Raw genomic sequence first — 57671 nt, 5'->3', positions numbered from 1 at the left:
ACGGCCTGGGAAAGATCGCGGTTGGTGGCCGAGACGATGCGCACGTCCACCTTGATCGAGCGCTTGGAGCCGATCGGGTCGATCTCGCTCTCCTGCAGCGCGCGCAGCAGTTTCACCTGCATGTCGAGCGGCAGTTCGCCGACCTCGTCGAGGAACAGGGTGCCGCCGTTGGCTTCCTGGAACTTGCCCAGGTGCTTGTCGGTGGCGCCGGTGAAGCTGCCCTTCTCGTGGCCGAACAGGATGCTCTCCACGAGGTTCTCGGGAATGGCGCCGCAGTTCACCGCCACGAAGGGCTTGCCGGCGCGGTCGGACGAGCCGTGGACCGCGCGCGCGATCACTTCCTTGCCGACCCCGCTCTCGCCGGTGATCAGGATGGGAATCGACGACTTGGCCGCCCGCTCGCCGAGCCGCTTGACCATCAGCATGGCCGGCGAGGTCCCGATCAGGTCGTCGAAGGTGGTGCGCCCGGAGGCGTGCTTCTTCAGCCGGTCCACCTCGCCCTTCAGCGCGCCCATGGAAAGCGCGTTGCGGATGGAGACGGTGATGCGTTCGGGGCTGGCGGGCTTGACGAAGAAGTCGTAGGCGCCGGCCTGCATGGCCTGGACGACGGTGTCGATCCCGCCCGTGGCGGTCAGCACGATCACCGGTTGGGGCAGGCCCCGCGCGCGCATCTCGACCAGGGTGTCCTGGCCCGACATGCCCGGCATGACGAGATCGAGCAGCACCACGTCGACCGTGGCCCCCGAGGTCAGGTGCTGCATCGCCTCGTCGCCACTCTGGGCGTGGGCGACCGCGAAACCATCCCGCTCAAGAACCGCCTGGATCAGACGGCGTTGCGTCGGGTCGTCGTCGACGACCAGGACCGTTTTGGCCATATGAAAACACCCACCAGATTGGACGCTCGCCCTTTCTGGACGAGGCCTTGTTGTTGTCTCCCTTTGGTACAGGGGAGGGGTAAAGGCCGAGTTTCCCGTTCCTGAGTCAGGAGTTAACCGCGTCGCCCTCCGGCGGCGGCCCGCCGTGGGCCCGGATCGGCGTCGTCGCGGCGAGCATGCCAGCGGCCAAAAACTGGCTATGGAAAACCAGTCCAGTTCTGGCAGGTTCGAACCATGAACCTCCGTCGGATCGGTCCCGCATCGCTGACCCGTCTCCTCGGCGCCTGGCGCGGCGAGGGCGGCGGACCCGCCTATCGCCGCATGGCCGACAGCCTGCGGCTGCTCATCCTGGACGGCCGCCTGCCGCTGGACGTGGTGCTGCCTGGCGAGCGCGAGCTGGCCTCGGCGCTGGAAGTCAGCCGCACGACCGTCACCGCCGCCCTGGCCTGCCTCCGCGACGAGGGCTTCCTGGAACGGCGCCAGGGGGCGGGCGCGCGCACGCGCCTGCCCGCGGGCCCCGGCGAGCGCGGCCAGGCCAGCCTGATCGCCGGCTCGGAGGCCGAAGGGCTGATCGACATGGCCTCGGCGGCCCCGCCGGCCGGGGAGGGCGTCCACCAGGCCTACGCGGCGGCGCTGCAGGCGCTGCCCGCGCACCTGCCCCACCACGGCTACGCGGCGCTGGGCCTGCCGGTGCTGCGCGAGGTGATCGCCCAGCGCTACGCGCGGCGCGGCCTGCCCACGCGCGCCGACCAGATTATGGTCACCAACGGCGCCCAGCATGCGTTCGCGCTGATGCTGCGGCTGATGACCGGACCCGGCGACCGGGTGGTGATCGACCACCCCACCTATCCGCACGCCATCGACGCCATCCAGCGCGCCTCGTGCCGGCCCGCGCCGGTGGGCCTGCCGGGGGAGGGCTGGGACGTGGAGGGCGTCGCCGCGACGCTGCGCCAGAGCGGCCCGCGCCTGGCCTACTTCATCGCCGACTTCCACAACCCCACCGGACGCTGGATGACGCCGGACACCCGCGCGGCGATCGTCGCGGCGGCGGCGCGGGCGCGCACCACGCTGATCTTCGACGAGACTCTGATCGACCTTGGCCTGGAGGGCGAGAGCCGCCCGTACGGCTTCGACGAGCCGGAGGAAGGGCTGGTGCGCCTGGGCTCGATGGGCAAGACGTTCTGGGGCGGCATGCGGCTGGGCTGGATCCGCGCCGACGTCCAGACGATCCAGGCGCTGGCCGCGCGGCGGGCCTCGCTCGATCTCGGAACGCCGCTCCTGGAGCAGCTCGCCGCGGCCCACCTGCTCGCCGACGACGCGGCCGCCATCGCCCGCCGGCGCGAGCTGTTGCGGGCGCGGCGCGACCATCTGGCGGCCGCCGTCGGCCAGGCGTTCCCGGACTGGCGCTTCGAGATTCCCGAAGGCGGCCTGGTGCTGTGGGCCGAGCTGCCCGCCGCGGTGTCGACGGCGCTCGCGGCCACCTCCGACCGGTTCGGCGTGCGCCTCGCCGCGGGGCCCAGGTTCGGGGTCGACGGCGCCTTCGAGCGCTTCCTGCGCCTGCCCTTCACCCACGACCCGGAGGTGCTGTCGGACGCCGTCGCGCGACTGGCCCAGACCTATTCGCGCCTGCGCCCCGGCATGGCCCCCGCGCGCGCCGGAACGGTGGGCGCCCTCATCTGACGTTGCGGCAGGGTTGCAGGCCGGCGCCTGCCGGGCATAGTGCCGCCTGATCGCCGATCACGCGAACGAACTCGGCGGCTGGGAGGACGGCAATGAAGATCATCCGGCTGGGTTTGGCGCTGGCGTTGGCGATCACCGTGGCCGCCTGCCAGAAGAAGGCCGAGCCCGGGAACGTCGACGGCGCCCGCATCGCCGCGGCCGACTCCAACGCCGAGTGGCTGTCGTACGGCAAGGGCTACTCCGAGCAGCGCTTCAGCCCGCTCGACAAGGTCAACGCCGGCAACGTCGGCGAGCTGGGCCTGGCCTGGTACGCCCAGTTCGACACCGACCGTGGCCAGGAGGCGACGCCGATCGAGGTCGACGGGGTGATCTACACCACGACCGCCTGGTCGAAGGTGTTCGCCTTCGATGCGGTCACCGGCAAGCAGCTCTGGGCCTACGACCCGAAGGTCGAGGGCTCGAAGGGCTTCGATGCCTGCTGTGACGTGGTCAACCGCGGCGTCGCGGTCTGGAAGGGCAAAGTCTATGTGGGCGTGCTGGACGGCCGCCTCGTGGCGCTCGACGCCAAGACCGGCCAGCCGGTCTGGACGGCGCAGACCACCGATCCCAAGAAGCCCTACACGATCACCGGCGCGCCGCGGGTCATCAAGGACAAGGTGCTGATCGGCAACGGCGGCGCCGAGTACGGCGTGCGCGGCTACATCACCGCCTACGACGCGGCCACCGGCAAGCAGGCCTGGCGCTTCTTCATGACGCCCAATCCCGAGGGCAAGCCCGACGGCGCGGCCTCGGACAAGGTCATGGCCGAGAAGGCCGCGGCCACCTGGTCGGACGGCGAGTGGAAGCAGACCGGCGGCGGCGGCACGCCCTGGGACGCCATCGCCTACGACCCCGACCTCGACATCGTCTACATCGGCGTCGGCAACGGCACGCCCTGGAACCACGTGAAGCGTTCGGGCGGCAAGGGCGACAACCTGTTCCTGAGCTCGATCCTGGCGCTCAAGCCCGAGACCGGGGAATACGTCTGGCACTATCAGACCACGCCGGGCGAGAGCTGGGACTACACCGCCACCCAGCAGATCATCCTCGCCGACCTGAAGATCGACGGGCAGGACCGCAAGGTCCTGATGCAGGCGCCGAAGAACGGCTTCTTCTACGTGCTCGACCGGGCCACCGGCGCGCTGATCTCGGCCAAGCCGTACGTGGACTCCATCACCTGGGCGACCGGCGTCGACATGAAGACGGGCCGGCCGATCGAAACCCCCGGGGCGCGCTATGAGAAGGCGGCGGTCATGCAGGTGCCCGGCCCGCTGGGCGCGCACAACTGGCAGCCGATGGCCTTCGATCCGAAGACCGGCCTGGTCTACATCCCGACCAACGTGACCCCCTTCGCCTACACGGATGACAAGGGCCGCGGTTACAAGGAGGGCGCCTGGAACGTGGGCGTCGACTTCCTGGCCAACGCGCTCCCGACCGACGAGGCGACCCTGAAGGCGGTGCAGGCCCTGGTGAAGGGCCAGCTCGTGGCCTGGGATCCGATCCAGCAGAAGCCGGTGTGGAAGGTCGACCATCCCTATTTCTGGAATGCGGGCGTGCTGGCCACGGCCGGCGGCCTCGTCTTCCAGGGCACGGCCGAGGGCGACCTGGGCGCCTACGACGCCACCTCGGGCAAGAAGCTGTGGAGCTACAAGACCGGCAACGGCGTGATCGCCGCGCCCATGACCTACGAGCTCGACGGCCAGCAGTACGTGGCGGTGATGGTGGGCGTCGGCGGCGGCGGCCAGATCTCGGCGCCGGCCTCGATGCCGACGCGTCCGCGCCTGCCCGGCCGGCTCCTGGTGTTCAAGCTGGGCGGCAAGGCGACGGCTCCGGCGTTCGACGCGCCCGCGCCGCCGCCGTTCGAGGTGGCCGGGCTCAGCTCGACCGGCGACGCCCAGCACGGCTTCGCGCTGTTCCACCAGAACTGCCAAGTCTGCCACGGGCCGAACGCCTCGGGCGCCTGGCTGCCCGACCTGAAGCGCTCGCCGATGCTGCAGACGGCCGACAACTGGAAGGGCGTGGTGATCGACGGCGCCAGCGCCTCGCGCGGCATGGCCAGCTTCTCGCGCTTCCTGTCGCCGCAGGACGCCGAGGACATCCGCGCCTACGTCATCACCGAGGCGAAGAAGGCCGCCGCGGGCCAGACCTCGACCGGCACGCCGATCGGGATGAACTAGGGCAAGGCCGCCGCGAACTGATCGACGATCCAGTCGGCCTGGTCGTCGGTCAGGATCAGCGGCGGGGCGATGCGGATGGTGTGCGCGTGGGTCTCCTTGGCCAGGAGCCCGCGGCCCTGCAGCGCCTCGCAGACCCGCCGCGCGCCGCCGGCGTCGGCGTGCAGTTCCACCGCGATCATCAGGCCGCGGCCGCGGACCTCCTTCACGCGCGACGTGGCCACCTGGGCCAGGCCGGCCTGCAGGCGGGCGCCGACACGGGCGGCGTTCTCGACCATGCCTTCTTCGACCAGCACCTTCAGCGCCGCGCGGGCGACGGCGCAGGCCAGCGGGTTGCCGCCGAAGGTCGAGCCGTGCTCGCCGGGGTGCAGCACGCCCATCACCTCCGAGTTCGAGAGCACCGCGGAGACCGGATAGAAGCCGCCGGACAGCGCCTTGCCGATCAGGGTCAGGTCGGCCTCGATGCCGTCGTGCTCTTCCGCCAGCAGCCGGCCCGTGCGGCCGAGGCCCGTCTGGATCTCGTCGAGGATCAGGATGACGTTGTGGCGGGTGCAGAGCTCTCGCACGCGCCTCAGATAGCCGGCCGGCGGGAAGATGACCCCGGCCTCGCCCTGGATCGGCTCGACCAGGAAGGCGACGGTGTTGGGGCCGATGGCGGCCTCAAGGGCGGCGGCGTCGCCGAACGGAACGGTCCGGAAGCCCGGCGCGAAGGGGCCGAAGCCGCCACGGGAGTCGGGGTCGGTGGAGAAGCCGACGATAGCCACGGTGCGGCCGTGGAAATTGTCGGCGGCCACGACGATCTCGGCCTGGCCGTCGGGCACGCCCTTGATCTCGTAGCCCCACTTGCGGGCGACCTTCAGGGCCGTCTCGACCGCCTCGGCGCCCGAGTTCATCGGCAGCACCTTGTGGCTGTTGGTGAGGGCGCAGACCTCCTCGTAGAACGGCGCGAGCTGGTCGTTGCGAAAGGCCCGTGAGGTCAGCGTCAGCCGTCCGGCCTGCTCGACCATGGCGGCCAGGATCTTCGGGTGGCAGTGGCCCTGGTTCACCGCCGAATAGGCCGACAGGCAGTCGAGGTAGCGATTGCCGTCGACGTCCCAGACGTGGACTCCCTCGCCGCGGGTGAGCACCACGTCGAGGGGCTTGTAGTTCTTCGCCCCCAGGCGGGCCTCGGTGTCGATGTAGCGCTGGGTGAGGGCGCGGTTCAGGCTGACGTCGTTCATGGCGGCCTCCTATTCGGCGGCGAAGCGGGCGTGGGCGGGCTGGCTGGTGCGATCGAGGCGCAGCGTCATGCAGAAGGCGGCGCCGCCCGAAAGGATGAAGGGCGAAAGGTCCACCTCGGTCAGTTCGTAGCCGCGGGCGCGCAGCGTGTTGCGCAGGCTCTCGGGCGCCTTGGCCATGATGATCCGGGAATCGAGGTTCACAGCGTTGACGCAGAAGGCGGCGGCCTCGGCCTCGCTGGCCTCGATGCGCTGGCTCTCCGGGATGCGGGCGTGGATGGTGGCGAGCGCGTCGGGCGTGAAGGCCGGCGGGTAGTAGAGCACCTTGCCGCCCGCCAGCGGGCAGAAGCAGGTGTCGAGGTGGTAGAACTGCTCGGTGGCCAGTTCCAGGGCCACGGTTTCCTGGCCGAAGGTCCGGCGCAGGACGGGGATCGCCGCGCGGCTGGAACGCGGGCCGTGGCCGCACCAGAACAGGCGTCGTTCGGCGTCCCAGATGGCGTCGCCGGCGCCCTCGTGGAACAGGCTTTCGGGCAGGTCGACGATCTCGCGGATCACGCCGCGCGCCTTGAGGCGCTGGAAGACGGCGCGGAACACCGGCTCCTCGCCCTGGCGTTCGGGGTGGCGGAAGCGGGCCATCAGGGCCACGCCGTCCAGCACCACCGCGGCGTTGGCGGGGAAGACCAGGTCGGGCAAGCCGTGGACGGCCTCGATGGTCTCGACGTGGCCGCCCGCGGCCTCGAGAGCGGCCTTCAGGGCGGCCGAGCCGGCGCGCGCGGCCTGGGCGTGGCCGTCGCTCCAAGCGTCCGGGCGCATCCAGGGATTGATCCGGTAGCTGACGTCGAAGGCCGCCGGGTCGGTCATGAGGAAGGTCGGGCGATCGGGCACGTGGACCTCGTTTTGCGACATGATCCCGAGGGTCGCCCCGGATGGCGCTAACGAAAAGCGAGCAGCATGCCGCAATTCGCGTTATGAATTGCCGATCTGAGCAATAGGGATCGCGATATGCTCGACGACCTCGACCGGCGTCTCGTCGCCCTGCTACGGGCCGATTCGCGGCGGCCGGCGGCGGCGCTGGCCCAGGCGCTGAAGGTCTCGCGCGGGACGGTGCAGAACCGGATCGAGCGGTTGCTGGTCCGGGGCGACATCCGCGGCTTCACCATCGCCACCGCGCCCGAGATGGAGGCCAACCGGGTCCGCGCGGTGATGACCATCGCCATCGAGGGCGAGCGCTCGGCCGCGGTGGTCCGGGCGCTGAAGGGCTTCCCGCAGGTGGCCCGCGTCCACACCACCAACGGGCGCTGGGACCTGGTGGCCGACCTGGACGTGGAGACCCTGGCCGCGTTCAGCGGCGCGCTCGACGACATCCGCCGCATCGAGGGCATCGCCTCCACCGAGACGTCGATCCTGCTGGCGACGCTTTAGCGGTGCGCGCGGCGGCGCGGAGGGGTAAATGCTCGACCCATGAACGCGCCCCTGAAGACCGACGCCCTGCCCGTCTGGAGCCTCGCCGACCTCTACGCCGACCGCGAGGATCCCTGCATCGAGGCCGACCTGGCCGAAGCCGAGAAGCTGAACGGCGAACTGGCCAAGCTGGAGGGCCGCCTGATCGCCACGCGCGACCGCCCGGCCGAGCTGGGCGGCATCCTCGACCGGGGCATCCAGCTCTACGAGGAGGCCACCAACGCCCTGTGGGGCGTGGGCGCCTATGCCGGGCTGGCCGCCTCGACGGCGCGGGACGACCCGGCCTGGTCGAAGTTCGAGGCCGACCTGCGAGCCCGGGCCAGCCAGATCGGCGCGCTCAGCCTGTTCTTCACCCTGGAGATCAACCAGCTCGACGACGGGGAGCTGGAGGCGGCGCTGAAGGCGCACAAGGCCGCCCAGCGCTGGCGGCCCTGGCTGCGGCGCGTGCGGGCCAGCCGGCCGCACGAACTGTCGGCCGACCTGGAGCGGCTGCTGGTGGACAAGGCGCCGGCGGTGGCCAACTGGGTGCGCCTGTTCGACGAGACCCTGGCGCGGCTCTCGGCGCGGGTGGAGGGCGAGACGCTCACCCTGCCCGAGCTGCTCAACCGGATGAGCGACGCCGATCCCAAGCGCCGCCGCGCCGCGGCCCAGGCGCTCGCCAAGGCGCTGGAGGCGCGGGGGCCGATCCTGGCGCTCAGCCTCAACACCCTGGCCTTCGAGAAGCAGGTGGAGGACCGCTGGCGGAAGTATCCGTCGCCGGCCGCCTCGCGCCACCTGGCCAACGAGGTGGACGCCGAGGCCGTCGAGGCCCTGGAGGCCGCGGTGGTGGAGGCCTATGCGCCGGTGGCCCACCGCTACTATCGCCTGAAGGCCAAGGCGATGGGCAAGACGGTGCTCGACCACTGGGACCGCAACGCCCCGCTCGATCAGGCCGCGCCGCGCACCTACAGCTGGGGCCAGGCGCGCGAGATGGTGCTGGAGAGCTTCCAGGCGCTGGCGCCCCGCTTCGCCGACACCGCCCAGACCTTCTTCGTCCAGCCGTGGATCGACGCGCGACCGCGAGCGGGCAAGCAGTCGGGCGCCTATTCGCACCCGGTGACCGCCAACCGCCACCCGTACGTCTTCATGAACTACATGGGCGAGCGGCGTGACGTGCTGACCCTGGCCCACGAACTGGGCCACGCCGTCCACCAGACCCTGTGCCAGCCGCTGGGCACGCTGCTGGCCGACACGCCGCTGACGCTCGCCGAGACCGCCTCGATCTTCGGCGAGGGGCTGGTGTTCGAGAAGCTGCTGGCGGGCGCGTCGAAGGCCGAGCGGCGCGGCCTGCTGGCGGGCAAGATCGAGGATGGGATCAACACGGTGATCCGCCAGATCGCCTTCCACCGCTTCGAGACCAAGTTCCACGCCGCGCGGGCGCAGGGCGAGCTGTCGCCCGAGGAAATCTCCAGCCTGTGGCTGCAGATCCAGGAGGAGAGCCTGGGTCCGGCGGTGCGGCTCAACAAGGGCTATGAGCACTACTGGGGCTACATCAGCCACTTCGCCCACGCGCCGTTCTACGTCTACGCCTACGCTTTCGGGGACCTGCTGGTGCGCGGCCTGATGGAGAAGCGCCGCGAGGACCCGGCCGCCTTCGCGCCGCTGTACGAGCAGCTCCTGGCCGCCGGCGGCACCAAGACCTACGTCGAGGCCCTGGCGCCCTTCGGCCTCGATCCGCGCCAGAAGGCGTTCTGGGCGGCGGGCATGAAGCAGATGGAACGGCTGGTCGACGAGTTCGAAGCGGTGGTGTGAGGCCCGGCCCGCGCCGGTCAGTGGTCGAGCACCGCCGGCGTCTTGACGTTGGGCCGGCGGCCCGGCGCGACCGGGATCGGCGTGCCCCAGTGCCATAGCCGCCCGTCGGCGGTGGTGGCGAAGACCCGGTAGCCGCCGGCGTTCACGCCCACCACCTTGGCCAGCGACGGAATGCGCGTGGGCGAGGTGTGGTAGCCGCCCGCCGTCCCGACGCCGATCTCGCCATAGCCGTCGAAGCCCCAGGCGCGCACGGACCCGTCGGCGAGCCGCGCGAGCGCGAAGCCCTCGCCGGCCGCGACCTGGCGCGCGCCCGCGACGCCCGGGACCCGGGCCGGAGAGACGGCGTAGCCTTCGGAGGCGCTGCCGCCCCGGCCGCCGTCGCCCAGCATGGCGCTCTGGTTCGAGCCCCAGGCCCAGACGGCGCCGTCCTGGGTCACGGCCAGGGAATTCTTGAAGCCCGCGGCGATGGCGACGACCTTTTCCAGCCCCGGCGTGGGCGCGGGCGGCGCCGACTCGCCGGCCACGCCGCGGCCCAGTTCGCCCTGGCTGTTGGCGCCCCAGGCGTAGACCCGCCCGTCCTGGCCGAGCGCGAGGCTGTGCCGCGCCGCCGTGGCGATCTGCACGATGGGCGGCAGGCCGGGCACGCGGGTGACCGGGGCGTGGCTGGAGGCGGCGTCGCCGCGCAGGCCGTCGACCTCCTCGCCCCAGGCGAACACCGCCCCGTCGCGGCGCAGGGCCAGCGCGTGGTCGTAGGTCGCCGTGATCTGGACGATGTCGCGCAGGCCGGGGATCGGCACGGGCGTGGCCGCGTCGCCGCCCGGCCGGCCCAGCGACTGGTAGCTGTTGCGCCCCACGCCCATCACCGTCCCGTCCTCCAGCAGGAAGAAGGCCGTGGACTGGTGGACCGCGGCGCCCACGGCCTTTCGCGGCAGGGCCATCCGGACGGGCTGGCCGTCGGCCTGGTCGGGCCAGGCGGTGACAGAGCCGTCGGGATCGACGACCACCGTGCCCCAGGAGGCGGCCGCCGCCATCGGCAGCGTCGGGGCCGCCGGAGCCTGCGCCCGGGCCGCGCCGGCCAGCGCCAGGGCGGCGACCAGGGCGCCGGCGCGCCATCCATGGCGCATCGTCCGCGTGCGGGGCATGAGACGCCGTCCCTTCATTGCAGCTTGTAGGCGCCGTTGAGCAGGATCCCGTAGATCGCGCCGTCGCGGCCGATACGCCAGGCCGGCCCCTGGACGCCCCCGGCGCGGAGATCAGGGACCACGCCCCATTGGCTGTCGAACGGGTTGTCGTGGCCCGGCAGCACCGTGGTCCACAGCAGCACGCCGGTCTGGCCGTCGAGGCCCTGGACGCGGAAGTCGTAGCCGCCGGCCCCGGGGACGCGCTCGGAGAGGTAGGCGACGCCGCCGGACGAGGCCAGCACGCGGACCTCCTTGCCCGCCGGGCGGCGCCACGCCAGCCCGCCGTCGGCGAGGCGAAAGCCCCACAGCTCGCGCATCCCGCCGCGGTCGACCTCGGCCACCAGGACGTCGCCGGCCGCCACATAGTCGGCGATGGTGGCGCCGGCGACCGGCCGGCTGGTCCACAGCACCGCGCCGCTGCGCGGATCGAGCGCCCGCAGGGCGTCGCCGTCGGGCTTGCGGCCGTAGGCGGCCGGGCCCAGCAGCCCCTGCACGGGGACGATGACCTTCCCGCCCGCCACCATCGGCGTGCCGTCGTCGGAGCGCCAGGCCGAGCCGTTGCCGCGCTCGGCCACCGGCTGGTCCGTGTGCCGCCACAGGGTCTGGCCGGTGTGAAGGTCGATGGCGTGCAACTGCCGCGTCGGCGGATCGGCCTGGTCTTTGCTGCGCGCGGTCTGGAACAGGACGCCGCCGTCGGCCGCCGGGGGACTGAAGGTGGGCAGGTAGCGCGGATCGTCCTTCGCCATGGCCAGGCGGAAGCCGCCGTTGCGCCACAGCACCTTGTCGAGGGCCGGGCTCAGGCCGGTGATGTAGCTGACGCCGTCGCGGTTTGACTGGCTCACGCCGGTGAAGGCGCCTTGGCTGCGCAGGGCGACGTTGGCCGCGGGCGTCAGCGAGCGCACGATACGGCCGGCCTTAGGGTCGATGACATAGAAGTCGGTCGGCTGGCCGCTCTGGCGCGGATAGATCATCAGCACTTCGCCCGACGGCAGCTCGTGGAACGCCACCGAGCCCATCGAGCCGCGCCGGCCGCCGACGTCGCAGATGCTGGCGATGCGCCAGACGATCTTGCCGGTGGCCATGTCGAGCGCCGACAGTCCCGCGTTGGTGTCGTTGTTGCAGCTTCCGGTGAGCACCAGGCGGCCGACGAGGAAGGGCGACCAGACCGACCACCAGCCGGGCTTGGCCTCCCAGGCCACCCGCGGCGCGGCGAGGATGGGGGGCGCGGGGAATTCCCGGCTGTTGCAGCTCGTGCCGTAGACCCGGCTCATGGCCGAGGGATCGGCGCAGACCGGCCGCGCCGGCGCGGCCCGCAGGCGAGCGATGGCGGCGTCGCGGGCGGCGGGAGAATCGTCGGGAACCGTGGGCGCGGCCGGGGACGGAGCCGCCGCCGCGCGGCCGCCTGGCCCCTGGACGCCCACCGCGCCCGCCAGCGCCAGAGACAGAGCCGCGGCGGCGGCGTTTCGGGCGAATCTTCGTTTCGGAGCCATGCTCGACCATTGCTGCATGAGGCGGAGCGAGGCGTCGTCCACCGAATGGTCGACGGGCCCCGATTTTATGCCGCGCGCGGCCTGCGGCTCTAGGCGGCGGCGGGGAAGGTGGCGGTGACGGCCAGGCCGGGCGCGGCGTCGCCGAGGGTCAGTTGCGCGCGGTGGCGGGTGGCGACGGCGGCCACGATCGACAGCCCCAGGCCGCTGCCGGGCGTGTTGCGGCTGGGCTCCAGGCGGACGAGCGGGGCAAGGGCGGCGGCGCGAAGGTGCTCGGGCACGCCGGGGCCGTCGTCGACGACCGAGAGGCGGGCCGTCCCGGCGTCGGCCTCCACGACGACGCGGATCCGGGTGCCGGTCGGCGTGTGCCGCATGGCGTTCTCCAGCAGGTTGGCCACCAGCTGGGCCAGGAGGTCGGCGTCGCCGAACACCTTGGCCGAGGTGAAGCGCGCCTCGACGGAGCGTCCGCTCTCCTCGATGTCGGGGCGGTAGGCGTCGGTCACCCGCGCGGCGACGTCGGCCAGGTCGGCCATGCCCGGCGGCGTCGAGGCGCTCTCGATGTCGGCCAGATGGAGCAGGGCGTCGAAGGTGCGCAGGGTCTCGGCGATGTCGGCGTCGATCTGGCGGACCGACTCGGCCAGGGCGGGGTGGTCGGCGGCGGCGGTCTCCAGCCGTTCCAGCCGATGGCGCACGCGGGTCAGCGGGGTGCGCAGGTCGTGGGCGACATCGCTCGTCACCTGCCGGACCTGGGCGATCAGCCGCTCGATGCGGTCGAGCATGCCGTTGAAGTCGCGGGCGAGGTCGTCGATGTCGTCGGCCTTGGCGGCGCGGCGTTGCGGGGCGCGGACCTTGAGGTCGCCCGCCGAGACCAGCGCCGCGGTCTGGGCCAGGCGATCCACCCGCAGCCAGGTGCGCCGGTAGAGCAGGGCTGAGACGCCGAGCGCGATCAGCACGCCCGCGCCGCCGCAGGCCCAGAGGGCGCTGGCGACGGCGGAGGCCTGGCGGCGCTGCACGGACTCGTCCTGGCCGACCGACAGCCACGAACCGTCCGGCAGGCGCTGGGTGTAGGCGAGGATCGTCCGGCCGCCGGCCGTCGCCTCGCGCCAGCCCGCGGCGGCGACGACGATGTCCGGGTCGCCTTCGACGAGCCGCCCATCCGGGCGGGCGAGGCCGTATTCGAACCCGCGCCACAGCCGCGAGCGCTTGCGGATGGTGTGCGGGAGGTGCGCCGCGCCGTGCTGGCGCCATTCCTCGACCATGGAGCCGGCCTCGCCGAGCACCTGGCGGCGGATGCCCGCCTCGCTCAGCCGGGCGATCGAGGCCTGGGCCAGGACGCCGGCGATCACGAAGGCGGCGGCGACCACCAGGGTCTGCAGCAGCATCTGGCGTACGCCGGTGCGCCGCCAGAGGCCGGCGGCGGCGCGCCACGCCGCGGGCCGTTCAGCCGCCGATGACATAGCCGGCGCCTCGCACGGTCTGGATCAGCGGCGCGGCGCCGGGGCGGTCGAGCTTGGCGCGCAGCCGGCTGATGTGGGTCTCGACGATGTTGGTGCGCGGGTCGAAGCGGAAGCCCCAGACCTCCTCCAGCAGCATCTTGCGGGTCACCGGCTGGCCGAGGTTGAGGAGCAGGAACTCCAGCAGCCGGTATTCGAGCGGCAGGAGGTCGACGGCCGCGCCGGCGACGCGCGCCTGGCGTTCGATCCGGTCCAGCGTCAGGTCGCCGCTCTGCAGCAGGGTGGCGGGGCGGGCGTTGGCGCGTCGCCGGTTGAGCGCGTGGACCCGCGCCTTGAGCTCGGCGAAGGCGAAGGGCTTGACCAGGTAGTCGTCGCCGCCGGCCTCCAGGCCGGCGACCCGATCGCCCACCGCGCCCAGCGCGGTGACGAACAGGGCCGGCGCATCGACGCCGCTGGCGCGCAGGGCTCCGAGCAGGGTCAGGCCGTCCATGCCGGGCAGCATGCGGTCGATGATCAGCACGTCGAACGACCGGCTGCGCCCCAACACGAGGGCCGCCGGCCCGTCGGCGGCGACGGCGACCTCGTGGCCGGCGTCGGTGAGGGCCTCGCGGACGTATTCGGCGTCGGCCGCGTCGTCCTCGACCACCAGAAGGGACAGGGACGCCGAGGCGGCCGAAGAGCCGGCGAAAGCGCGCATCTGCCAACCCTTCATGGCGCTACGAACCACAATTGTCGCAAGGGCTCCGGAGGCTCTCAAGGCGTCTGAACATTGAGATATCTCAACGTTTGCGACAGTTTTCAGACGCAGCCGATTTAGCGCAAAAATCCGAATACGAACAAATACTTATAGACTGACGCAAAAGCTTCGCATTTCCGCAGCATTTCTTTCGCTTGCTGCTGGGGGCGGCTGCGCGGCGTGTCCCGCCAACGATCAAGACGGGGACACCATGCCGACACCATCGCACGCCACGCGACTTGCCCTCCTGGCCGCGGGATCGGGCTTCGCGCTCGCGCTCGCCATGGCCCCGGCCGCCTTCGCCGCCGAGGCCGCGGCCTCCGCCGGCCCCCGGCCGATCGGGCCGGACTCGCCTGAGCTGGAGCAGGTGGTCGTGACCGCGCCCAAGACCGACGCGGCCAAGCTGGCGCCGGCGACCGCGCCGATTTCGGCCTTCCAGCCGACCGCCATCGTGACCCGCGCCTTCATCGAGGACTCCATCGCCGACACCTCGGACTTCACCGGCACGCTGGTGAACACGCCCAGCGTCTCGGCCGTGAACAACAACGGTCCGGGCCTGAGCGAGAAGGACGCGGTGATCCGCGGCTTCGGCGACGGGGAGTACAACGTCCGCTACGACGGCATCCCGTTCGGCGACACCAACGATCCCACGCACCACTCGACCGCCTACTTCCCGGCCTCGACGCTGGGCGCGGTGCAGGTGGACCGCGGCCCGGGGCAGGCCGGCGACCTGGGCCAGGCCAACTTCGGGGGCGCGATCGAGCTCTACTCGCGCACCCTGAGCGACACGCCCTACGCCCAGCAGAAGGTCACGGCCGGCAGCTGGAACACCTTCAACTTCGTGACAACGCTGCAGAGCGGCCCGCTCGACGCGCTGCACGGGACCAAGGTCACGGCCAACTTCCAGGAGCTGTTCAGCGACGGCGCGCTCAGCTACGCGAAGGTGCGCGAGTACAACCAGTTCCTGAAGATCGAGACGCCGCTCGGCGAGGACTGGACCCTAACCCTGCTGGCCACCCACAACTCGGGCAAGATCCACGAGCCGGACAACAACGGGGCCACGCTGGCGCAGGTGGCGGCGTACGGCAAAGACTTCTCGATGAACAACGACCCGAGCACACCGCTCTACCAGGGGTACAACACCGTCCGGAAGCGGACCGACTTCGAGTACATCCGGGTGAAGGGCGATCTCGGCGAGGGCTTCGGCCTCGAGAACACCGCCTACACCTACTACTACGACAACCAGACCCTGTCGGCGGCCGACGTCACCCAGAACCAGGCCGAACTGGCGGCGGGGACCTTCCCGAAGTCGGCCGTGGGGACCAAGGCCGGCCCGGCCGGCAACAAGGACGTCATCGGCTACGACAAGCTGAACCACTACCGCGTCTGGGGCGACATCATCCGCGGGTCGAAGGACTTCGAATTCGGCCAGCTGCGGGTGGGGGGCATGTACGAGACCGCCTTCACCGACCGGCATCGCTTCGACCTCGACCGGACGCTGAACCTGCCGAACCCGATCGAGAAGCCGCCGGCGACGGGGCCGGTCCCGCCGGCCGACATCCAGTTCCTGGAACACTCGAAGTGGTTCCAGTACCAGCTCTTCGCCGACTTCGAGTGGCGCCCCACCGAGGCGCTGACCGTGACGCCGGGGATCAAGTACCTGGACTTCACCCGCAAGGTCAGCGCGCCGGTCGGCTCGAAGACCCGCCTGGCCGGCGAGTTCTCGAGCATCACCTTCACCAAGACCCTGCCGTTCCTGACCGTGAACTACCGGCTGGCCGACAACTGGTCGGTCTACGGCCAGTACGCCAAGGGCTTCCTGATCCCGCCGCTGAAGGTGTTCTACGTGCCCAACTCGGGCCTGAACGCGGGGCTGAAGCCGCAGCAGTCGACCAACTACCAGCTGGGCAGCGTCTATAACGCCAGCCGCTTCACCCTCGACGGCGACGTCTACTACATCGAGTTCACCGACAAGTTCGCCAAGGTCGGTCCGAAGTCCGACCCCTACTACACGAACCTGCCGGGCACGACGAAGTACAAGGGGATCGAGGGGCAGGCGAGCTTCCTCGTCGTCGACGGCCTCAGCCTGTACGTGAACGGCTCGATCAACTCGGCCAAGGACGACGCCGGCCTGACCATCGCCAACGCGCCCAAGTGGACCGCCGGCGTGGGCGCGATCTACAAGGCCGACCGCTGGAGCGTGTCGCTGCTCAACAAGTTCGTCGGGCCGCAGTGGGCCGACGACGGCGAGCCGGCCGACTACAAGATCGGCTCGTACAGCACCACCAACCTCGTCGTCGGCTACGACTTCGGCCGGGTGAAGGCCCAGCTGGGGCTCTACAACCTGTTCGACCAGCGCGACGTCACCGACATCAGCATCAACGACGGGCCGACGCCGAACCCGCTGGACAGCCACGACCAGTACTTCTTCCAGCCGCCCCGCAGCTTCCAGTTCACCCTGCGCGCCACGATCTGACCAGGCCCGCTTCCACGCGGCGGCGCGCCTTCGCCGCCGCGGCCACCTTCGCCCGCGTACCGGGCGAGCCCGTCCCGGCCCAGCCCGCGCCGCCGGCCCCCGCCGGCGCGTCCCGCTGGCGCCGGGGCGGAACCGCCCGGCGCCTCAGCCGAACGCCCGCATCATCACCTCGACGTAGCTCCGGCTGTCGGCCCAGGGGTATTCGCTGACGGTCACCAGCATGTGGACGACGCCGGTGAGCGCGCAGATCAGCGCCTCGGCCTCGCGGGTGTGGTCGCCGTCGGGATCGCCCTTGGCCGCGGCGATGAGCGGGGCGAAGCGCATGTAGGAGGCGATGACGTCGGTCTCGCCGATGAACCAGGGGTCCTGGTCGGCCTCCCGCCGGTCCTCGATCAGGAAGACGATGCGGTAGCGGTCGGGAAAGGCCAGCCAGTAGTCGACATAGGCCTGGGCCACCCGGAGGAGGCGCGCCCTGGGCTCGGTCTCGGCGTCCTCGGCGGCCCGCATCTCGGCGAACAGGGGGTCGAAGGCCAGCGACCACAGCGCCCGCACCACCGCCGTCTTGCTGGGGAAGTAGCTGTAGAGGGTCATGGCCGGGATGCCGGCCCGCGCGGCGATGGCGCGGATGCTGAGCGCGCCGCTGCCCTTGGCCTCGAAGATCTCACGCGCCGCCTCGAGGATGCGCGCCCGCACGGCCTCCTGGCGCTGTTCCTTGCTGGTCGCCGGAAGGCTCGGCCTGGTCATCGCGACTCCGCAATTCGTACTTGTACGGATTCGGCTTGACGCCCGTCGGGATATCCGTTTCGTACTTGTACGAGACGGCATAGCAGCCGGGCCGGGACGGGTCCAGAACAGCGCGCGGCCGTCGAGTGGAACGGGAGGAACCAACGATGGGCAGGCAAGCGGACGCGCCGACGCGGCGGGCGGCGCTGGGGTTCGGCGTCGGGATGGCGGGACTGGCCGCGGCGCCCGCCGTGGCCGAGGCGGCGGCCGGCCCCCGGCGGGCGGACGTGATCGTCGTGGGCGCGGGCTTCGCCGGGCTGACCGCCGCGCGCGAGCTGCGCGCCGCCGGCCACAGCGTGGCGGTGCTGGAGGCCGACGACCGCGTGGGCGGCCGAACCAAGCCGGGCCAGATCGCCGGCGAGGTGGTCGACCTGGGCGGCCAGTGGGTGGGGCCCACCCAGACCCGGCTGCTTGCGCTGGCCAAGGCGATGGGCGTGGCGGTCTATCCGCAGTACGCCACCGGCAAGAACCTGATCGACATCGCCGGCCATCGCGCCGCCTACCAGGGCGAGATCCCGGCGCTGGAACCGTCGGCGATGGCCGAGTTCGCGCAGGTGGTCGGAAAGATCGAGGCGCTTTCGGCCGCCGCGCCCATGCCCGACCCCTGGACCGCGCCCGGCGCGGAAGCGCTGGACGCCCAGACCATCGAGAGCTGGCTGCTGGCCAACGCCGAGACCCCGGCGGTGCGAAGCGCGATCCGCCTGATCGTGCGGGCGGTGCTGTCGTCCGAGGCCAGCCAGGTGTCGATGCTGGCCTTCGCGGCCTACGCCTCGGCGGCCGGAAGCTTCTCGGAGCTGATCGCGACGCGGGGCGGGGCGCAGGACGCGGTGTTCGAGGGCGGGGTCTGGCAGCTCGCGGCGAAGATGGCGGCCGACCTGGGCCCGGCGGTGACGCTGGGCGCGCCGGCCGTCTCGATCGCGCAGGACGACGCCGGCGTCACCGTCTCGACGCCGAAGGGCGACTGGCGCGGGCGCTACGTGGTGGTCACCGCGCCGCCGCCGCTGGCCAGCCGCATCGCCTATGCCCCGGCCCTGCCGGCGATGCGCGACGGCCTCACCCAGCGCATGCCGCTGGGCTGCGTGATCAAGGTCCACATCGCCTATGCCCGCCCGTTCTGGCGCGAGCAGGGGCTGACCGGCCTGGTGCTGTCGGACCGCACGGAATTCGGCCCTTGGTTCGATCATTCGCCCCAGGACGGCTCGCACGGCGCCCTGGTGGGCTTCTACGACGGCGGCCCGGCCCAGGCGTGGGCGGACCGCAGCCCCGACGAACGCAAGACGCAGACCCTGGCCGACATCGCCCGCTATTTCGGCGAGGCCGCCCAGTCGCCGACCGGCTATCTGGAGGAGGTCTGGACGCGGGCGCCGCTGCATCGCGGCGGCTACGTCTGCGTGCCCGGCCCCGGGGTGCTGACGGCGTTCGGCCCGGCCCTGCGCGCGCCGGTGGGCCGCATCCACTGGGCGGGCACGGAAACCGCCGAGGCGTGGGTGGGCTACATCGACGGCGCCATCCGTTCGGGCGAGCGGGCGGCGGCGGAGGTCGGCGCCCTGCTTTGAAGTCGACGCCCGTCGGGCGCCGGCCCTAAGCTCCCCGCGAACGCTTTGGGGAGCAGATCATGGACGCGGGGATTCCGGGGACGGCGCATCGGCGGGGGCTGATGCTGATGGCGGCGGCGGCGGGGGCCAGTCTGGCCATGCCAGGGCCGCTGATGGCCGCCGCGCGGTGCGGCGGCGGCGACCTGTCGGACGTGAAGGCGGCCATCGACAAGCAGCGGCCGGAGGCGATCAAGCGCCTGCAGGACTGGATCGCCCTGCCGTCGATCGCCGCCGAGGGGCTGAACGCCCAGGAAGGCGCGCAGTACATGGCCGAGCTGCTGAAGGACGCCGGCTTCCAGCAGACGACGATCATCCAGACCGACGGCCGGCCCGGCGTGTTCGCCACCATGGACAACGGCTCGCCGCGGTCGGTGGGCATGTACCTGATGTACGATGTCAAGCAGTTCGACCCGTCGGAGTGGAGCTCGCCGCCGCTGGAGGCGCGGATCGTGGACCGGCCCGGCCTGGGCAAGGTGATGATCGGGCGCGGCGCGGTGAACCAGAAGGGGCCTGAGGCGAGCTTCCTGGCCGGGCTGCATGGGCTGCGCGCGGCCGGCCGCAAGCCGCCGGTGAACATCGTGCTGATCGCCGAGGGCGAGGAGGAGATCGCCTCGCCGCACTTCCCGCAGCTGGTGCGGCGCCCCGAGGTGCTCTCGGCGCTGGGCAAGTGCCGCGAGGTGTGGATGCCGTTCGCCTCGCAGACGCCCAAGGGCAGCGTGGAGGTGGACCTGGGCGCCAAGGGGGTGATCGAGGTGGAGCTGGTGTGCTCGACCAAGGCCTGGGGCCGGGGCGCCGAGAACGACATCCACTCGTCGTACAAGGCCGAGCTGGACAGCGCCGTCTGGCGGCTGGTGAAGGCGCTGTCGACCCTGGTGTCGGAGGACGGCAACGACCCGGCGATCGACGACTGGTTCGAGAACGTCCAGCCGCTGACCGCGCGGCAGAAGGAGCTGATCGCCGAGCAGGCGGCCAACACCAGCGAGGCCGAGCGCAAGAAGTTCCTGGGCGTGCAGACCTGGGTGCGCGACCTGCCCTACCGCCAGGCGCTGGAGCGGCTGGCCTCGCAGCCGACGGTGAACATCGAGGGCATGTACGCTGGCTACACGGGGCCGGGCGGCAAGACCATCCTGCCGTCGAAGGCCGTGGCGAAGCTGGACCTGCGGCTGGTGCCGAACCAGACCGCGGACGAGGCCGAGCGCAAGCTGAAGGCGCACCTGGCGCGGCGGGGCTACGGCGACATCTCGGTGACCCGGACGGGCGGCTACGACCCCACCCAGACCGACGAGACCTCGCCGGTGATCCAGTCGGCGCTGGAGGTCTACCGCAAGGGCGGGCTGGAGGTGGGCATGTCGCCCCGGCTGGCGGGCTCGTGGCCGGGCTACATCTTCACCGGGCCGCCGGTGAACCTGCCCGCCGCCCACTTCGGCTTCGGCCATGGGGCCCACCAGCACGCGCCCGACGAGTACTATGTGATCGAGGCCGAGAACCCGAAGCTGCGCGGCATGGCGGGCGCCAGCCTGGGCTATGTGGAGTTCCTCTACGCACTGGCGGCGAGGAGCTAGGTCGGGGCGGGCCTCGCGGTTCCCACCCCCGGCCCTGCTTGCTAGTCATGGCGGCTTCCATGAGGGGCCCTCCATGAAGTTCAAGCTTTTCGCCACAGCCGCGCTTTCGCTCGGCCTCACCGCCGTCGCGGCCGACGCCGCCGACGCCCCCAAGTGGGACGTGAACGCCCCGCCCGGCCTGACCATCCGGCAATTGCCGCTGGACGTCACCGAAGGCACCTGGATGAACCTCGACGTCAGCCCGGACGGGAAGACGATCGCCTTCGACCTGCTGGGCGACATCTATCTCATGCCGATCGGCGGCGGGACGCCCAAGCGGATCGCCGAGGGCTTGGCCTGGGAGGTCCAGCCGCGGTTCTCGCCCGACGGCAAGCGGATCGCCTTCACCTCCGACCGCGGCGGCGGCGACAACATCTGGATCATGAACGCCGACGGGTCGGACAAGCGCCAGGTGACCAAGGAGGACTTCCGGCTGGTCAACCAGCCCACCTGGAGCCCGGACGGCCGGTTCATCGCGGCGAAGAAGCACTTCACCACCGGCCGCTCGCTCGGGACCGGCGAGATCTGGCTCTACCACGTCAGCGGCGGGGCCGGCGTGCCGCTGGTCAAGCGGCCCAACGAGGTGTTCCAGAAGGAGCTGGGCGAGCCGGTCTTCGCCCCCGACGGCCAGGCGATCTACTTCGAGAAGAACGTCACCCCCGGGCCGATCTTCGAATACGCCCAGGATTCCAACACCGACCTGTTCAACATCGAGCGCTACGACCTGGCCAGCGGCGAGACGACCACCGCCGTGTCGGGGGCCGGCGGGTCGGTGCGGCCGCAGCCGTCGCCCGACGGGACCAAGATCGCCTTCGTCCGCCGCGAGCGGGCGCAGTCGAAGCTCTATGTGAAGGACCTGGCTTCGGGCGCCGAGACCAAGGTCTATGACGGCCTCGATCCCGACATGCAGGAAGGCTGGGCCGTGCTGGGCGTCTATCCCAACATGGGCTGGACGCCGGATTCCAAGAGCCTCGTCTTCTGGGCCGGCGGCCAGATCCGGCGGGTGGACGCCGACGGCGCCAACGCCGCGGTGATCCCGTTCCACGTGGCCGACAGCCGCAGCGTGATCGACCCGCCGCACCCGAAGGTCGCCGTCTCGCCCGACAGGTTCCAGACCAAGATGACCCGTTTCGCGGCGGTGTCGCCCGACGGCAAGCAGGTGGTGTTCGAGAGCCTGGGCAAGCTGTGGATCAAGCCGATGGGCGAGGGCGCGCCGAAGCGCCTGACCAAGGGCGACGAGGCGGGCTTCGAACTGTGGCCGACGTGGTCGCGCGACGGCAAGACCATCGCCTATGTGGCCTGGACCGACGCGGGCCTTGGCCAGGTGGTGACGGTGGGCGCGGCCGGCGGGACGCCGAAGGCGGTGACCCGGCATCCGGGCCATTATGCGCGGCCCGCTTTCTCGCCCGACGGCAGGACCATCGTGTTCGAGCAGAACGAGGGCGGGTTCCTCACCTCGAACCGCTGGGGCGAGAATCCCGGCGTCTACCGGATCCCGGCGGCAGGCGGCGAGGCGAGCCTGATCACCCGCGACGGCGGCGCGCCGCAGTTCGGCGCGGCCAACGACCGCCTGTTCCTGACCGCCTCGGAGAAGGGCAAGCAGCAGCTCGTCAGCGTCGACCTGAACGGCGAGGCGCGCCGCGTCCACGCCGAGGGCGAGTTGGTCAACGAATACTCGGTCGCCCCGGACGGCAAGGTCTTCGCCTTCCGCCAGAACTGGGAGGTCAGCGCCATGCCGCTGATGCCCGGGACCCAGGACGTGCCGGTCGACCTGAAGGGCGGGCCGCTGCCGGTGACGCGGATCAGCCGCGGCGGCGCCGACTGGATCCACTGGTCGAACGGCGGCGCGGAGCTGCACTGGAGCATCGGCCCGACGGTGTTCACCGCCGAGACCGCCAAGTTCTTCCCCGATGCGCCGCCGGCCAAGGACGCGCCGAAGTTCGAGCCGCCGACCTCGGGCGTGTCGCTATCGATGGAGGTGGCCGCCGACCGCCCGCACGGCGTGGTGGCCCTGACCGGCGCCAAGCTGGTGACCATGGCGGCCGACGACGGCGGGATCATCGAGGACGGCGTGGTGGTGGTGCGCGACGCGCGCATCGTGGCCGTCGGCAAGCGCGGCGCGGTGGAGATCCCGGCCGACGCCAAGGTGGTCGACGTCACCGGCAAGACCATCATCCCCGGCCTGGTCGACGCCCACGCCCACGGGCCGCAGGGCGTGGACGAACTGGTGCCGCAGCAGAACTGGTCGCTGATGGTCAACCTGGCGCTCGGGACCACGACGATCCACGACCCGTCGAACCGCGCCGCCGAGGTCTACGAGGCCGCCGAGCTGCAGCGGACCGGCAAGATCGTGGGGCCGCACATCTTCTCGACCGGCGAGCCCGTCTACGGGGCGAAGGCCGCGCGGAACTACGCCGAGATCAACAGCCTGGACGACGCCCTGGCCCACGTGCGCCGGCTGAAGGCCGAGGGCGCGCTGAGCATCAAGAACTACAACCAGCCGCGCCGCGACCAGCGCCAGCAGATCGTGGAGGCGGCCCGGCGCGAGGGGATGCAGGTGGTGGCCGAGGGCGGCTCGCTGTTCGGCCAGGACATGACCATCATCGCCGACGGCAACTCGACGCTGGAGCACAACATCCCGCAGCTCCACCTCTACGAGGACGTGCTGAGCTACTTCAGCGAGAGCAAGACCAACTACACGCCCACCCTGGTGGTGACCTTCTCCGGCCTTTCGGGCGATCCCTACTGGCGCGCGCACACCGACGTCTGGAAGCAGCCGATCGTGGCGGCGCACACCCCGCCGGCCAAGCTCGCCGCCGACACGGTGCGCCGGCCGATCGCGCCCGAGGAGGACTACGTCGACGACGACAGCGCCCGCGAGGCGCACAAGCTGGCCAAGCGCGGCGTGCACGTCTCGATCGGCGCCCACGGCCAGCAGGCCGGCATCGGCCCGCACTGGGAGCTGTGGTCGTTCGTGCGCGGCGGCATGAGCCCGATCGAGGCCTTGCGGGCCGGCACCATCGAGCCGGCGCGCTCGCTGGGCATGGACGCCGACATCGGCTCGCTGGAGCCGGGCAAGCTGGCCGACCTGGTGGTGATCGACGCCGACCCGACGACCGACATCCGCAACAGCGAGAAGGTCAGCCGCGTGATGGTGGGCGGCCGGATTTACGACTCCCTGACGCTGAACGAGGTGGTGACCGGCGACCACAAGCGCGCGCCGTGGTGGTGGGAGCAGAAGTAGCCGCGTTCAGAACGACGCGCCGAGGGTCACGAACCAGCCCTCGGCGCGCCGGTCGCCGGCCAGGCGCACGCGGTATTGAGCGGTCAGGTCCAGGTAGGAGCGCGGCGCGGCGTAGTCGCTGGCGTTGAACCATCGACGAATCTGCACGCCGGGGCCTGCGCCGAGCGCGCCCTTGCGCGCCAGGGTGTTGTCGTAGCCCGCGGCCGCGCCGACGAACGGAACGACCAGCCCATTGCGGTCGCCGTGCGGACGCAGCACGGCGCCCAGGCGGGTCTCGGCCACGGCGAGCGTCTGGTGAGCGTCCACGATGCGCGCGACGTCGGCGTAGGCGCTCCACATGGGCTGGAGGCCGGGCGGCTCGGCGACGTCGAGGCTGGTCCCGCCCGACCAGGCGGCGCGCGCCATCCAGTCGTTGCGGGCGAGGCGGCCCAGCCGGACCATGCGGCTGGCTTCCAGCACGACGTTCTGATCCGAGAGCGGCTTCCAGCGTGCGCCGATCCAGCCCTGCCGGGTCTTGCCGCCCTCGGGGTCGCCGGCCGGCGCATCCAGGGTCTCGAAGGCGCGGGCGAAGACCTCCACGGGCGCGCCATTGCGGTAGCCGAAAGGCCGGACGTAGGCCTCCAGCCCGGCCTGGGTGACGCCGCGCGCGTCACGAAAGGGGGTGACGGCGTTGGCCACGCCGGCTTCGCCGTAGCCCAGGTAGCCGTTGACGCCGAACCGGCGCGAGAGGTTGGCGTAGTCGCGGCGCAGCCCGGCCTCGGTCTGCGGAGGAAGCTCGATCTGGCCATCGCGGGCCGCGTCGAGGCCGAGGCGGAAATCGGCGAGGGCGGTGGCGTCGCGACCCCGGCGCTTGGCGGCATAGGCGGCGTCAAGCGCGGCCGCGGGCGGCAGCGAGCCGGTCTTCTGGGCGCGGGCGAAGGCGGCGAGCGCCGTGTCGTCGTCGCCGACGGCCAGGGCGGTCATGGCGAGGTCGAGGGCGGGCGAAGGCCCGAGCTCGCCCGCCGCCATCGCGGCGTCGAAACGGGTGCGGGCTTCGGCCTTGCGGCCCGCGGCGACCAGGTCGAGCACCTCGGCGCGAATGGCGTAGGCGCGGCCCTCGGCGCTGGGGGCTGGCGACTGGGCGTGAGCGGCCGCGGTCGCCATGAGGGCGGCCGAGACCGCGGCGAGGCCGAGTCGGATGGCGCGGATCATGAGGCGCGGGCCTGGCGTCGCGCGGCGCGGCGACGGGCGGCGGCGCGGGCCGGGGTCGTGAGCACGCGCGGCGGGGCGAGCGGGGACGGGGCGTCGTCGAGGACGGCCTGGATCTCGCCGCGCCGGGCGATCTGCTGGACGATGTTGCGATCGCCGAAGGCCTGGCGGATCTCCTCGAGGAAGCCCAGCGGAATGGGGCCGTCGGAGGCGACGATCAGGGCGCCGCCGCTGCGCACGCCCAGCGGCACGGTGCGGGCGCGGCGCTGGAGCGAGGAGGGCAGCAGGTGGGCGGCCTCGCGGACCTGCTGCGGCTCGAAGATGGCGCGTGGCAGGTTCGACTGGGCGGCCAGGGCCTCGGCCAGAATGTCCTCGTCGATCAGGCCGCGATCGAGCAGGACGTCGCCCAGGCGTCGGTCCGGCGCCTTGTCGGCCAGCGCCGCCTCGATCTGCCGGGCGTCCACCGCGCCCCAAGCGGCGAGCAGCTCGCCCAGCCGGCGGTGCGGCTGGTCGATGACGGCCGGAGAGGGGAAATCGTGCATGGTCTTGTCCCAGCCGAGCCTGGCCCCGGTGAGGCGGCCGACGGTGAACTGCCACACGGCCCGGATCGCCGCGGCGGCGCTGACAGCCGTGCCGACGAAGATGCGGAAGATCGAGAGCACCGCGTGCTCCCAGCCGTAGAGGCGGCCGGTGAAGTAGACGCGCTGGCCTAGGCCGACGAGGCAGGCGAAGAGGTTGAACGCCAGCAGGGCCGATATCCACGGCCGGTCGTCGAACAGGCCGACGCCGGACAGCAGCAGCATGACGACGCCGTTGGCGAGCACGAGATAGGCGACGGCCGAGACCAGCGGCGTCGCCAGCGACTTGCGATCGCGCAGGAGGAAGTAGTTGAGCGCCGGCGAGCGCGTCCAGCCGATCTGGCTCCAGCCCTGCAGCGCGATGCCCAGCGTCCAGCGCGACCGCTGACGCGTCGCCGTGCGGAAGGTGTTGGGGAAGTACTCGCGGACCGCCACCGGGGCGCGGACCGTCACCGTCTTGCGCGGCCCGAAGCCGAACAGCGTGCGCCGGACGGTGCGATAGGGCGCCGGATGGTGGACGATCACGGAGGTGAAGCCCTCCACCGCCATGCGCATGCTGACGTCATAGTCCTCGGTGAGGCTCTCGGTGTTGAAGGGGCCGTCGCGGTTGCCTTGCAGGGCTTTCAGCGTCGAACGGCGGAAGCAGGCGCCCACGCCCGCGGAGGGGACCGAGCCGGTCAGGCGGCCGCGCACGACGAGGTCCTTGGCGTGGAACTCGGCGAACTCGTCCATGTAGACGCCGGCCGTCCAGTCGAACGCTCCGCGCTCCAGAGAGATCACCGGGATCTGGACCATGTCGCGGCCCGGCAGGTGGTGGTTGAACAGGCGCAGTTCCAGCGGGTGCAGGACGTCCTCGCTGTCATGCAGCACGCAGCCCTCGAAGGTCATGTTGTGGCGGCGCTCGTAGTCGGCCACGCCGGCCATGATCGCGTTCAGGCAGTCGGCCTTGCAGGTCGGCCCCGGGTTGGGCGCGTCCACGCGGACCACCCGTGGTGTGCGGCGGCGTACACGCTCGACCTCGGCGATGGTCTCGGGGTCGTTGGGATAGACCCCGACGAAGATCACGTAGTTGTCGTAGTCGAGGGCGGCGACGGCGCTGTCGAGCATGGCCGCGATCACGTCGGCCTCGCGCCAGGCTGGGATCAGTATGGCCATCGGCGCCTCGGGCTCGGCGCGCAGCTCGTCGTCGGTGGGCCGCGGGGCGTCGCGCCTCCGGAGACGGCCCGACCAGAAGCTGGCCGAGATGAACAGGTCGTCCACCGCCCACACCGCGATGAGGAGCGCCACGGCCAGGGCGACGGCCTGGAGCACCGCGACGTATCCCGCGGCCAGGGTGTGGAGGAGGTCGGTCATCGCTAGGCCGCGAGGGTTGAGGCCTGGGCGGCCACGAAGGGCTTCACCGGGCGGCCCATGATGGAATCGACGATGCGCTCGGCGGCGGCGCCGTCGCCGTAGAGGTTGGGCGCGGCTACGGCGTGGACCTCGCCGTCGAGCAGCCGGCCGGCCTCGCGCACGATAACCTCGGCGCGGGCGCCCACGAGGCGGGCGGCGCCGGCCCGCAGCGCCTCGGGCCGCTCGGTGGCGTCGCGCATGACCAGCACGGGCCGGCCGAGCGCCGGGGCCTCCTCCTGCACGCCGCCGGAGTCGGTGAGCACCAGGGCCGCGCGCCGCATGAGGGCGACGAAGGCCAGGTAGCCCAGAGGCTCGATGAGGCGGATCTGGTCCAGCCCCCGCAGGCGGCCCATCACCTGGGCGCGAACGTGGGGGTTGAGGTGGACCGGATAGACGACCTCGACGTCGGGACGGCTGGCGAGCTGGATCAGGGCCGCGCAGATCTCGTCGAGGCCGTCGCCGAAGTTCTCGCGCCGGTGGGCGGTGACCAGCACCAGGCGTTTGGCGGGATCGAGGCCGGGCAGGGCGCGGGCCAGTTCGGCGCCGGGCGCCGGGTCGGCGGCGAGGCGCTCGCCGGCCAACTCGAGCGCGTCGAGGACGGTGTTGCCGGTGACGAGGATGCGGCCGGCCAGACGCTCGGCGCGGAGGTTGTCGGCGGCTTCCTCGGTCGGGGCCCACAGGAGGTTGGCCGCCATGTCGACGACGCGGCGGTTGAACTCCTCGGGGAACGGCTGGTCGAGGTCGCCTGTCCGCAGGCCGGCCTCGACGTGGCCCACCGGGATGTGGCGATGAAAGGCTGCCACGGCGGCGGCCATCGCCGTGGTGGTGTCGCCGTGCACCAGCACGCGGTCGGGCTCGACCCGGGCCATCACTGCGTCGAGCGCCTCGATGGCCGCGGCGGTTACGCCGTTGAGCGTCTGATCGGGTCGCATCAGCGCCAGGTCGATGTCGGGGCGAACGCCCAACTCGGCTGCAGTCTGGTCCAGCAGCTCGCGATGCTGGCCCGTGGCGCAGGCGACGGATTCGACGCCGGGCTCGCGCGCCAGCGCGCGCAGCACGGGCGCCATCTTGATGACTTCGGGCCTGGTCCCGAAGACGGATAGAATTTTCACGAACGCGTCCGTCGGATCACACGCGCCATCCCCGGCGCACGCCATGCTTTTTGCGGAACGAGGTTCCAGATCCGTTGATCTGGCGCAGTTAATTCAGGGGCTGTTACTCATATTGGGTATGCCCAAAATTTACTCAAGACTGTATTTCGCAATCCGATATAATCACGAGAACGATCGTCGAGAACACTCTAAGTTGAGTTCGTGGTCTATCCGGAGACAGGCTCGCGACGATACTTCAAGTAGGGGTGGATAAGACGGCTGGACGCCACTGCATGGCGAGCGAAAGGCCTTGATGGCTCCGAAGCCCGCCGCGCCGCGTAGCCAGCGGCCTGGCGGCGATCTTCATGGACCTTGGCGCGGCTAGCCGACCGCCATCACCTCGACCTCGGCGCCGTTGACGCTCGCCGTGTCGCCGACGGCGCGGCCCAGCAGCGCGCGGGCCAGCGGCGAGACATAGGAGACCGAGCCCTTGGCCGGATCGGCCTCGTCCTCGCCGACGATGCGGAAGGTCTGGCGGCGGCCGTCCTCGCGCTCGATCTCGACCGTGCAGCCGAACTGCACGGCGCCGGCCGCGGCGTCGGGTTCGGTGAGCTGGGCGCTGGCGCGGCGGGCCGACCAGTAGCGCAGGTCGCGGGTGGCCCGAGCCATGGCGGTGCGGTCGGCGCTGATCCCGCCGTCGGCCTGGGCGGCGGCGTAGGCGGCGCGCGCGGCCGCCAGCTCGGCCTCGATGGCGGCGAGGCCCGTGGCGGTGACGAGGTTGGCGTGCGGGGAGATCGGGCGGTCGGGCAGGTCGGCCGCCCGGGCCTCGTAGTCTTCCTCGCGGGTGAAGGCGACGGCCATCGCGTGAATCTAAGCCCACGCGCCGCGGATCGGAAGCGGTCGCTTGACTCGGCTAGGTGTTATAGTCATGTATAACACTAATGCACTGAACGGCCGGTAGGCGGCCGCAGGACCGTAGCGCGCCGATGGACCCCGAATGGAACGACAGCCAGCCGATCTATCGCCAGATCCGCGACCGGGTCGTCGCCATGGTGCTCGACGGCCTGCTCAAGGAGGGCGACCCGCTGCCGTCGGTGCGTGCGGTGGCCACCGAGAGCCGGGTCAATCCGCTGACGGTGATGAAGGCCTACCAGCAGCTCGCGGACGACGGGCTGGTGGAGAAGCGACGGGGGCTGGGGATGTTCGTCACCACGGACGCGCGCGAACGGCTGCTGGCCGGGGAGCGCGAGAAGTTCCTGGCCGAGCGGTGGCCCGAGATCCGCGCCACCATCGAGCGCCTGGGACTGACCCGGGAGCTGCTGGGCGTGATCCCGTTCAAGACGCGCGGGGAGGGCTGAGGCGATGGGCGTGATCGAAGCTCGCGGCCTCTCCAAGGCCTATGGCAAGACGCCCGCGCTCAGCGGCGTCGACTTCACGGTGGGCGAGGGCCGCATCGTCGGCCTGATCGGCCCGAACGGCGCCGGCAAGAGCACGGCCATGCAGGCGATCCTGGGCCTGATCCCGCACGACGGCGGGCTGACCGTGCTGGGCCGCGACCCCTGGACCGCGCGCGACGCGCTGATGGGCGAGGTCTCGTTCATCGCCGACGTCGCCGTGATGCCGCGCTGGATGAGGGTGTGGCAGGCGCTGGACTATATGGCCGGCGTCCACCCCCGCTTCGACCGGGCCAAGGCCGAGGGGTTCCTGGCCAAGACCACGATCCGGCGCGAGAGCCGGGTGCGGGAACTGTCGAAGGGGATGGTGACCCAGCTCCACCTGGCGCTGGTGATGGCCGTGGACGCGCGCGTCCTGGTGCTGGACGAGCCGACGCTGGGCCTCGACCTGCTCTACCGCAAGGCCTTCTACGACCAGCTGATCAACGACTATTTCGACCGCAGCCGGACGATCCTGGTCTCGACGCACCAGGTGGACGAGATCGAGCACATCCTGACCGACGTGGTGTTCCTCGACCGCGGCCGGGTGGTGCTGGACGCCAGCCTGGAGGACCTGGAGGCGCGCTTCTGCGAGCTGATGGCCGGGCCCGAGCAGGCGGCCTCGGCGCGGTCGCTGAAGCCGATCCATGAACGGCAGGTGTTCGGCCGCAGCCTGATGATCTTCGACGGCGTGGACCGCGCCCGGCTCGCCCCGCTGGGCGAGGTGCGGACGCCGGGCCTCGCCGACCTGTTCGTGGCCGTGATGGGCGGCCGGCCTCGGGAGATGGCCGGCGAGGGGAGGGCGGCATGAGCACGACCGACGACACCTTCAGCGGCTCCGCGGCCGAGCCGCGCGCGGATCACGCGCCGGCGCCCCTGCCCTGGATGCGGGTGCTCTACTGGTCGGTGCGGCGCGAGCTCTGGGAGAACCGGGCCGTGATCGTCGCGCCGCTGGCCGTGGCGGCCCTGGCGCTGGCCGGCTTCCTGCTGAGCAGCTTCACCCTGCCGCACGCCATGACGGCCATCGAAGCCGGCGATCTCAAGCGGGCCGACCGCCTGATGACCGGCCACAGCTTCGTGGCGCTGGCCGTGCTGCTGACCGGGCTCGTCGTGGCGGCGTTCTACAGCCTGGGGGCGCTGAACGGCGAGCGGCGCGACCGCAGCCTGCTGTTCTGGAAGTCGCTGCCGGTCTCGGACCTGACGACCGTGCTCTCCAAGGCCTGCGTGCCCATGGTGGTGACCCCGGTGCTGACCTACGTGATCGTGGTGGCCTGCCAGGCCGCGTTCCTGGCCTGGAGCACGGTGATCGTGGGCCTGAGCGGCCACAGCCTGCCCACGCTGTGGAAGCACGAGAACCTCGGGCTGATGTGGGTGGTGCTGCCCTACGGTCTCCTGGTCAACGCGATCTGGCAGTCGCCGCTCCACGCCTGGTTCCTGCTGGTCTCGGGCTGGGCCAGGCGCATGGCCATCGTCTGGGCGCTGGCGCCCATCGTGGGCCTGGCCGTCTTCGAGCGGGTGGCGTTCGGCACCTCGAACCTGGCGAAGCTGGGGGGCTATGCGCTGTTCGGCGGCTTCGGCGAGGCCTTCAGCGTCGAAGGCAAGGGGCAGGCGGCGATCGAGAGCTTCGGCCAGGTGGATCCCGCCCGGGTGATGGCCCTGCCCTACTTCTGGATCGCCCCGGCGGTCGCCGCCCTGCTGATCTGGGCCGCGGCGCGACGGCGCCGGTCCGCCATCCCGTTCTGATCTGAGAGGAAGGAGTCCGGCCATGCGTCCGACCCGTCTCGGCCCGTTACTCGCGCTATGCGTGCTATCGATATCAAATTCTACCCAGGCAGGCGACTACAAGCCGCCGCGAACGCCCTACGGCGCGCCCGACCTGCAGGGGATCTGGACCAACAGCTCGGTGACTATGCTGCAGCGGCCGCCGGTGACGAAGTCGCTGGTCCCCACGCCCGCCGAGGCCGCGATGATCGAGGGCGGCTTCGCCCAGTTCGTCGCCAGCGCCCTTGGTCCGGACCACGCCGATCCCGACGCGCCGGCCCTGCCGCCCGCCGAGGAGGCGCCGAACACCGAGTGGGTGGAGATGGACATGAAGCTGGCCCGCATCGACGGCCAGCCCCGCTCGTCGTGGATCGTCGAGCCGGCCGACGGACGCCTGCCGTTCACCGACGCCGGCAAGGCCGCCGCCCGCGCGGCCCAGGCGGAATCGTTCGACGGCCCCGAGGGGCGGCCCACGGCCGAGCGCTGCCTGAGCGGCATCGGCTCGCCCGAAGGACCGCCGATGATGAACACCGGCTATGACGCCAACTACCAGATCGTCCAGACGCAGGGCTTCGTCGCCATCGAGGTGGAGATGAACCACGAGGTGCGGATCGTCCGGCTGGGTCCGGCGGGGCGTCCGCCCGCCCACATCCCGGCGGCGGTGCGGCCCTGGATGGGGGATTCCATCGGCTGGTGGGAGGGCGACACCCTGGTGGTCGAGACCACCAACCTCAATCCGCGCGGCGCCTATGTGGCGAGCCTGGGCGGCGGGTTCGCCTATACGGCCGAGGCCCGCGTCCTCGAGCGGTTCACCCGCACGGCCGACGACCGGATCCTCTACGAGTTCTCCGTCGACGATCCGGCGACCTTCAAGACCCCGTGGCGGGCCGAGATGCCGTTCCGGCGCGCGGCCGGCCCGATCTACGAATACGCCTGCCACGAGGGCAACTACAGCCTGGCCAACGCGCTGTCGGGCGCGCGGGCCGAGGAGCGCGCCGCCGCCGAGGCGGCCACCCCGCCCCAAGGAGCCCATCCATGAACCTGATGCCGCCCCCCGAGGCGCCGGCCGTGCTGCGCGCCGGCGCCGTGGCCCTGCTGGTCCTGCATATCGCCGGCGGGACGGCGGGGATCGTCTTCGGCTGGACCGCCATGCTGGCCCGCAAGGGCGGCCGGATGCACCAGGTGGCCGGGACCGTCTTCCTGGTGTCGATGCTGGCCATGGCCGCGGTGGGCGCGGGCGTCTCGCCGTTCCTGCCCGAGGGGCAATGGACCAACACCACCGCGGCCATCTTCACGCTCTACCTCGTGGCCACCGGCTGGGCGGTGACGCAGCGCCGGCCCGGCGTGGTCGGCGGGTTCGAGCGGGCGGCCGTGATCGTGCCGCTGGGCCTGGCGGCCATGGGTGTGGCGTTGGCGGCGATCCACGCCGGCGGCCCACGGTTCGCAGGCTTCTCCACCGTCTTCGCCTTCGCGGCGTTCTCGGCCGTCGCCGCGGCCTGCGACCTGTCGATGATCCGCAAGGGCGGCCTCGCCGGCCCGTCCCGGATCGCGCGGCACCTGTGGCGCATGGGCGCGGCGCTGTTCGTCGCCAACGGCTCGTTCTTCCTGGGCCAGCAGAAGTTCCTGCCCGAGGCGGTGCGCGGGACCTTCCTGCCGGCGATTCCCGTCCTGGGGGTCGTCGCGCTGACGCTCTACTGGCTGGCCCGGACCCTGTGGCGCGCGCGCCGACGGCCGCAGCCCCACGCGGCCTGAGGCTTCGAACCCCCCGTACGCCGGTCGCGCTGTGCCTGAGCCTGCCGACGTCGTAAGGTGGCCTCGGCAGGGCGCATCCTGGGGGTGTTCATGGACCTGTGCGGGGCGACACGGCGGAGGCGGGGCGGTTGAACGCCCTGATGCCGCTCGCCCCGTCGCCGCAGGCGACCGACCGGAAGGTCGATTCCGGCCGCGCGCTGTTCTGGCGGCTGATCGGCATCTATTCGGCGGCCACGGGCGCGGCCGTCTCGCTGACCCTGCTTCTGGGCCTGCTGGGCCTGGAATTCACGCCCCGCCAATGGTTGATCTTCTGGATGGCGGTGCCGTTCGGCACGGCGTTCTTCACCTCGCTCGACTTCTTCGCCATCAGCCTCCATCTGCGCCCGGTGTCGAGCGTGCTCGCCGCCCTGGACCGCGGCGAGCGGCCCAGCGACGCGGCGCTGGGGGCGGCCGTGGTGCGGGCGCTGAACCTTCCCCAGATGTCGGCGGTGCGGGTGATCGCCCTGCACGGCCCGGCGGCGACCCTGTCGCTGGTGGGGGTGATCGTGGTCCTGAACACCTTCTTCCAGGCCGGGATCGCCATGTGGCAGCTGGTGGCGCTGGGAACGATGATCTTCGTCTTCGCCTCGCCGGCGCACGCGATCTTCGAGTTCTTCGCCGTCAGCAAGGCCATCGAGCCGGTGGCGATCCGCCTGTGGCGCGCGCTGGACGGGCCCATCCCGCCCGAGCAGGCGAAGCGCCTGATCGCGGTGCCGTTGCGCAACAAGGTGCTGTTCCTGGCGGTGTTCGTCTCGTCGCTGCCGCTGGTGTTCGCGGTGGCCTCGTTCCTGTTCAAGTTCGACCGGATGCTCCAGGCCCATGGCTTCGTGGTGCCGGCGGGCGAGCTGACGTCGCTTTACCTATGGGGCAGCGGGGTGGTGCTCGTCTGCGTCGTGGGGGCGGTGGCCATGGCGATCCTGACCGCGCGCGAGGTCAGCCACTCGGCGGCGCGGCTGGTGGACGCCATGCGCCACGTGGAGGGCGGCCGGCTGGACGAGGCCGAGCTCGACGTGCTGACCACCGACGAATACGCCGAGATCAACCGCGGCTTCTCCCTGATGCTCGACGCCCTGCGCGAGGAGCAGCAGATCCTGGAGGTGACCCAGGACCTCGCCGGCGAGCTGCTGCTGGAGGTGCTGATCGCGCGTATCATGACGGCGACGACGCAGCTCCTGAACGCCGAACGCGCCTCGCTGTTCGTCTACGACGAGAAGGCCGACGAGCTGTTCACCCTCTACGCCGACGGGCTGGAGACACGGCAGATCCGGGTGTCGACGGCCAGCGGCATCGCCGGGGCGGTGTTCACCACCGGCCGCACCGAGAACATCTCCGACCCCTACGCCGACGCGCGCTTCAACCGCGACGTGGATCAGCGCACGGGCTTCGTGACCCGCAGCATCCTGTGCGTGCCGATCACCAACAAGGCCGGGGCGCGAGTGGGCGTGGCCCAGGCGCTGAACAAGCGCGGCGGCGCCTTCACGGCCAAGGACGAGTCGCGCCTGAAGGCCTTCGCGGCGCAGGTGGCGGTGAGCCTGGAGAACGCCAAGCTGTTCGACGACGTGCTGACCACCAAGAACTACAACGAGAGCATCCTGAAGAGCACGTCGAACGGCATCGTCACCCTGGACGCCGACGGCAAGGTGGTGACGGTCAACGATGCGGCCCAGGCGCTGCTGGGCGCGCCGCGCGAGGCCATGGCCGGCAAGCCCGCCGAGGTGGCGTTCTGGGGCGACAACGACTGGATCCTGGAGAGCCTCGGCAAGACCCAGGCGACCGGCGAGACGGCGCTGGCCATCGACGCCGAGATCCGCCGCCCGGACGGAACCGGCGCGACGGTGAACCTCACCGCCATGCCGCTGATCGACGCCGGCGAGGCGCGTATCGGCTCGATGCTGGTGCTGGAGGACATCACCGAGGAGAAGCGCATCCGCTCCACCATGAGCCGCTACATGAGCAAGGAGGTGGCCGACCAGCTGCTGGCCGCCGGCGAGCTGGAGCTGGGCGGCAAGGAGCAGAAGGTGACGGTGATGTTCACCGACGTGCGCGGCTTCACCGCCATCGCCGAGGCGCTGGGGCCGCGCCAGACGGTGTCGCTGCTGAACGCCTATTTCACCGAGATGGTCGAGGTGATCTTCGACCACGGCGGCATCCTCGACAAATACATCGGCGACGGGATGATGGCCCTGTTCGGCGCGCCGCTGGTGGGCGACGGCGACGCCGACAACGCGCTGGCCGCGGCCGACGCCATGATGGGCCGACTGGCCGTCCTGAACGCCCGGCGCGCCGAGGCGGGCGAGGCGGCGCTGGCCATCGGCATCGGCTTCTCCACCGGCCCCACGGTGGTGGGCAACATCGGCTCGGCCCGGCGCCTCGACTACACGGTGATCGGCGACACGGTGAACCTCGCCTCGCGGCTGGAAGGCGCGACCAAGCAGTACCGCGCCGGCGTGCTGCTGTCGGAGATGACGGTGCGCGACCTGAAGGGACCGGCGATCCTGCGCGAGATCGACCTGATGCGGGTGAAGGGCAAGGACCGGCCGGTGGCGGTCTACGAGTCGCTGGGCTACCGGGCGGGCGAGCCCGCGCTGACCGCGCTGCTCGACCTGCACGCCGCCGGCCTCGCGGCCTATCGCGACCGCGACTGGGCGCGGGCGGCCGCGGCCTTCGACGCGGCGCTGGAGCTCTATCCCGACGATGGGCCCGCCGGGGTCTACCGCGAGCGCTGCGCCGTGCTGGCCGCGACCCCGCCGCCCGCCGACTGGGACGGCGTCTGGAACCTCACCGAGAAGTAGCCATGGCCTACGACCGTTCGCTCGCCGCCGAGATGCGGGCCCTGATGGCCGGGCGGCCCGGCGTGATCGAGAAGGCGATGTTCGGCGGCCGCTCCTGGATGCTGAACGGCAACATGGTCTGCGGCGTGGGCGAGGCCCGCTTCATGTTCCGGGTGGGCAAGGACCGCATGGCCGAGGCGCTGGCCCGCAGCGGCGCCGAGCCGGTGGTGTTCGGCGACCGGACCATGGGCGGCTTCGTCTGGGTCGACCCCGACGCGGCGCTGGAGGACGGCCTGGAGGACTGGATCGCCTTCGCCTGGGCCTTCGCCGCCTCGCTGCCGCCGAAGTAGGGCCGTCCGGACGATCCGGCGGGCTTGTCCGGACACGATCGCGGTTGCGGCGGCGGCGACAGCGGCGGCATCACCGCGCCATGACCACCCCGACCCAAGCCGCCGCCCCGCCGCCCGCCCGGACCTTCGCGAGCGAAGCCCTCGACATGGCTCGCACGATCGCCTGGGCCCTGGCGATCGCCCTCGTCGCGCGGATCTTCATCTTCCAGCCCTGCACCATTCCCTCCGATTCCATGGAGCCCACGGTGCGCACCGGCGACTACATCCTGGTCTCCAAGTGGGACTACGGCTTCAGCCGCGCCTCCATCCCCTTCAACCCGCCACTGTTCCACGGCCGGCTCTTCGGCCGCGACCCGATGCGCGGCGACGTGGTGGTCTTCCGCCTGCCGCGCGACCCCAACGTCGATTACATCAAGCGGGTGATCGGCCTGCCCGGCGACCGCGTGCAGCTGAAGGACGGGGTGGTCTATGTGAACGGCAAGGCGATCCCGCGGACGCCGGGCGGGGTGACCCACGATCCCGGCCTCGGCGACCTGGCGGTGACCCGCTATTTCGAGCCCCGCGCGCGCGGCGGCGACTACGTCACCTGGGACCAGGGGCCGGGCCACGACGGCGACGACACCGGGGTCTACCGCGTGCCGGAAGGCAGCTACTTCATGCTGGGCGACAACCGCGACAACTCGCTCGACAGCCGCTGGCCCGAGGCGGTGGGCGTGGGGTTCGTGCCGGCCGAGAACCTGGTGGGCCGCGCGCGGCTCTCGCTGATCTCCTGGCGCTACGGGGCCTCGATCATGAAGCCCTGGACCTGGATCGCCGGCCTTGAGCCCGACCGCTTCTTCCGGGTGCTGCGTTAGCGGTGAAGCCCGGCGCGGTACTCGGCGAGGCTGACGGCGCCGTCGTGATCGGCGTCGAGGCGGGCCAGTTCGGCGGCGGTGACCCGGCCGTCGCCGTTGGCGTCGAGCCGGGCGAAGTCGCCGGGCGGGCCGGTGCGGGCGAGCGAGGGCGCGGCCGCGGCGGCCACGGCGGCGGCCACCAGGGCGCCGGCGGCGGCGAGCGGCAGGCGGCGCGGGCGGACCACGGGCCGGGGCTCGATCCGGCCCTCGATGAAGCCGCGCAGGGCCTCGCTCGCCGACACGCCGTCGTCGCGGCAGCGGGCCATGAAGGCCAGCTTGGTCGGGTGGGGCAGGCGGATCTCGAGCGTTTCGCTCTTCTTCAGGGGTCGGGTCATGGAAGGCGTCGCCGGCGTCGAGCTTGGAAAGGCTCAGTCAAGCTCATCTGACGCCGGGATCGTAGCGGAATCGTGTCCGGACACGTGCGGCGCGTAGGGGCCGAAGGCGGCCAGGACGCGGTCGGCCTCGCTCCAGGGGTCGGTGACGAACACCGAATACAGCCCGGTCGGCTCGACGCGGACGACCACATGGCCCGACACGCTGGCGGCCTTGCGCAGGAACCGGTCGCCCACCTTCAGCGCCTCGGGTGTGACCTGGGTGAGGAACAGCTCGCGCGGCCCCGGATAGAGCCGCGGGCCGGTCATCCGCTCCAGCGGCTTCAGGTCGGGGTGGGTGACGTGCCAGGGCGTGACCACCCAGACGCGCGGGCGCAGGGCGGCCACGGCGGCCGCGCCGACGGCGTCGTAGTAGCCGTGGTGGCAGGCTACGGCCACGTCGACCGGGCCGCAGGCGCGGGCGGCCGCGCCCTCGATGTCGGCCCAGGGCAACGCGCCGTCGGAGGTCTCGGCGGTCAGGTCGCCGCCGCAGAACCAGGCGAAGCCGGCGTAGCCGATCCGCAGGGCCACCGAGGCCATGTTCTCGGTCGGCCGGTCCTGCGGCGCCAGCGCGGCGAGCGGCGGGAAGGTCGCGCGCGCCGTGGTCCCCCGGCCGGTCCAGACGCGGCCGTTGGCGGCCAGGACGCGGGCCTCGAAACCGGGGAAGTCACGGGGGCGCCGGCGCAGGACGAGCTGGTCGGCGCGGCCGGGCTCCAGGCGGCCGTTGGCCAGACCCGCGGCGGCGCGAGCCTTCAGGAAGGCCAGGTAGTTGGCCGCGAACGGGGCGTCGATCGGCGGCAGGTCGGCGTAGTCGGGCCAGCCGCGGTCGAAGACCTGGCGGATGGGCAGGCCGGCGGCCACGTCGCTGACCCCGGTCAGGCGATAGGCCCCGCCGGGCGCGGGCGGGCTCCGCGGCGTCACGTCGCCGATGTGGTCGGGGTGGATGTGGGTGGCCACGAAATAGTCGAGGCCCGCGTCGGGGTCGGGCAGGCGCCGCCGCGCGTAGCGGGCGATCCACTCGCCCGGGCGGCGCGTCCCATCGGGCCGGGGCGCGGTGGACATCTCCGGCGGGCTGGCGGTGGCCCCGGCGTCGACCATCAGACCCGTGCCGTCCGGCCCGATCACCAGCGTGCAGTCGCCCCGGCCGGTGGCGAGGTGGTGGATCTCCAGCGTCCCCGGCCGCCACGGCGAAAGCCGCCCGCCCGCCTGGGCCTGCGCGCGGGGCGCCGCGGCCAGGGCGGCCAGGCCGCCCAGCACCGCGCGCCGGGCGACCCGGGCCATCAGAACCGCCCGCGCAGGGTGACGCCGTAGGTGCGCGGCTCGCCCAGGTATTCGGCCAGCACGCCCTGGGTCGAGGGCGTCAGCACATAGTCCTTGTCGGCGAGGTTGCGGCCCCAGACCGTGACGCTCCAGGCGCCGTCGGCGGCCTCGTAGCCCAGCGAGGCGTTGACCAGGGAATAGCTGTCGATGTGCAGGTTCGGGTCCTTGGTGGCGCCGGTGTAGTAGCCGTCGGTGTACGACCAGCTCGCCGCGCCGATCAGGTAGCCCGAGGCGAGCGGGGCGTGCAGGTCGGCCGCGAGCGAGCCCTTGTTGCGCGGCGACGAGCCCAGCGGGTGGCCGGTGTTGTCGGCGCCGCCCGGGATGACGAAGTCGTCGTAGCGGGTGTCGAGGTAGCCGTAGGTGGCCATCAGGTTCAGCCAGGCGGTGGGGCGCACGGTCAGCTCGACCTCGACGCCCTTCACCGTGGCCTTGGCGGCGTTGGTGATGGTGAGCACCCGGGTCAGGCCGTTGAAGAACAGCTCCTGCTTGTCCTTGTAGTCCATCTGGAAGACCGAGGCGTTCAGGCGCAGGCGATCCCCCAGCCACTGCGACTTCACCCCCAGCTCGTAGTTGGTCACCTTCTCGGGGTTGAACGGCTGGGTGAGGGCGGTGAGCGACGAGGCGTCGGTGTTGAAGCCGCCGGCCGTGTAGCCGCGGGTGACGCTGGCGTAGACCCGGGCGTCGGGCGTGGCCTTCCAGGTCAGCACCGCGCGGGGGGTGACCTCGCCCCACGAGGCCTTGAGGTCGCTGGCGGCGAAGCTGCCGGTGGCCGGGCGCACGAAGTCGGTTCGGTTCAGCGAGGCGGTCTTGCGGTCGTGGGTGTAGCGGGCGCCCAGCGTCAGGTCGAAGGCCTCGCCCAGGTGGACCACGCCGTCGGCGAAGACCGCATAGCTCGTGGTCTTCACGGCCTGGTCGGTGAGGACGTCGGCGACCCGTGCGCCGGTGACGGCGGCCAGCGACATGGTGCGAAGCTGGCGCTTGGCGTCCTCGTCGGCGAAATAGACCCCGGCCACGAAGTCGCCCCGGTCCCACTTGGGACTGGCGTAGCGCAGCTCCTGGGAGAACAGCCCGACCCGGTCGACGTCGCGGTTGACCGCCTGGGAGGACGTACCGGTCAGGAACGTGTAGCTGGCGCCCGTGCCGGCATAGTCCTCGCCCGACTGCGACCAGCGATAGCCGGTGACCGAGGTGACCTCGCCGACCGGGGCGCTCCAGTAGAGCCGCGCCGAAGCGCCCCACTGGTTGCGCGCGAAGTCCTGCGGGAAGCCCAGTTCGGAGGTGCGGCGGTTCCCGTCCGATCCGGCGGCCTTGGACGAGAGCGTGCGGCCGCCGTTGTGGTCCTCGTTGTAGTCGGCGCCCAGCAGGGCCTCGAGGGTGTCGGTGGCCTGCAGCCGCAGCTGGGCGCGCAGGGTGCGGCTGTCGAGATCGTCCTCCTCGGCGCCGGTCAGCCGGTCGCGGCCGTAGCCGTCGTGGACCTTGATCGAGCCTGCGAGCCGCACGGCGGCGCGGTCGCCCAGGGCGGCGTCGACCAGGGCGTCGGCCCGGTAGAGGCCGTAGTTGCCGGTCTCGCCGCGCGCCATGGCGCTGGTTTCCCCGAAGGCCGGCTTGCCGGTGTCGATCACGATGGCGCCGCCGGTGACGTTGCGGCCGAACAGGGTGCCCTGCGGCCCCTTCAGCACCTGCACCGAGCGCAGGCCGAACAGCTCGAACGAGGCGGCGCTGTTGCGCGGGATGAACAGGTCGTCGACCACCACGGCGACGGGCTTGTTGGCGCCGATCTGGGTGAAGGTGTTGCTGGCCCCGCGCACGGCGATCGTCGGGCTGGAGTAGTTGAACGCCGAGACCAGCAGGCCGGGTGTCAGCCGCGAGATGTCGCGCAGGCTGTCGAGGCGGTAGGCGTCCAGCGCCCGGCCGGAGAAGGCGGTCAGCGTGATGGGCACGGTCTGGGCGGCTTCCTCGCGCTTCTGCGCCGTCACCACGACGGTCTCGAGGGCCGTGGGCGACGGGTCGGCGGCCCCGGCGGGCGCGGCGCCGGCCGGGGGAAAGCCCAGCACGATCACGCCGCCCGAGTCGGAGAGGATGGCCAGGCCCGTGCCCGCGATGAGCTGGCGCAGGGCGGCGCGGGCGTCGAGGGCGCCCTTGAGGGCCGGGGTGCTGACGCCGCGCAGCCGGTCGGCCGGCGCCACGATCTGCAGGCCCGCCTGCCGGGCGAACTGGGGGATCGCCGTCACCGCCGGCTGGGCGGGCACGTCGAACACCCGTTGCTGGGCGAGGGCGGGCGTCGCCGCCGCCAGGATCATCGCCAGGGCCGCGCCGCAGCCCCACATCCGCCTCGAAAGCCTCGACACATCCGCCCCCTGTTCCGCTCGGACGCGCGGCCCGCGCCGCCGTCTCATGGGGTTCGATGCCCCGCCGCCGGATTTCCGCCACCCGCGGCCAAGCTTTTTTCGCGCGGCGCTCAGGAGCGCGGGTCGAGGCGCAGGCCGTCGGGCTCGGAGGTCACCTTGAGATCAAGGCTGAGCGCCGCGGCGCGGGCGAAGCCGTCGGGGTCGCTCATGGAGAAGAGGCCGGTCACCCGCATCGCCGCCACCGCCGGATCGGCGATGCGGATGCGCCGGTCGGTGTAGCGGGCGTATTCGCCGGCCGCCTCGGCGAGCGTCAGGCCGTCGAGGTCGAGCATGCCCTGGCGCCAGGCGGTCGCGCGCTCGGCGCCGCCGGCCGGCAGGGTCACCGGCGCCAGCGGCCGGCTCGCGGCCACGGTCACGGCGCGGTCGGCGGCGAGGCGGACCGGCGAGGCGTCGCCGCGGCGGACTTCGACCACGCCCTCGCGCACCATCACGACGACCTCGTCGTCCGGCAGGATGCGGACGGTGAAGCTGGTGCCCACGGCGCGCACGCGCACGGGGCCGGCGACCACGTCGAACGGCCGCGCCGCGTCCTTGGCCACGTCGAACAGGGCCTCGCCCCGGATCAGGACCACGCGGCGCACCTTGTCGCCATAGGCCTGGCGCACGGCCGTGTCGGTGTTCAACGTGACGGCCGAGCCGTCGCTCAGGGCCACGCGCCGCACGTCGCCCTTGTGGGTGGCCACCCGCCCGTTCAACCGCGACAGCGCGAAGACGCCGGCGCCGGCGAACCCCGCGGCGAGCAGGCCGCCGGCCCCGGCCAGGAACCGCCGCCGGCTGCGGCGGCGGGCCTCGGGGTGGCGCGCGGGGACGAAGTCGTCGCCCAGGGCGCGGGCGCGGTCGAAATGGGCGCTGACCGCGCGGGCGCGGGCGTAGGCGCCGGCGCGGCGCGGGTCGGCGGCGGCCCAGGCGTCGAGCTCGGCCTGCTCGGCCTCGCTGAGCGGTCCACGGTCGACGCGCGCGGCCCAGTCGGCGGCCGTCGCGTCAATCGCGGCTGCGCGCTCTCGCATCTTCGGCGGGGGGTTCGGTTCGGGCGCCACGTTTCCTAGATGCCGCGATACGGCCGCTTCCGCCACGTCCCATCGCATTCATCACCTGGCGCAGGCCCCGGCCGATGTGCTTTTCGACTGTGCTTTCCGAGAGGCCCATGCGCGCGGCCACCTCCTTCTGCGACAGGCCAAGCACCTTGCGCAGGGTGAAGGCCTCGCGACACTTGGCGGGCAGGGCGGCGATCAGGGCGGCCACGCGCCCCAGCTCCTGGCGGTCGGCCAGCACCACGTCGGCGCCGGGTTGATCGTCGGGGATCTCCAGGCTGTCGGCGGCCGCCAGGGTCTCGAAGGCGATCACGCGCCGCCGGCGAAGGGCCTGCAGGATCACCGTCTTGGCGACCTGGAACATGTAGGTGCGCGGGTTGACGATGTGGTCCACCCGCTCCAGCCCGGCCAGCACCGCGTAGGTCTCCTGAACGATGTCGTCGACCTCGAGGTGGAAACGCGGCTGGCGCGCCAGCCATGCGCGCAGCGCGGGTTCCGCCGGCAGGGCATGCCGGGCCAGCCAGACCGCCCGTTCGTCGGACACCGCGCCCATGCTTCGGCCGATACCAGCCGGCTGTGACAGTTGCACGCGGCCGGCGCGATCATGTCCGGACCGGCGCATTCGGCGCCTGGCGATTGCGCAGCCGACACCTCGTTTCAGCTTTGCAGAATCCCGCGCGTTTTCGGGGCCGGAAACCCGTCCGGAGGCCGCCGGCGGCCATTGCCGGAGGTCGTTGGTTTTCGTACTTTCGGTATCGGAAAACCGCGCCAGTGCGCGGCAAGAGAACAAAAACCGGAGACGCCCGTGCGCCGCGCCCTCATCCTCGCCCTTGGAACCGCGCTCGCGACCGCGCCCCTGGCGCTCTCGTCCGCCGCGGCCGAGACCAAGGCGGCCGCCGCCTACAAGGTCCCGCGGACCAGCTTCGGCCAGCCCGACCTCGGCGGCTACTGGACCAACGCGACGCTGACGCCGCTGATGCGTCCGGCCAAGCTGGGCGACCGCGCGGTCTTCACCCCCGAGGAGGTGAAGAAGATGGAATCGGCCGTCGACAAGGAGATCGCCGACGGCAACGCGCCCACCGATCCGAACGCCCCGGTCGACGCGAAGGCTCCGCAGACGACGGAGATCCGGCCCGAGTTCGCCGCCGCGGGCGGCGACGTCGGCGGCTACAACCGCGGCTGGCTCGATCCGGGCAACACGGTGATGCGCGTCCACGGCGAGCCGCGCACCAGCCTGATCACCACGCCCAACGGCATGCCGCCCAAGCGCAAGGCCGGCGCGCCGCCGGCCGGCGGCTTCCGCGGGGGGCTGGGCTCGTTCGACAGCTACGAGACCCGTTCGCTGGGCGAGCGCTGCATCATGGGCTTCGGCCGCAACGCCGGCCCGCCGATGTTCCCAAACGGCTTCTATAACAACGACTACGAGATCGTTCAGACGCCCGATGCGGTGATGATCAACGTCGAGATGGTGCACGACGTGCGCATCATCCGGCTGAACGCCAAGCACCGCACCGACGACGTGCGCCCCTGGATGGGCGACTCCATCGGCTGGTGGGATGGCGACACCCTGGTGGTCGAGACCACTCATATCCCGCAGGCCCAGCAGTTCTTCGGCTCGTGGAAGAACCTGAAGGTGACCGAGCGCTTCACCCGCGTGGGCAAGGCGCGGCTCCACTATCAGTTCTCGGTCGAGGACCCGACGATCTGGGACGCCGCGTGGGGCGGCGAGTACGAGTTCTCGCCGATGCAGGGCATCATCTACGAATATGCCTGCCACGAGGGGAACTACGCCCTGCCCGGCATGCTCGCGGGGGCCCGGGCCGAGGAGGCCGAAGCCGCCGAGAAGGCCAAGACCGCGGCCAAGGGCGGCTCGCAGCCGTAGGCCTCGCCTCGCCGCTCGCGGCAGGTTAGACGACGGGCCGACAGGAGGCCCGCCATGGACCAGCGCGAGAGCTTCGAGGCCGTCGCCGACCTCTACGCCGAGGTGCGGCGCGGCTATCCGGCGGCCCTGTTCGACGACCTGGAGGCCCTGGCCGGGCTGGGGCCCGCCTGCCGCGTCCTCGAAGTGGGTTGCGGCGGAGGCCAGGCGACCGGCGACCTCGCCGCCCGCGCCGGCCGCGTGCTGGCGATCGATCCGGGCGCGAAGCTGATCGACGAGGCCCGGCGGCGGGTGAGCGCGCCCAACGCCGACTTCGCGGTCTCGACGTTCGAGGCGTTCGAGGCGGCGCCCGGCGGCTTCGACCTCGTGGCCTCGGCCCAAGCGTGGCACTGGGTGGACCCGGAGGCGGGCTTCCCGAAGGCGGCCGCGGCGCTGGCCGACGGCGGCGCGATGGCGGTGTTCGGCCATGTGCCCGTGATCCCCGGCGAGCCGTTCGCCACGCCGTTCAAGGCGATCTTCGACCGCTACGCCCCCGGCGCCTGGGGCCATCCGCCGCCCCAGGCCTGGTATCTGCCGGATGGCCCGGTCGCGGGGATGTTCGACGCCTCGGGCCTGTTCGGGCCGGTGACGCACCGCGGCTACGAATGGACGTGGCGGCTCGATGCGGAGGGCTTCGGCCGCTACCTGCGCACGGATTCCGGCTACCACTTCCTGCCCGAGGGCCCACGCTTCGCCCTGTTCGACGAGATGTGCGCGGCGGTCGCGGCGGAACCGACGCCCTTCGACACCCGCTGGGAGACCCACCTCTACGTGGCGCGGAGGGCTTAGGGGCCACCGTCATCCTCGCCCTCGTGGCGAGGATCCCTAGCGCCGCTTCAGGGGTGGGGCGGGACTATCCCTGGCTGTGCGGCCGAGAGAGGGATCCCAGGCACGAGGCCTGGGATGACGGCGTCGGATCGCTGCGGCGAAGGCGTCGAGGCCGGGGCGGCCGGGTCCCGGATCTTCGGGCGCTTCGCGCCCTGCGTCCGGGATGACGTCTCAGCTCTTCAGCCAGTCCAGGATCATCGGGCCGGCCTCGCGGGGCCAGGTGTGGGAAAGGTCGTCGATCTCGGCATAGGTGACCGCCGCGCCGGCGGCCGAGAGGGCGTCGCGGGCCTCGCGGGCCATATCGATCCCGAACATCCAGTCGAGCGCGCCGTGGACGATGTGGATGGGCAGGCCGTAGAGCCGCTCCGGGTCGGCGAACTGGGTCAGCATCGGGTGGAAGGCGGCCGAGACGGGCGCCAGGTGGGTGAAGGGCGAGGCGGGCTCCAGGCCGCTGACATAGGAGAAGGTGCCGCCGTCGCTCATGCCGGTGAGCAGGATGCGGCCGGGGTCGACGGCCCACTGGGCGGCGACCGCCTCGACGATGCGGGCCAGCATGGGCGTGTCGGCGTCCTCGCCCTGCAGCGCCCAGGTGCGGCCCGTGGCCGTAGGCGCGACCACGATCGCCCCGCCGGCCCGGGCGGCGCGCAGCCAGCTCCAGAGGAAGGCCGCGCCGTTGCCGCTGCCGCCATGCAGGGCGACGATCAGGGGCAGGGGCGTATCGGGCGAATAGGTCTCGGGCGCATAGGCGGTGACGCTGCCCCGCGCGCCGGGCTCGCCCGCGAGCTGGAGCACGCCGGTGTCGGGCCGCGACTCGGCGCCGGCGAGGCGGGCCAGCAGGGCGTCGTCGTCGCGGCGGTCGGGTTCGAGGAAGTAGCGGTTCAGCGGCGGCAGGGCCTGGGCGAACGGGTAGAGCGCGGCCTGGGCGCGGGGCAGGTGGCGCAGGGCCCGGAAGACCGCGCCCACGCCCTCGTCGCTCTCCGAGGCGCCGCGCAGCTCGGCGAAGGCGGCGATGGCCGCGTCGGCGGCGGCGGCCATGCCCGCGCGGACGTCGGCCAGGGCCTCGGGCCAGGCGTCGAGGCGCGCGCGCAGGGGCGGCAGGGGTTCGTCGGGGGCGCCGACGGCGTCCATCACCCGGCCGAAGTCGGCGGGGTTGAGGTAGCGGGCGACGAAGGCCAGGCCCTCCAGGCTGCGCAGCAGCGGCGGCAGCAGCTCGGTAAGGTCGTCGAGGACCTGTTCCTCCATCTCAGTACTGCCCGTAGCGGCCGGCGACGGAGTCGAGCAGCTTGCCGGGGTCGTAGCCGACGCCGTCCTTGAACACGATGGCGACGTTCTCGATGTCGGCGATGGCCTGGGACGGATCGCCCTTCACCACCACGAGGTCGGCGTTCTTGCCCGGCGCGATGGAGCCGATGCGGTCGGCCAGACCCAGGTAGGTCGCGCCGTTGAGCGTGGCGATGCGGATGGCCTGCACCGGGGTGAAGCCGGCCTCCACCAGCAGTTCGACGCCGCGCTGGTCGCCGAAGCCGGGGATGACCCCGCCGTTGCCCGTGGGATCGGGGCCGGTGAGCAGCAGGCCGCCGGCGTCGGCGAAGGCCTTCTCCATGGCCATGTCGTTCTTCAGGATCCGGGTGGCGTCGGCGTAGTTCTCGCGCGGGGCCTGGTTGGTGCGGTTGCGGGCGTAGAGGTAGGCCTCGCGCGCTTCCGGCGTCAGCACCGCCATGGCCTTGGGGTTCAGCGGCGCATGGCCGGGGACGCGCTGTTCGAACACCGGCAGGGTGGAGGTGACGGCCACCTTCTTGGCCACGAGCTGGGCGATCAGCGCCTGGCCCTGGGGCGTGTCCGGGGTCATGGCGAGGATGGTGGGATCGCCGGAGGTGCGGGGGCAGAGGTCGGGCGCCTTGCCGGGGTCGAGCTGGGTGTTGACCATGAAGCCATGCTCCAGGTCGTCGATGCCGAGGTCGGCGGCCTCGGGATAGGTGACCGAGCAGAGGTGGCCGGTGACCTTCAGGCCGCGCTTGTGGGCCTCGTCGATGGCCGCCTTCAGCTCGGCGCGGGTGATGTTCATGTAGGCCTTGAACGAGGTGGCCCCCTGGTCGGCCCAGAAGGCGACGGTGCGGCGCGCGTCGTCGGGATCCTTCAGCTGGTGCATCTGGATGAAGGGCGAGTTGGGCCCCTCCAGGTAGGGCGCGGTGACGTCGAGGTGCGGGCCGGGGAGCTCGCCCTTGTCGATCAGGGCCTTGAGGTTGAGGTCGGCGTAGGGCTCGACGCTGCCCGTGGTGCGCATGGTGGTGACCCCGGCCGCCAGATAGAGGCGCGGCGCCGAGAAGGTCATCTGCGGCACCAACACCGGCGGGTCGGAGTGGCCGTGGGCGTCCAGGTTGGGCCGGGCGATATAGTAGAGGTGATTGTGCATCCCCACGAGGCCGGGGATCACGGTGTGGCCGGTGAGGTCGATCGTCTCGGCGCCGGCGGGGATCATGGGCCGCGCGTTGGGGCCGGCGATCGCGGCGATCCTGCCATCGGCGATGACCAGGGTCTGGTCTTCCAGCGGCGCGGCGCCCGTGCCGTCGATGACGCGGACGTGGGCCAGGACGAGCGCCTTGGCCTCGGTGGTCACGAAGGGCCTCACCGCCGCGCCGGGCGCCGCGGGCGGCGCCAGGATCTGCGGCGCGGCCGCCGCCGGGGCCGAAACCAGCGCCGCCAGCGCCAGGGCGAGCCATCGAACCATCAACATGCCTCCCGTCACGCGGCGACCATGGCATGGCCGCACGGTTTGCGCGAACGGGCCGGCTCCGCGATGGTGGGGCAAACGGGAGGGAGGGCGTGATGCGCCGAGTGTTGATCGGGCTGGTGGCCGCGGTGCTGGCCGCGACGGCGGCCGACGCCAGGACCTGGGACGTCCACATCCGCCGCGACGACTGGGGCGTGCCGCACATCCGGGCCAAGACCGACGCCGACGCGGCCTACGGCCTGGGCTACGCCCAGTCGGAGGACGATTTCGCCACCCTGCAGGAGTCGGTGTTCACCGGCCGCGGCCGGCTGGCCGAGCTGCAGGGGCCGTCGGGGATCGAGAGCGACTACCTCGTGGCGCTGCAGGACGTGTGGGGGACGGTGACGCGCCGCTACGCCCGCGACCTGGACGCGAAGACGCGGGCCGTGCTGGAGGCCTATGCCGCCGGCGCCAACGCCTATGCCGCGCAGCATCCCGAGAAAGTGGCGCCGGGCCTGCTGCCGATCACCGGCCAGGACTTGGCGGCGGCCACCACCTATCGCGGCCCCACCTTCTACGGCCTGGACGACGCCTTCCGCCGCACCATGCGCCCGAGCGCGAAGAAGATCGCCGAGGTGAACGACGGCGTGGAGATCGGCTCCAACGGGGTGGCCGTCGGCCCGCGCCGCTCGGCCGACGGGGCCACCCGCCTGCTGGTCAATTCGCACCAGCCCTACACGGGACCGCTGGCCTGGTACGAGGCGGTGATCCAGACCGACGAGGGCTGGCACGTGGCCGGCGGCTTCTTCCCCGGCGGGCCGTTCATGCTGCACGGCCACAACGCCCACCTGGGCTGGGCCAGCACGGTCGACAACCCGGACCTCGTCGACATCTACAAGCTGGTGATGAACCCCGACGATCCCGACCGGCTGCAGTACCGGATGGACGGCAAGTGGAAGCGGCTGGAAGCCCGCTGGGTCGAGATCAAGGTGAAGCGGCCCGACGGCGGCTTCGACACCGTGCGGCGCGAGGCGCTGCGCTCGGTCCACGGCCCGGTGGTGCGCACCGACCACGGGGTGTTCGCCTTCCGCTACGCCGGCATGGATGAGGTCCGCCAGAACGCCCAGTACTACGCCATGAACAAGGCCAGCAGCCTGGCCGAGTGGAAGGCGGCGATGGCGATGGGGCTGCTGCCCTCGATCAACTACATCTACGCCGACGAGAAGGGGAACGTGGGCTACGTCTACAACGGCCGCTATCCGGTGCGGAAAGCGGGCGTGGACTGGAAGGGCGTGCTGCCGGGCGACCGGTCCGACCTGATCTGGACCAAGCAGGTCCCGTTCGCGGGCGTGCCGCAGCTGTGGAATCCCAAGGGCGACTGGGTGTTCAATTCGAACAACACGCCCTTCCACGCCACCGACCCGGCCGACGATATGAAGCCCGAGGCCTATCCGAAGGAGATGGGCATCCAGACCAACATGACGAACCGGGCGTATCGCGCGCTGGAGACCTATGGCGCCGACCCCTCGATCACGGCCGAGGAGTTCGAGGCCTACAAGTACGACCTGGCCTATTCGACGAAGTCCGACCTGGCGAAGGGGATCGCGCTCCTGATGTCGATCCCGGCGGGGAACGACGCCGACCTGGCCGCGGCACAGGCGCTGATGAAGGACTGGGACCGGCGCACCAACCGCGAGAGCCGGGCCGCGCCCCTGGCGGTGCTGACGGTGCTGAAGCTGGTCCAGTCGCCCGAGACGCCGCCGCTGACCGCGCTCAAGGGCGTGATGGCCGACCTGCGCAAGCACTATGGCCGCATCGACCCCACCTGGGGCGAGGTGAACCGCATCCGTCGCGGCAAGGTGGACCTGCCCATCGACGGCGGGCCCGACGTGTTCCGCGCGGTCTACGGCCGCCCCGACCCGGACGGCCGGCTGCACGCCGTGGCCGGCGACACCTATGTGATGTTCGTGACCTGGGACAAGGACGGGAAGCTGTCGTCGAAGAGCATCCACCAGTTCGGCTCGGCGACCCTGGACGAGACCTCGCCCCACTACGCCGACCAGACGCCGCTGTTCGCCGCCATGCAGACCAAGCCCGTCTGGTTCACCGAGGACGAACTGAAGGGCCACGTCGCGCGCGACTACCGGCCGGGGGAGTGAGGCCTATTCAGCCTGTCATCCCGGCCAAGCCTCGCTCTGCGAGGCGCCGAGCCGGGACCCGGCAGCCCCAAACTCGACGCAGAGCAGATCCACGGTCTGAGCGGCTGGGTCCCGGGTCTTCGCTGCGCTCCGCCCGGGATGACATCAAGGCGCCAGGAAGCGCCTGAACAGGTCGGTCTGTTCGGCGGCCATGCGCAGGCGGGCGGCGTCGTCCAGCTCGTCCCAGTGGTCGATGACCCAGTGGTCCAGCGCCTCGCCCAGGCCCATGGCGCAGGCGACCAGCAATGACATCGGCAGGTCGGTGCGGACCACGCCCAGCGCCTGGCCGCGCTCGATGATGGCGGCGATCCAGCGCGCGGCGACGTCGAAGGCGCGGTCGGTGGGCCCGCCAGCCCGCGACTGGCCGCGCAGGCGGTAGAACATCCGGCCCAGCCGCAGGTACCAGGCGTCGCCGTTCATCACCGCGATGGCGCGCCGAAAGAGGCCCTCCAGCTCGGACCAGTAGGTTTCGGCGGTGAGCGCCTGCAGGTCCAGGCCGCCGACCGCCTTGAACAGGAAGGCGATGGAGCGTTCGACCATCGAGGCGAACAGGTCGGCCTTGTCGTCGAAGTAGTAGTAGAGCGAACTCTTGCTCATGCCGGCGCCTTCCAGGATCCGGTTAAGCGAGGCGGCCTCGTAGCCGCGGGCGCCGAACTCCTCGGCGGCGGCGTCCAGTAGCTTCTGCTGGCGGTCCTGATCCAGATTCTCGAAACGGCGGCGGCTCATGGCCTTGACCTGTAGCACCGCGCGGGATTATGGACCAGAGGTGTGGACCAGATGGTCCACAAATGACGTCCAAGCCCGCGCCGCGCTGCGACGCCCGCCGGAAAGGACACGACCGACATGTTCCTGGTTTCCCGTCGATCCGGCCTCGCCGCGGCGCTCCTGGCGGGCGCGCTGGCGATCGCCGGGCCCGCGGCGGCGGCCGACGCCACGGCCCTGCTCAAGGCGGCGTTCGACAACTGGCGGGGCAAGAGCTCGCGCGCGACGATCGAGATGACGATCCATCGGCCGGCCTGGGAGCGCGGCCTGACCATGCAGAGCTGGACCGAAGGGGACGACAAGGCGCTGGTGCGCTTCACGGCGCCGGCCAAGGAGCGTGGCAACGCCACCCTGAAGCTGGGCCACGAGACCTGGATCTACAATCCGAAGCTGAACCAGACGATCAAGCTGCCGGCCTCGATGCTGGCGCAATCATGGCTGGGCTCGGACTTCTCGTACAACGACCTGGCCAAGGCCGAGGACATCCTCACCGACTACACCCACCGGATCACCGGGACCGCCACCGTCGACGGCCACACCGCCTATGACATCGAGGCCGTCCCCAAGCCCGGCGCGCCGGTGGTGTGGGGCAAGCAGGCCGTGCGCGTCCGCGACGACGGGGTGATGCTGCGCGAGGCCTTCTACGACCAGGACATGAAGCTGGTGCGGGTGATGACCACCGAGAAGATCGGGCCCCTGGGCGGGCGGCCCTATCCGCTGGTGCTGGTGATGCGCCCGGCCGACGAGCCGGGGCGGTGGACGCGGATCGAGACCACCTCGGCGCAGTTCGACGTCGCCCTGCCGGCCAGCCTGTTCACCCGGTCCAACCTCGAGAATCCGAGGGGCTAAGGCGTGCTCGCCGCTCTCGCATGGCGCAATCTCTGGCGGCGGAAGATCCGCACCTGGCTGAGCGTCGCCAGCATGGCGTTCGCCACGGCGCTGCTGGTGTTCATGCTGTCGTTCCAGCTTGGCTCGTACGCCACCATGAAGGCCAATGCGCTGCGCCTGTTCGAGGGCTTCGCGCGGATCGAGCCGGCCGGCTACACCGACGATCCCGACGTGCGCCGGATGATCGCCGACCCGGAAGCCGCGGCGGCCGCCGCGCGGAAGGTCCCCGGCGTCTCGGCGGCCGCGCCCCGGGCCGCCGCCTATGTGATCCTGGCCAATGGCGAGCGCAGCTATGGCGCGGCGCTGGACGGCGTCGATCCGGCCCGCGAGCCGCGCGTCTCCACCCTCTCGGCGACCATCCGGCAGGGGCGCTATCTCAAGGAAGGTGACGACGACGCCATCGTCCTGGGCGACGCCCTGGCCCGCGACCTGGGCCTGAAGCTGGGCGACCGGGTCACGGTGCTGGGCTCGGCCGCCGACCAGACCGTCGCCGCCGACAGCCTGCGGCTGGTGGGCGTCTTCCACACCGGCCTGGGCGACGTGGACCGGCAGGTGGCCGAGATGCCGCTGGCGCGGTTCCAGGACACCTTCGCCATGTACGGCGCGGCGAACGTGGTGGTGCTGGGCGGGGAGAGCCTGGGTGAGGTGACGCGGGCCCTGCCGGCGGTGCGCGCGGCGCTCGGCGACAAAAGCCTGAAGGTGCAGGACTGGGGCGCGCTGATGCCCGGCCTGAAGCAGGCGATCACCCTCGACTTCTCCACCAGCATGTTCTGGTACGCGAGCCTGGTGGTGGTGGTGGCCTTCATCATCCTCAACACCCTGATCATGTCGGCGCTGGAGCGCACCCGCGAGTTCGGCATGCTGCTGGCGCTGGGCATGCGGGCCGAGAAGATCGCCGGCATGATGTGGCTGGAGATGCTGTTCCTGGCGGTGATGGGCGCGGGCGCCGGGATCGCCGTGGGCGGGGCGGCCACCCTGTGGTTCGAGGGGCACGGCATCGCCATCGCCGGGCTTGAGGGGCTGATGGCCCAGTGGGGCCTGCCGGGGCGGATCTATCCGACGCTCAGCGCGGTCAGCGCACTGTCGGGTCCCCTCGCGATCGTGGCGTCCGTGGCCCTGGGCGGGTTGATCCCCTACGGCCGGGTCCGTGCGCTGAAGCCGGTCGCCGCCATGAGGGCGGCGTGATGGGCGGGCTCTCCCTGCTCGCGCCCATGGCCTGGCGCAACCTGTGGCGCAATCCGCGCCGCACCTGGATCACCCTGGCGGTGGTGGCGGTCGGGCTCTACTCGATCCTGGTGTTCGCCGCCCTGCTGGACGCCTGGGCCCGTTCCAGCCGCGATGCGGCGCTGGACGTGCTGATCGGCAGCGGCCAGGTCCACGCGCCGCGCTACCTCGACGACCAGACGATCGCCCAGCGGATGGCGGCGCCGGGAGCGCGCCTGCGCGCGGTGCTCGACGGTCCCTCGGTCGAGGGCTGGGCCGACCGGGTGCGGACCCCCGCCGTCATCCAGAGCGAATACAAGACCCTGCCGGCCGAGCTCCTGGGCGTGCGGCCGGCGCGCGAGCGGGCGATCTCGGTGGTTCCGCGCGACGTGAGCGCTGGCCGCTACCTCGCCGGCGACGCCGACGGCGGGATCGTGCTGGGCGCCCACCTGGCCAAGCGGCTGAAGACGCGCCTGGGCAAACGGGTGATCGTCATGGCCCAGGACGCCACGGGCGCGCTGGCGCAGCGCAGCTTCCGCGTCGTGGGCCTCTATTCGGCCAGCCAGGAGGACGAGGACCGCTTCGCCTTCACAGGCATCGAGCCGGCCCAGGCCATGCTGGGGATCGGAACCGACGTCTCGGAGATCAGCTTCAAGCTAGCCGACGACGCGGGGGCGCCCGCCACGGTGGCGGCCCTGAAAGCCGCCGGCCCCGGCCTCGACGTCCGCCCCTGGACGGCGCTGGCGCCGCTTACCGCCGCGATGAACAGCTTCATGGAGGCCTTCGTCTACATCTGGCTCTGGATCATGTTCGTGCTGATGGCCATCGGCATCGTGAACACCCAGCTGATGGCGGTGTTCGAGCGGGTGCGGGAGTTCGGCCTGCTGCAGGCCCTGGGCATGCGCCCGCGCCTGGTCCTGGCCGAGGTGCTGCTGGAATCGGCCCTGCTGATCGGCCTGGGGGTGCTGGCGGGCGCGGCGGCGGCGGTGGCGACCGTGCTGGCGTTCTCGGGCGGGGTGGACCTGCATTTCCTGGCCCGGGGCGCGGAGTTCTTCGGCGCGGGCCACGTGCTCTATCCGCGCCTGGCGCCCGCCCAGTTCGCCGCCGTGTCGGCCCTGGTCTGGGCGCTGGGCGTCCTGGTCGCGCTCTGGCCTGCCGGCAAGGCGGCCGGCTCCAGCCCCGCGGAGGTGATGTCCCATGCCCAGTGAAGCTCCGATCGTCTCCTGCCGGGGGCTGAAGAAACGCTATCGGACCGGCGCGGTGGAGACGGTGGCGCTGAACGGCGTCGACCTCGACATCGCCCCCGGCGACTTCGCGACGCTGGCGGGGCCCTCGGGCTCGGGCAAGACGACGCTGCTCAACCTGATCGGCGGCCTCGATACACCCAGCGAGGGCGAGGTGGTCGTCGACGGGGTCCGGCTGGGCGAGCTGGGCAAGAACGCCCTGACCGACCTGCGCCTGCGCAAGATCGGCTTCGTCTTCCAGGCCTACAACCTGATCCCCGTGCTGTCGGCGGTGGAGAACGTGGAGTTCATCCTGCAGCTCCAGGGCGTCGCGCCGGCCGAGCGCCGGGCGCGGGCGACGGCGGCGCTGAAGGAGGTGGGCCTGGAGGGGATGGAGGACCGGCGTCCCGGCTTCCTCTCCGGCGGCCAGCAGCAGCGGGTGGCGGTGGCGCGCGCCCTGGTTTCGCGGCCGTCGATCGTGCTGGCCGACGAGCCGACCGCCAACCTGGATTCCAAGACCGCCGGCGAGTTGATCGACCTGATGGCGCGGCTGAACGCCGAGGCGGGCGCGAGCTTCCTGATCAGCACCCACGACGCCCGGGTGATCGCCCGCTCGCGCCGCCACATCGAGCTGACGGACGGCCGGGTCACCTCCGACTCCGCCGCCGCGCGGGAGCCCGCGTAGGCGCCCATGATCCGCTGGAGGCTGACGATCGCGGCGGCCCTGGCGGCGGGTCTCGTGGGCCCGGGCGCCCATGCCCAGGGCCTGCACGGCCGCCTCGCCGTCACGGACGAGGCCTCGGCCGACGCCCACGACAGCCTGGCCGGGGCGCTGGGCGAGCGGCGGCGCAACGACGCGGCCTTGGACCTGCGGCTGACCTGGGCGCGCCGCGCCGGGCCCTGGGACTTCGCCCTCGACTACGAACTGACCGGCCGGGCGGGCCCTGGCGTGGCCCTGGCGCGGGCCGAGGCGGGCCTGTTCGCGCCGCCGCCGGCGACCTGGCTCGACCTGACGGGGACGATCGCCGACCGCCGGCGCCAGAGCCTGACGCAGAAGATCGACCGCCTCTCGGTGGGCTACGCCGCCGACAAGCTGGTGGTGCGGCTGGGCCGCCAGGCGATCACCTGGGGCGCGGGCCAGGTGTTCCGGCCGATGGACCTGATCGATCCCTTCGCGCCCGAGGCCGTGGACACCGACTACAAGCCCGGCATCGACCTCGCCTACGCCCAGTGGCTGTTCGACGACGGCTCGGACCTGCAGGTGATCGCCGCGCCCCGGCCGGCGCGGCGCGGGGGGGCGGTCACCGCCGACGCCAGCACCTTCGCGCTCCATTGGCACGGGCGGATCGGCGGGCTGGGGACCACGGCGATGGCCGCCCGCGATCGCGGCGACTGGACGGCGGCCCTGGGGCTGAGCGGCGCGCTGGGCGGGGCGGTCTGGAACCTGGAGGCCGTTCCGACCTGGGAGGCGGACGGGGGCGTGCGGACCTCGGCCCTGGCCAACATCAGCAACGCCGTCACCCTGGCCGGCCGCAACGCCACGGTCTTCGCCGAGTACTTCCACAACGGCTTCGGGGTGGGCGACGACCGGCCCCTGGACGCGCTTCCGAACGGGCTCTCGGATCGCCTGAGCCGCGGGCAGCTGTTCAACACCGGCCGCGACTACCTGGCCGCTGGCCTGACCCTGGAATGGACGCCGCTGGTCACCCTGACTCCGGTCGTGATCGCCAACCTGAGCGATGGCGGCGCCTATCTGGCCGGGGATGTGGACTGGTCGCTGAGCGACAACGCAGTGCTGAAGCTGGGGGCGCGCGTTCCGGTGGGCCGGGACGGTTCGGAATACGGCGGACGGGCGGTGGGGGCGGGATCGCCGCTGCGCTTCGCGCCGCCCGCGAGCGCCTACGTCCAGCTGCGTCGCTACTTCTAGCGCCCCCGATGTCGGGCGACGGCGTGGAAGCCTCCGCGCTTGCCATTTTTCAAACGACCGTTAGACCCATGGGCGATGGCTGACGACACCCAGAAAAAGACCGCACCTTCGAAAGAGACCTACGACGACCGGCCCTTCCATTCGGAAGACCTGCCGCCCGAGGTGCGCGCGCCGCTCGAGCCCTACGGGGGCGCCGAGCCGCCGGCGCCGGCGTGGTTCAAGTGGGCCATCGCCCAGGAGCCGGAACGGACGATGGTGGGCAGCCACGGGGCGCGGCTGGAGGCGCTGACCTGGGGCGAGGCGGGCAAGCCCGGCCTGCTGCTGGTGCACGGCAACAGCGCCCATGCCGACTGGTGGAGCTTCATCGCCCCCTATCTGGCCAGCGACTACCGCGTGACCTCGATGTCGCTGGCCGGCATGGGGGCCTCGGACTGGCGCGAGACCTATCGCTTCCACGACTTCGCCGACGACGCCGAGGCGGTGGCCCGCGCCACGGGCCTCTACGCGAACGGCCGCAAGCCGGTCTACATCGGCCACTCGTTCGGGGGCGGCCAGGTGTTCTTCGCCGCGGCGCGCTATCCGGAGCGGATGCAGGCCGCGATCCTGGTGGACACCGGCTTCGGCGGCCCGCCGCCCGAGGTGCTGGAGGAGCGGAGGAAGCGCCAGGAGCTGCTGGCCAACAATCCCAGCCCCGACCGGCCGAGCCGGGTCTATCCGACGCTGGCCGCGGCCCTGGCGCGCTTCCGCCTGATGCCGCCGCAGCCGGCGGAGAACCACTACATCCTCGACTTCATCGCCCGCCGCTCGCTGAAGCGGACGCCCCTGCCCAACGGCGAAAAGGGCCCCGACGGTTCGGGCGAGGGCTGGAGCTGGAAGTTCGATCCGAACATGTGGGAGAAGCTGGACCGCACCGACGGGACGTTCGGCGGCGTGTTCCCCGACATCAAGGTTCCGATGGTGCACCTCTTCGGCGACAAGAGCCGGATCATCGAGCGCCGCGCGTCGGGCGAGCCGGGCTTCCTGGATGGCCAGATCGAGGAGATCGCGATCCCGGACTCGCATCACCACGTGATGATCGACCAGCCATTGGCGCTGGTGGCGGCGCTCCGGACCGTTCTGGCGCTTTGGCCGCATTGAACGCGAGGGGCGGTTCGTGTATCGCCCGACCAACTTCCTGCATCTTCGAGAGTGACACCTGATGGCCGGAGCGTCTTCCGACTACCACCGCGGCGAGATGGACATCGCCGAGCAGCAGGCGACCTTCAACCTGGTGATGGGCATGACCAAGTGGGGTTCGCTGTACCTCGCGGCCATCCTGCTCCTGCTGGTGCTGTGGTTCTGCGTGCCGGCCGCCGGCTTCCTGACGGGCGTGGTCTCGGCGGTCGTCGTGGTCGCCCTGGGCACCTTCTTCCTGCGCGACAAGCCCTCCGAAGCGCACTGACGCGACGATCGGGCGAGGCTGACGGCCTCCGCGCGAGCGGAGGTCCCGCCGCGCCTGGAGCGCCCCGCCCCCGCGGCGCCGAACGGCGCTCGCCCGCCGGGCACGAGCTTGCGTCCAAGCGTGGCCGCAGGCGATCGCGCGAAATGATCTCTCCCACAATTGCTGCGCTGCAGCAGATTCTTTCAAACAGTCGTTAGAAACCCTCCAGCCGGGCCGCTGGACAAGGGGTGAGAACGCCTCCTATGGTCCGCGCCTGTCGTGCTCGACTTGGGGGACTTCGCCGACCATGCCTGTGATCGCCGTCACCAAGGAACGCCGGGCCGGCGAGACGCGCGTGGCCATCACGCCCGAGACGGTGAAGAAGATGTCCGCGGGCGGATTCTCCTTCGTCGTGGAGGCCG

Annotated in this window: 46 protein-coding genes and 1 pseudogene (1 of these 47 running past the window's edge); 27 read left to right on the top strand and 20 right to left on the bottom strand. The window is 71.8% G+C overall.

Features of this window, described 5'->3' with window-relative positions; all coding sequences use genetic code 11:
* Positions 1-875, bottom strand: partial view of a sigma-54 dependent transcriptional regulator gene (locus tag GC203_RS17235; RefSeq protein WP_293457141.1) — the 5' portion only. Its footprint begins 610 nt before the window's first position; 875 of the gene's 1485 nt are visible here — the first part of the coding sequence; its start codon is at positions 873-875; the stop codon falls past the left edge of the window.
* A gap of 234 nt (positions 876-1109) precedes the next feature.
* Between GC203_RS17235 and GC203_RS17230 the strand changes: the two genes are divergently transcribed.
* Positions 1110-2555 (top strand): PLP-dependent aminotransferase family protein, encoded by a 1446-nt coding sequence (locus tag GC203_RS17230; RefSeq protein ID WP_293457139.1) that lies wholly within the window; start codon positions 1110-1112, stop codon positions 2553-2555.
* 92 nt (positions 2556-2647) lie between these two features.
* Positions 2648-4771 carry a PQQ-dependent dehydrogenase, methanol/ethanol family gene (locus GC203_RS17225; protein WP_293457137.1) on the top strand — a complete coding sequence of 708 codons (2124 nt, stop codon included), beginning with the start codon at positions 2648-2650 and terminating at the stop codon, positions 4769-4771.
* Here the strand turns inward: GC203_RS17225 and rocD are convergent.
* Both rocD and GC203_RS17215 read right to left on the bottom strand, forming a co-directional pair.
* Positions 4768-5988 carry an ornithine--oxo-acid transaminase gene (rocD, locus tag GC203_RS17220; RefSeq protein WP_293457135.1) on the bottom strand — a complete coding sequence of 407 codons (1221 nt, stop codon included), beginning with the start codon at positions 5986-5988 and terminating at the stop codon, positions 4768-4770. The two genes, GC203_RS17225 and rocD, sit on opposite strands and share 4 nt — an antisense overlap.
* Before the next feature lie 9 nt (positions 5989-5997).
* Positions 5998-6891, bottom strand: coding sequence for an arginine deiminase-related protein (locus GC203_RS17215; protein WP_293457134.1), 894 nt, complete (start codon positions 6889-6891; stop codon positions 5998-6000).
* Positions 6892-6987: 96 nt separating this feature from the next.
* On the opposite strand from GC203_RS17215, the gene GC203_RS17210 reads away from it, so the two are divergent.
* Complete coding sequence (locus tag GC203_RS17210) at positions 6988-7407, top strand: Lrp/AsnC family transcriptional regulator (RefSeq protein ID WP_293457132.1); 420 nt, start codon at positions 6988-6990, stop codon at positions 7405-7407.
* Between the two features lie 39 nt (positions 7408-7446).
* A complete protein-coding gene (locus tag GC203_RS17205) occupies positions 7447-9237 on the top strand; it encodes a M3 family oligoendopeptidase (RefSeq protein ID WP_293457130.1) in 1791 nt (596 codons plus the stop codon).
* A 17-nt stretch (positions 9238-9254) separates the two neighbouring features.
* Here GC203_RS17205 and GC203_RS17200 read toward each other — a convergent pair whose 3' ends face one another.
* From GC203_RS17200 to GC203_RS17185, 4 genes are all read right to left on the bottom strand, one after another.
* Positions 9255-10379: a hypothetical protein gene (locus GC203_RS17200; protein WP_293457128.1), complete on the bottom strand. Its 1125-nt coding sequence runs from the start codon at positions 10377-10379 to the stop codon at positions 9255-9257.
* A 14-nt stretch (positions 10380-10393) separates the two neighbouring features.
* A complete protein-coding gene (locus tag GC203_RS17195) occupies positions 10394-11908 on the bottom strand; it encodes a PQQ-binding-like beta-propeller repeat protein (protein WP_293457126.1) in 1515 nt (504 codons plus the stop codon).
* Positions 11909-11997: 89 nt separating this feature from the next.
* Positions 11998-13362, bottom strand: coding sequence for a HAMP domain-containing sensor histidine kinase (locus tag GC203_RS17190; protein ID WP_293457124.1), 1365 nt, complete (start codon positions 13360-13362; stop codon positions 11998-12000).
* Positions 13346-14056 carry a response regulator transcription factor gene (locus GC203_RS17185; protein WP_293457122.1) on the bottom strand — a complete coding sequence of 237 codons (711 nt, stop codon included), beginning with the start codon at positions 14054-14056 and terminating at the stop codon, positions 13346-13348. The genes GC203_RS17190 and GC203_RS17185 overlap by 17 nt, the downstream gene beginning before the upstream one ends.
* Before the next feature lie 250 nt (positions 14057-14306).
* On the opposite strand from GC203_RS17185, the gene GC203_RS17180 reads away from it, so the two are divergent.
* Complete coding sequence (locus tag GC203_RS17180; RefSeq protein WP_293457120.1) at positions 14307-16571, top strand: TonB-dependent receptor; 2265 nt, start codon at positions 14307-14309, stop codon at positions 16569-16571.
* Positions 16572-16715: 144 nt separating this feature from the next.
* Here the strand turns inward: GC203_RS17180 and GC203_RS17175 are convergent, their stop codons facing one another.
* Entirely contained in the window at positions 16716-17315 is a 600-nt protein-coding gene (locus tag GC203_RS17175) for a TetR/AcrR family transcriptional regulator (RefSeq protein WP_293457119.1), read from the bottom strand.
* Between the two features lie 146 nt (positions 17316-17461).
* Here GC203_RS17175 and GC203_RS17170 point away from each other — a divergent pair, with 146 nt between their 5' ends.
* The 3 genes from GC203_RS17170 (at position 17462) to GC203_RS17160 (ending at position 23794) form a co-directional block, all read left to right on the top strand.
* On the top strand, positions 17462-18910 hold the full coding sequence (locus GC203_RS17170) for a flavin monoamine oxidase family protein (RefSeq protein ID WP_293457118.1): 1449 nt from the start codon (positions 17462-17464) through the stop codon (positions 18908-18910).
* 59 nt (positions 18911-18969) lie between these two features.
* Positions 18970-20511 (top strand): M20/M25/M40 family metallo-hydrolase, encoded by a 1542-nt coding sequence (locus tag GC203_RS17165; protein ID WP_293457117.1) that lies wholly within the window; start codon positions 18970-18972, stop codon positions 20509-20511.
* Positions 20512-20584: 73 nt separating this feature from the next.
* Positions 20585-23794, top strand: coding sequence for an amidohydrolase family protein (locus GC203_RS17160; RefSeq protein ID WP_293457116.1), 3210 nt, complete (start codon positions 20585-20587; stop codon positions 23792-23794).
* 6 nt (positions 23795-23800) lie between these two features.
* Here the strand turns inward: GC203_RS17160 and GC203_RS17155 are convergent, their stop codons facing one another.
* The 4 genes from GC203_RS17155 to greA form a co-directional block, all read right to left on the bottom strand.
* A complete protein-coding gene (locus GC203_RS17155; RefSeq protein ID WP_293457115.1) occupies positions 23801-24985 on the bottom strand; it encodes a hypothetical protein in 1185 nt (394 codons plus the stop codon).
* Complete coding sequence (locus GC203_RS17150; protein ID WP_293457113.1) at positions 24982-26913, bottom strand: glycosyl transferase family protein; 1932 nt, start codon at positions 26911-26913, stop codon at positions 24982-24984. The genes GC203_RS17155 and GC203_RS17150 overlap by 4 nt, the downstream gene beginning before the upstream one ends.
* 2 nt (positions 26914-26915) lie before the next feature.
* Complete coding sequence (gene wecB, locus GC203_RS17145) at positions 26916-28064, bottom strand: UDP-N-acetylglucosamine 2-epimerase (non-hydrolyzing) (protein WP_293457111.1); 1149 nt, start codon at positions 28062-28064, stop codon at positions 26916-26918.
* A 360-nt stretch (positions 28065-28424) separates the two neighbouring features.
* Positions 28425-28904 carry a transcription elongation factor GreA gene (greA, locus tag GC203_RS17140; protein ID WP_293457109.1) on the bottom strand — a complete coding sequence of 160 codons (480 nt, stop codon included), beginning with the start codon at positions 28902-28904 and terminating at the stop codon, positions 28425-28427.
* Between the two features lie 125 nt (positions 28905-29029).
* Between greA and GC203_RS17135 the strand changes: the two genes are divergently transcribed.
* The 8 genes from GC203_RS17135 to lepB all read left to right on the top strand — a co-directional run bounded on the left by GC203_RS17135 (position 29030) and on the right by lepB (position 37003).
* Positions 29030-29401: a GntR family transcriptional regulator gene (locus GC203_RS17135; RefSeq protein WP_293457107.1), complete on the top strand. Its 372-nt coding sequence runs from the start codon at positions 29030-29032 to the stop codon at positions 29399-29401.
* A gap of 10 nt (positions 29402-29411) precedes the next feature.
* On the top strand, positions 29412-30287 hold the full coding sequence (locus GC203_RS17130; protein WP_293457105.1) for an ABC transporter ATP-binding protein: 876 nt from the start codon (positions 29412-29414) through the stop codon (positions 30285-30287).
* Entirely contained in the window at positions 30284-31219 is a 936-nt protein-coding gene (locus GC203_RS17125) for a hypothetical protein (RefSeq protein WP_293457103.1), read from the top strand. Before GC203_RS17130 ends, GC203_RS17125 begins: the two co-directional genes overlap by 4 nt.
* Positions 31220-31280: 61 nt before the next feature.
* A complete protein-coding gene (locus tag GC203_RS17120) occupies positions 31281-32276 on the top strand; it encodes a hypothetical protein (protein ID WP_293457102.1) in 996 nt (331 codons plus the stop codon).
* Positions 32273-32989 (top strand): hypothetical protein, encoded by a 717-nt coding sequence (locus tag GC203_RS17115; protein ID WP_293457099.1) that lies wholly within the window; start codon positions 32273-32275, stop codon positions 32987-32989. Before GC203_RS17120 ends, GC203_RS17115 begins: the two co-directional genes overlap by 4 nt.
* Before the next feature lie 140 nt (positions 32990-33129).
* Positions 33130-35820 carry an adenylate/guanylate cyclase domain-containing protein gene (locus GC203_RS17110; RefSeq protein ID WP_293457097.1) on the top strand — a complete coding sequence of 897 codons (2691 nt, stop codon included), beginning with the start codon at positions 33130-33132 and terminating at the stop codon, positions 35818-35820.
* Between the two features lie 2 nt (positions 35821-35822).
* Positions 35823-36149, top strand: coding sequence for a TfoX/Sxy family protein (locus tag GC203_RS17105; protein ID WP_293457094.1), 327 nt, complete (start codon positions 35823-35825; stop codon positions 36147-36149).
* Between the two features lie 80 nt (positions 36150-36229).
* Positions 36230-37003 carry a signal peptidase I gene (lepB, locus tag GC203_RS17100; RefSeq protein ID WP_293457091.1) on the top strand — a complete coding sequence of 258 codons (774 nt, stop codon included), beginning with the start codon at positions 36230-36232 and terminating at the stop codon, positions 37001-37003.
* Here the strand turns inward: lepB and GC203_RS17095 are convergent.
* From GC203_RS17095 to GC203_RS17075, 5 genes are all read right to left on the bottom strand, one after another.
* A complete protein-coding gene (locus GC203_RS17095; RefSeq protein WP_293457088.1) occupies positions 37000-37377 on the bottom strand; it encodes a hypothetical protein in 378 nt (125 codons plus the stop codon). The genes lepB and GC203_RS17095 overlap by 4 nt on opposite strands.
* A 33-nt stretch (positions 37378-37410) precedes the next feature.
* Positions 37411-38694, bottom strand: a complete 1284-nt coding sequence (locus GC203_RS17090; RefSeq protein ID WP_293457085.1) for an MBL fold metallo-hydrolase — start codon at positions 38692-38694, stop codon at positions 37411-37413.
* Complete coding sequence (locus tag GC203_RS17085) at positions 38694-41081, bottom strand: TonB-dependent receptor (RefSeq protein WP_293457082.1); 2388 nt, start codon at positions 41079-41081, stop codon at positions 38694-38696. The genes GC203_RS17090 and GC203_RS17085 overlap by 1 nt, the downstream gene beginning before the upstream one ends.
* Before the next feature lie 110 nt (positions 41082-41191).
* Positions 41192-42148, bottom strand: a complete 957-nt coding sequence (locus GC203_RS17080; RefSeq protein ID WP_293457080.1) for a FecR domain-containing protein — start codon at positions 42146-42148, stop codon at positions 41192-41194.
* Positions 42123-42725, bottom strand: a complete 603-nt coding sequence (locus GC203_RS17075) for an RNA polymerase sigma factor (protein ID WP_293457077.1) — start codon at positions 42723-42725, stop codon at positions 42123-42125. The genes GC203_RS17080 and GC203_RS17075 overlap by 26 nt, the downstream gene beginning before the upstream one ends.
* Positions 42726-42977: 252 nt before the next feature.
* On the opposite strand from GC203_RS17075, the gene GC203_RS17070 reads away from it, so the two are divergent.
* Positions 42978-44054, top strand: a complete 1077-nt coding sequence (locus GC203_RS17070; protein ID WP_293457074.1) for a hypothetical protein — start codon at positions 42978-42980, stop codon at positions 44052-44054.
* 54 nt (positions 44055-44108) lie between these two features.
* The gene (locus GC203_RS17065) at positions 44109-44879 is read left to right on the top strand and encodes a class I SAM-dependent methyltransferase (RefSeq protein WP_293457070.1); all 771 of its coding nucleotides are present in this window, start codon (positions 44109-44111) and stop codon (positions 44877-44879) included.
* A gap of 210 nt (positions 44880-45089) precedes the next feature.
* Here the strand turns inward: GC203_RS17065 and GC203_RS17060 are convergent, their stop codons facing one another.
* Positions 45090-46160, bottom strand: a complete 1071-nt coding sequence (locus tag GC203_RS17060) for a hypothetical protein (protein WP_293457067.1) — start codon at positions 46158-46160, stop codon at positions 45090-45092.
* Between the two features lies 1 nt (position 46161).
* The gene (locus GC203_RS17055) at positions 46162-47646 is read right to left on the bottom strand and encodes an amidohydrolase family protein (protein ID WP_293457064.1); all 1485 of its coding nucleotides are present in this window, start codon (positions 47644-47646) and stop codon (positions 46162-46164) included.
* 98 nt (positions 47647-47744) lie between these two features.
* On the opposite strand from GC203_RS17055, the gene GC203_RS17050 reads away from it, so the two are divergent.
* The gene (locus tag GC203_RS17050) at positions 47745-49787 is read left to right on the top strand and encodes an acylase (protein WP_293457061.1); all 2043 of its coding nucleotides are present in this window, start codon (positions 47745-47747) and stop codon (positions 49785-49787) included.
* Positions 49788-49931: 144 nt separating this feature from the next.
* Here the strand turns inward: GC203_RS17050 and GC203_RS17045 are convergent, their stop codons facing one another.
* Positions 49932-50552: a TetR/AcrR family transcriptional regulator gene (locus GC203_RS17045; protein ID WP_293457058.1), complete on the bottom strand. Its 621-nt coding sequence runs from the start codon at positions 50550-50552 to the stop codon at positions 49932-49934.
* 117 nt (positions 50553-50669) lie between these two features.
* Here GC203_RS17045 and GC203_RS17040 point away from each other — a divergent pair, with 117 nt between their 5' ends.
* The 8 genes and pseudogenes from GC203_RS17040 to GC203_RS17005 all read left to right on the top strand — a co-directional run.
* Positions 50670-51437, top strand: coding sequence for an outer membrane lipoprotein-sorting protein (locus GC203_RS17040; RefSeq protein ID WP_293457056.1), 768 nt, complete (start codon positions 50670-50672; stop codon positions 51435-51437).
* 3 nt (positions 51438-51440) lie between these two features.
* Complete coding sequence (locus tag GC203_RS17035) at positions 51441-52661, top strand: ABC transporter permease (protein WP_293457052.1); 1221 nt, start codon at positions 51441-51443, stop codon at positions 52659-52661.
* The gene (locus GC203_RS17030; RefSeq protein WP_293457049.1) at positions 52661-53887 is read left to right on the top strand and encodes an FtsX-like permease family protein; all 1227 of its coding nucleotides are present in this window, start codon (positions 52661-52663) and stop codon (positions 53885-53887) included. The genes GC203_RS17035 and GC203_RS17030 overlap by 1 nt, the downstream gene beginning before the upstream one ends.
* Positions 53877-54587 carry an ABC transporter ATP-binding protein gene (locus GC203_RS17025; protein WP_293457046.1) on the top strand — a complete coding sequence of 237 codons (711 nt, stop codon included), beginning with the start codon at positions 53877-53879 and terminating at the stop codon, positions 54585-54587. The genes GC203_RS17030 and GC203_RS17025 overlap by 11 nt, the downstream gene beginning before the upstream one ends.
* Before the next feature lie 6 nt (positions 54588-54593).
* The gene (locus tag GC203_RS17020; protein ID WP_293457043.1) at positions 54594-55829 is read left to right on the top strand and encodes a hypothetical protein; all 1236 of its coding nucleotides are present in this window, start codon (positions 54594-54596) and stop codon (positions 55827-55829) included.
* A gap of 75 nt (positions 55830-55904) precedes the next feature.
* Complete coding sequence (locus GC203_RS17015) at positions 55905-56966, top strand: alpha/beta hydrolase (RefSeq protein WP_293457041.1); 1062 nt, start codon at positions 55905-55907, stop codon at positions 56964-56966.
* 61 nt (positions 56967-57027) lie between these two features.
* Complete coding sequence (locus GC203_RS17010) at positions 57028-57270, top strand: aa3-type cytochrome c oxidase subunit IV (protein ID WP_293457039.1); 243 nt, start codon at positions 57028-57030, stop codon at positions 57268-57270.
* Between the two features lie 286 nt (positions 57271-57556).
* Positions 57557-57671: pseudogene (locus GC203_RS17005) on the top strand (NAD(P)(+) transhydrogenase (Re/Si-specific) subunit alpha); the annotation flags it as partial.

This window comes from Phenylobacterium sp. (assembly GCF_016124325.1).
Lineage (GTDB): Bacteria > Pseudomonadota > Alphaproteobacteria > Caulobacterales > Caulobacteraceae > Phenylobacterium.
The sequence above is the reverse complement of the archived record's forward strand: the minus strand, read 5'-3'. Positions and strand labels throughout refer to the sequence as shown.

Bases quoted from the DNA above. Each gene is read 5' to 3' on its own strand.
- GC203_RS17230 (WP_293457139.1), top strand. From the start codon at position 1,110: ATGAACCTCCGTCGGATCGGTCCCGCATCGCTGACCCGTCTCCTCGGC.
- GC203_RS17225 (WP_293457137.1), top strand. From the start codon at position 2,648: ATGAAGATCATCCGGCTGGGTTTGGCGCTGGCGTTGGCGATCACCGTG.
- rocD (WP_293457135.1), bottom strand. From the start codon at position 5,988: ATGAACGACGTCAGCCTGAACCGCGCCCTCACCCAGCGCTACATCGAC.
- GC203_RS17215 (WP_293457134.1), bottom strand. From the start codon at position 6,891: ATGTCGCAAAACGAGGTCCACGTGCCCGATCGCCCGACCTTCCTCATG.
- GC203_RS17210 (WP_293457132.1), top strand. From the start codon at position 6,988: ATGCTCGACGACCTCGACCGGCGTCTCGTCGCCCTGCTACGGGCCGAT.
- GC203_RS17205 (WP_293457130.1), top strand. From the start codon at position 7,447: ATGAACGCGCCCCTGAAGACCGACGCCCTGCCCGTCTGGAGCCTCGCC.
- GC203_RS17200 (WP_293457128.1), bottom strand. From the start codon at position 10,379: ATGCCCCGCACGCGGACGATGCGCCATGGATGGCGCGCCGGCGCCCTG.
- GC203_RS17195 (WP_293457126.1), bottom strand. From the start codon at position 11,908: ATGGCTCCGAAACGAAGATTCGCCCGAAACGCCGCCGCCGCGGCTCTG.
- GC203_RS17190 (WP_293457124.1), bottom strand. From the start codon at position 13,362: ATGTCATCGGCGGCTGAACGGCCCGCGGCGTGGCGCGCCGCCGCCGGC.
- GC203_RS17185 (WP_293457122.1), bottom strand. From the start codon at position 14,056: ATGCGCGCTTTCGCCGGCTCTTCGGCCGCCTCGGCGTCCCTGTCCCTT.
- GC203_RS17180 (WP_293457120.1), top strand. From the start codon at position 14,307: ATGCCGACACCATCGCACGCCACGCGACTTGCCCTCCTGGCCGCGGGA.
- GC203_RS17175 (WP_293457119.1), bottom strand. From the start codon at position 17,315: ATGACCAGGCCGAGCCTTCCGGCGACCAGCAAGGAACAGCGCCAGGAG.
- GC203_RS17170 (WP_293457118.1), top strand. From the start codon at position 17,462: ATGGGCAGGCAAGCGGACGCGCCGACGCGGCGGGCGGCGCTGGGGTTC.
- GC203_RS17165 (WP_293457117.1), top strand. From the start codon at position 18,970: ATGGACGCGGGGATTCCGGGGACGGCGCATCGGCGGGGGCTGATGCTG.
- GC203_RS17160 (WP_293457116.1), top strand. From the start codon at position 20,585: ATGAAGTTCAAGCTTTTCGCCACAGCCGCGCTTTCGCTCGGCCTCACC.
- GC203_RS17155 (WP_293457115.1), bottom strand. From the start codon at position 24,985: ATGATCCGCGCCATCCGACTCGGCCTCGCCGCGGTCTCGGCCGCCCTC.
- GC203_RS17150 (WP_293457113.1), bottom strand. From the start codon at position 26,913: ATGACCGACCTCCTCCACACCCTGGCCGCGGGATACGTCGCGGTGCTC.
- greA (WP_293457109.1), bottom strand. From the start codon at position 28,904: ATGGCCGTCGCCTTCACCCGCGAGGAAGACTACGAGGCCCGGGCGGCC.
- GC203_RS17135 (WP_293457107.1), top strand. From the start codon at position 29,030: ATGGACCCCGAATGGAACGACAGCCAGCCGATCTATCGCCAGATCCGC.
- GC203_RS17125 (WP_293457103.1), top strand. From the start codon at position 30,284: ATGAGCACGACCGACGACACCTTCAGCGGCTCCGCGGCCGAGCCGCGC.
- GC203_RS17115 (WP_293457099.1), top strand. From the start codon at position 32,273: ATGAACCTGATGCCGCCCCCCGAGGCGCCGGCCGTGCTGCGCGCCGGC.
- GC203_RS17110 (WP_293457097.1), top strand. From the start codon at position 33,130: ATGCCGCTCGCCCCGTCGCCGCAGGCGACCGACCGGAAGGTCGATTCC.
- GC203_RS17105 (WP_293457094.1), top strand. From the start codon at position 35,823: ATGGCCTACGACCGTTCGCTCGCCGCCGAGATGCGGGCCCTGATGGCC.
- lepB (WP_293457091.1), top strand. From the start codon at position 36,230: ATGACCACCCCGACCCAAGCCGCCGCCCCGCCGCCCGCCCGGACCTTC.
- GC203_RS17095 (WP_293457088.1), bottom strand. From the start codon at position 37,377: ATGACCCGACCCCTGAAGAAGAGCGAAACGCTCGAGATCCGCCTGCCC.
- GC203_RS17090 (WP_293457085.1), bottom strand. From the start codon at position 38,694: ATGGCCCGGGTCGCCCGGCGCGCGGTGCTGGGCGGCCTGGCCGCCCTG.
- GC203_RS17080 (WP_293457080.1), bottom strand. From the start codon at position 42,148: ATGCGAGAGCGCGCAGCCGCGATTGACGCGACGGCCGCCGACTGGGCC.
- GC203_RS17075 (WP_293457077.1), bottom strand. From the start codon at position 42,725: ATGGGCGCGGTGTCCGACGAACGGGCGGTCTGGCTGGCCCGGCATGCC.
- GC203_RS17065 (WP_293457070.1), top strand. From the start codon at position 44,109: ATGGACCAGCGCGAGAGCTTCGAGGCCGTCGCCGACCTCTACGCCGAG.
- GC203_RS17060 (WP_293457067.1), bottom strand. From the start codon at position 46,160: ATGGAGGAACAGGTCCTCGACGACCTTACCGAGCTGCTGCCGCCGCTG.
- GC203_RS17055 (WP_293457064.1), bottom strand. From the start codon at position 47,646: ATGGTTCGATGGCTCGCCCTGGCGCTGGCGGCGCTGGTTTCGGCCCCG.
- GC203_RS17050 (WP_293457061.1), top strand. From the start codon at position 47,745: ATGCGCCGAGTGTTGATCGGGCTGGTGGCCGCGGTGCTGGCCGCGACG.
- GC203_RS17045 (WP_293457058.1), bottom strand. From the start codon at position 50,552: ATGAGCCGCCGCCGTTTCGAGAATCTGGATCAGGACCGCCAGCAGAAG.
- GC203_RS17040 (WP_293457056.1), top strand. From the start codon at position 50,670: ATGTTCCTGGTTTCCCGTCGATCCGGCCTCGCCGCGGCGCTCCTGGCG.
- GC203_RS17030 (WP_293457049.1), top strand. From the start codon at position 52,661: ATGGGCGGGCTCTCCCTGCTCGCGCCCATGGCCTGGCGCAACCTGTGG.
- GC203_RS17025 (WP_293457046.1), top strand. From the start codon at position 53,877: ATGCCCAGTGAAGCTCCGATCGTCTCCTGCCGGGGGCTGAAGAAACGC.
- GC203_RS17020 (WP_293457043.1), top strand. From the start codon at position 54,594: ATGATCCGCTGGAGGCTGACGATCGCGGCGGCCCTGGCGGCGGGTCTC.
- GC203_RS17015 (WP_293457041.1), top strand. From the start codon at position 55,905: ATGGCTGACGACACCCAGAAAAAGACCGCACCTTCGAAAGAGACCTAC.
- GC203_RS17010 (WP_293457039.1), top strand. From the start codon at position 57,028: ATGGCCGGAGCGTCTTCCGACTACCACCGCGGCGAGATGGACATCGCC.